This window comes from Cryobacterium sp. TMT2-18-2 (genome assembly GCF_004402245.1).
GTDB classification, from domain to species: domain Bacteria; phylum Actinomycetota; class Actinomycetes; order Actinomycetales; family Microbacteriaceae; genus Cryobacterium; species Cryobacterium sandaracinum.
Genome location: NZ_SOFU01000013.1, coordinates 172,820 through 225,223, shown reverse-complemented (window position 1 = coordinate 225,223; position 52,404 = coordinate 172,820). Strand labels below are relative to the sequence as shown.

Genomic DNA, 52,404 nt, shown 5'->3' with positions numbered 1-52,404 from the left:
GCTGCCGCGCCGGCGGCGGCCCCGGCCGCGGTGCGCGCGGCATGACCGGCGGCGGTGCCCGCGGTGGTGCCCGCCTTGCGTGCGCTGCGGGCATCCCCCGCCTGGCGCTTGGCGGAGGCCAGGTCGAGGCGCAGACTGCGCATCGCCGCGCTGACTCCCGACCGCACGTCATCGGCCAGTCGCCGTACGGAGTCGGCGACCTCGGTCTCGAGGTCGTGCAGGTCACCCTGACGGGCCTGGAGTTCGGCGCGGCCGGCGTCGGTGATCTCGTAGACGGTCTTGCGGCCATCCGTCGATTTGGTCACGAGTCCTTCCTCTTCAAGCTTGGCCAGGCGCGGGTAGATCGTGCCCGCGCTCGGGATGTACGTTCCGCCGAAGCGGTCGCTGAGCGCCTGGATCAGTTCGTAGCCGTGCCTCGGCTGATCGGCGAGCAGGCTGAGCAGGTAGAGGCGAAGGCTGCCGTGGGCGAAGACGGGGGTCATTCTCAGACCTCCCCGTTGGCGCGGGCGTCGCCCGGTTCGGTGTTTGCTCGTTCGCCGGCCGGGCCCGCGGGCGCAGCCTCGGTGCTGCGACGCACCACCGTGATGTCGCCCGACACCGAGTTGGCCTGCAGCTCGAGCCAGCTGCCCTGGAGTGTGCCGGTGCTGGACTCGAAGCCCTTTCCAAAGGTGCCGCGAATCGTCTGGTCGTCCAGCTGCAGCGTGCCCGAGACGGTGTTCAGCCGGTAGCGCGTCGCCACATCGGCGCCGAGGCGCACGGTGAGGCTGCCGCTGATCGTGTTCGTGTTGATGGAATCGGGCGTGCCCTCGATGTCGAGGAACACCTCGCTGTTAACCCCGTCGAGACTGAAGCGACGGATGGCCCCGCTCGCCGTGCAATCGCCGGAGACCGTGTGGGCGACGATGCTGCCCTCGAGGCCGCGCACCGACAGCTCGCCGTTCACGGCGTTGAGCTCCAGGTTCCCGGTGACGCCGTCAACCACGATGTCGCCCGACACCGTGCTCAGCCGGGCGCCGTTCGTGAGGCCCGAGATCAGGGCCTCGGCCGAGATCACGCCGAGCTTCAGGGCCACGTCGCGGGGGACCAGGATACTGACGTCTGCCTTCGCGGTGCCGCGGAACGATGCGAAGACCTCGATGAAGTTGTCCCAGCGCAACTGCGGATGGTCGATCTCGAGAGTGTCTCCGTCGACCGAGATCTTGAGGTCCTTGCCGGTCACGCTGTGCACCTCGATGCGAGTGCCCGGCTCGTCGTGGCCGATCACGTCGATCTTGCCGCCGATCATGCCCACCTTGAGCGCCCGAACGACCTCGATGTCGATCACCGTGGTCTGCCCGGGGCTGACCAGCCATTTTTCCAAAGCCATGGAATTCTCCTTTTCGGGGCGGCGTCCGCGCAGCGGATGCTCACCACCTGTTCACGATATATCGCGTTTGTTGAGACTCACGATATATCGCGAGTGGCGAGCTGACAAGCGCCGGCGCGAACTCTCAGCCGGGTTTCAGCTCTCGGTTCAGCCTTCCGTTCAGCCTTCCGGACCGGCTTTCCGGTAGGGCGGTCAACTCTCCGGCTCGATGGTCGGGCCGAGGCGGGCGGCGCGCTCGGCCGATTCGATCGATTCGACCGGGGCGGCTCGCACAGTCAGCAGCGGGATCGGGGCTTTGTTGGCGATCTCCCGGGCCACGCTGCCAAGGAAACGCGAGCGGCGCTGCCGGTGGGAGCCGAGGGCGAAGAGGTCGTAGGCGCCGGAGCCCGCCCGACGCAGGATCTGATCGGCGGCGCCCCCGGTGGCCCGGGTGCTGAACGGGTGCACCGCAAGGTCGGCCAGCTGGCCGACGGCGGCGGACTGGATGCCGGCGGCGATGCGGTCAAGCCTGTCGGGGGAAACGTCGAGCGCGACGTCGTAGTCGAGGACCGTCAGCAGCGTCACGGTCTGCAGCCTCGCCCCGAGGAGGAGCACGACCGTGACGGCGGCGTGGTCCGCGGCCTCGGAACCGTCGATGCAGACGAGCACCCGCACGTCTCCCTCGAGGGATTCCCCGGGAATCACGGCCGCCTCGGCCAATTCCTCCCGCTCGAGGTAGACGGCCAGCCCGGCCAGCGCGATGGCGAAGGGGCCGGCAGCCAGACCGAGAACCACCCAGATCGGGGCATCGTGGCCGCGGCGGATCATCACGAACGCCGACGCAAGTCCCACCAGGACCCAGCCGGCCGCCACCAGAAGCGGTGTCACCCAGACGCCTTCTGCCCACATGCCCTCAGCATTGGCGGCCCGCGCCGAACTTGCAAGGGGGCGAGGTCCGGCGGCCGGGGCATCCGTCGACCGGCTCGCCGCCTGAGCCTCAGTACAGGAAGATCGGCAGCCAGTCGCGGGTGTGGGCGTGCACGATCACGAGGAAGACGACCGCGTCGAAGAGCAGGTGCACGATCACCACGTAGGTCAGTGATTTGGTGAGCGCGAAGGTGTAGCCCTGCAACAGCGCGAAGGGGAACGTCATCAGCGGCCCCCAGCTCTGATAGCCCAGTTCCCACAGGAACGAGGTGAAGATCACGGCCTGCAGGAGATTGGCCTGCCAGTCGGGGAAATGACGCCTGAGCAGGGCGAACGCTGTGCAGATGAAGAAAAGTTCGTCCCAGATGCCGACGAAGCCGACGCCCACGAACAGGCGGGCGATCTCGTCGGGGGCGGTCACGGCCGGCCAGTTCTGGTAGGCGCCGGAACGGATGAAATAGGTCGGCAGAATCAGGTAGCCGAGCAGCAACACAAGCGGCAGATACCAGCGTTCCAGAGAGGTCCAGCGCTGGCCGGTGCGGATCGGGAACCGGATCGCGTGGTCGCCGAACGCGTAGCGGGAGAGCAGGTAGGGCACGAGCACGGCGACGGTCAGCACGGTCCCCATCAGCGCCATATTCGGGTAGCTGATGTCGGCCTCGACCGAGATGGTGCTGATGATCAGCAGTCCGATCGCGATCAGGAGCAGATCCTTGAACAGGGCACGGTCGATGGCGAAGGCGAGCCCGATGGCCGCGGCGAGTAGCGCGTAGCCGGGCAGCGGCTCGCGCGCCCCGAACAACAGCACGGCGGAGGCGGAGAGCAGCGTGGCGGGGACAAGTCCCCAGGAGGCGCGCGGGCGAATCCGTGCGCTCGACGTTGCCGGTCCGGCGCCGGCGCTCGTGCCGCCGCGCGTGCCGCCTGTGACTGGGCTGCCCGTGCTCCCACTCGTGCCCGCTGCCCGTTTCGCTGACCCTGCCGCGCCATCGCCCATGAGATATGGTACCCAACCCGTGCGGGGAACGGCCGGTTCGTCTCGCCTCGCGACCGGGCATCGAGGCCCGGCGATGAACCAATTCGACGGGGTTTTGGGAGCAATGAAGGTCTCCCAGATGTTGAAGGGGCGTTTCGGACAAAATCTCCCGTCGTATTCGCTCGAGGAGTGCGTGCGGGAGCTGTCGCCGGCTGCCTCGCCGGCTGCCTCGCCGGCTGCCCGGCCGCGAGAGCGGGTGAATCGTCGCTGTGCCGCCCTGAAACCGACGTTGCATTCGCTTTCGCGGTCTGCGGCGCCGCTAGGTTGAGGGTGTGAATTCAGAAAGCAAACCGGTGGACGTGCTGCAGAGGCTCATCGGCATTGATTCCGTCAACTCCGACCTGGTGCCGCAGGCGGTAGGCGAACGGATGATCGCAGCCTGGTGTGCAGACTGGCTCACCGCACGCGGGTTCGAGGTGCACCGCCTCGAGGAGCATCCTGGGCGGCCTACGATCGTCGGCATCCGGCGCGGCACCGGGGGAGGACGCTCCCTGATGCTCAACGGGCACCTCGACACCGTCGGCGTCGGCGGTTTCGCCGGGGATCCGTTCGCGGGCGAGCTCCGGGACGGGCGCGTCATCGGCCGGGGAGCCTTCGATATGAAGGGCGGCGTCGCGGCGATCCTGGTCGCGGCGGCGCGCGCGACGGGAGTCAGGGGAACCGGGGCCTATGCGGCCGGGCCGGCCGGGGAATCCGTTCTCGCCGGAGACGTCATCGTCACCCTCGTGGCGGACGAGGAGTTTGGCAGCCTCGGCACCATGGAGGTACTGCGCAGCTTCCGAGCTGACGCGGCGATCGTCGCCGAGCCGAGCGAGCTGTGCCTCACGCTCGCCCATCGTGGTTTCGCCTGGTTCGAGGTGGAACTCACCGGGCTGGCCGCCCACGGATCCCAGCCGGAGCGCGGCATCGACGCCATCGTGCACGCCGGGCTGGTGCTGCGCGCCCTCGATGAGCTCCGGGCCGACATCGAGGCGGCGCCGGCGCATCCGCTGCTCGGCCACGGTACCGTGCGCGTGTCGACCATCGCCGGGGGTTCGGATGCCGCCACCGTCGCCGCCGCCTGCACGCTCACGATCGAGCGGCGCATGCTGCCCGGCCAGAGCCCCGACCGGGTCGAGGCCGAGCTCCGGGCGCTGCTGGAGCGGCTCGCCGTCGTCGTCGTCGGGTTCCGCTTCCGGCTGACCCGGCTCGTGGCGCGTGCGGCGTTCGAGGCCGATCCGGAGTGGCCGATCGTGCGTCTGGTGACCGAACGGGCGACGGAGGTGCTCGGACGCCGGCCGGCTGTCCGCGGCGAGCCGTTCTGGACCGACGCCGGGCTGCTGCACGAGGCCGGCATCCCCTGCCTGGTCGTGGGCGTGGACGGTGGCGGAGCGCACGCCGACGCGGAGTGGGCGGACGCGGCATCCGTCGACGCTCTCACCGAGATTCTGACCCGCACGATCGCCGATTTCTGCGGGTAGTCCGCGCGCCCGGCGATCCCGTCCGAACCCTGCCTCGGCCCCATCGCCGTCCCTGCCCCGCCGCACCCCGCCGGCTGGGGGGAGTCCATGTAGGCCTCATGGTTGTCTTCATTGTTGAACAATATGTAGGCTGGCTCGACATCAGTGACCGCCGGTGCTGACCTTCCGAGAAGTGAGCGCCCCATGGTTTTCAACGTCGTCCGCGCCAAGATTCGAGCGAAAACCGCCGGCGTGAAGACGAAGCTGCGCGGCCCGCGCCGGGCGCAGCGCAGTGCGCTCCTCGGCGCCATGTTCCTGATGGCGACCAGCGCCGTCGGACCCGGCTTCATCGTGCAGACCACAAGCTTCACGGTGCAGCTCGGCGCGGCCTTCGCCTTCGCCATCCTGGTCTCGATCCTGGTCGACATCGCGGTGCAGCTCAACGTCTGGCGGGTGATCGGCGTCAGCGGTAAGCGAGCGCAGGAACTGGCCAACACCGTGCTGCCCGGCGCCGGCTGGTTCCTGGCCGCGCTGATCTGCCTCGGCGGGCTTGTGTTCAACATCGGCAACATCGCGGGTTCCGGCCTGGGTGTCAACGTGCTCTTCGGCCTGGACGCCAAGCTCGGCGGCATCCTCTCGGCGGCCGTCGCGATCGCGATCTTCCTCAGCAAACGGGCCGGGCTCGCACTGGACAAGATCGTCGTCGTGCTCGGGGCCGTGATGATCCTGCTGATCGCCTACGTGGCGATCGTGTCGAATCCGCCCCTCGGCCTCGCGGTCGAGAACGCGGTGCTGCCCGACGACATCGACGTCCTCATCATTACCACCCTGATCGGCGGCACGATCGGCGGCTACATCACCTACGCCGGCGCGCACCGGATGATTGACGCCGGCGTGACCGGACGGGCCCACATCACCGAGATCACCCGCAGTTCGGTGCTGGGCATCATCATTACCGGCGTGATCCGGGTGCTCCTGTTCCTTGCCATCCTCGGCGTGGTCGCCGGGGGCGTGGCCCTGACCAGCGACAATCAGCCGGCGGAGGCCTTCCAGGCCGCGGCCGGCGAGATCGGGTTCAAACTTTTCGGCATCGTGCTCTGGGCCGCGGCCATCACCTCGGTGATCGGAGCGGCGTACACCTCGATCTCGTTTGTGACCACTTCACAAACCTCGCCCCGCACCCGCAGCATCGCCACCGTCGTCTTCATCGCCGTGTCAACGCTGGTCTACACGCTGCTCGGCCAGGCCCCGGCCACGCTTCTGATCATGGCCGGCGCGGTCAACGGGCTGATCCTCCCGTTCGGTTTCGCTGTCATCCTCTGGGTGGCCTGGCGCCGCCGCGACCTGCTCGGCGGCTACGTCTACCCGAAGTGGCTGCTGGGCATCGGCGTGCTGGCCTGGCTGCTGACGCTGTTCCTCGGCTATCAGTCCCTCGGCGGACTCGCGACGCTTTGGGGCTGACGGATGTCCCTGACCCCCACCCTGCATGGCCCGCCGCGCGCCGCCGTCCCGGCGCCCCCGTTTCCCGCCGCTGTCCGGCGCCCCGGCGCCGCCTTTCTCCGTCGCCGACATCTACCCCCGCTGCCTGCTTCATCGTCCGCCTCTGTGGCTAACTCAGGAGTTTTGTTTGCGTGGTCACCGGCTGGTGCTGGCCACCGCACTGGTCCGCGGCTTCGGTGCGCAGCCCGGCGGGATCTCCTGAGTTAGCCACAAACCAGCGCAGCGCGGGGGCGCAGCGCGGGGGTACAGCGCGGAGGTACAGCACAGACGCATGCAGGCAGCTGAGGGGAGCGGGGCCGGGCAGCCATGCCGGATACCGCCGGCTAGCGGACGGGCTCGGCCACGATCGACAAAAGCTGGGCCTCGGCGCGCTGCAGGTAGCCGGTGAGCAGTGCCGCGGCATCCGTCGACCGGCCGGCCGCCAGCAGCTCGACGATGCGGGCGTTGTCGTCGACGTAGGGCGCGTGGAAGGTGGCCTCCTCGCCCATCGAATGGAAGACCAGGCGCATCTCGGCGAGCACCTGCGCCATCAGCAAATCGAGGCGGTCGCTGCCGGCCAGGGCCACGACGCCGGCGTGGAACTCCTGGTTGGCACCGGCCATGCCGGGGACCGAACCGGCCTCGCGGGCCTTCCGCGCGCTCGCCACGGCCTGACGCAGTCCGTCCAGCTTCGCCGGGGTGAGCTCCTCGGCCGGTGTGAATGCCAGGGCACCCGGCTCGAGGAAGCGCCGCACCCGGTAGATCTCCCGGATGTCGTCTGCCGTGGGCCGGGCGACGAAGACGCCCCTGTTCGGGATGCGGGTGACCACCCGTTCGGCGCTGAGCGTCGCGAAGGCCTCGCGGAGGGTGTTGCGTGAGACGCCGAGCGCGTCGCAGAGCGACTCCTCGGGGAGCTTTGTGCCGGGCGGCAGGTGGCCGGCCGCGATCCGCTCGCGCAGCATCCCCGACACCCACTGGCCGGTCTCGGCGTGACGCGCCGACGCGGTGCGGTGACGCAGGTCGGCGAGGGTCTCGGCGAGGGTCATGGTGCCCACGATACCGCCCGGTCGGAGCGGCGGCCCGAGGACGGGCGGGGTGTTCCGGCGGGCCGTTGGAACCGGGTGACGGATGTGCTCAGTCCCCGATCGAGGCGACCGCGCTGTCCACCGCCACCGTGTCGCCGGGCTGCACCAGCTGGTCCCGCAGGGTTCCGCTGCGGTGCGCCACCACGATCGACTCCATCTTCATGGCCTCGAGTACGAGCACCGGGTCGCCTGCGGCCACGAACGCTCCGGATGGGGCCATCCACTTCACGACCGAGCCGCCCATGCTGGCCCGGAGGGTGTCCGGGTCTGCGGCGGGGGCCGAGTCGCCCCCGGTGGGGAGCTCGTAGGCAGTGGTGACAGCGGCCGCACCGCTCCCCGCTCCGTTTCCCGTAGCGGCCGAACCGACTGCGCCGCCCAGCCCGCGAAGGAGACTGTCGAGCAGGGCGGCAGGTAGGCCGAGCGCCATCCGTCGCCCGTCGACCTCGATGCTGATGGTGTGCCGGGCGGCCTCCGGCGGCACGGGATTGAACTGGGGGTCGCTGGGCAGTTCTTCGGCGAAGTCGGCCTGGATCCAGCCGGTGTGCACGCCGAGGTGGTCGGGCGCGGTGAATGCCGTCGAAGTGACCACGGCACGGTGGAACGGCAGAACGGTGGGCAGGCCGGTGATCTCGAACTCGGCCAGGGCTCGGCGGGCGCGGCGCAGGGCCTGCTGCCGGTCGGCGCCGGTGACGATCAGCTTGGCGAGCAGGGAGTCGAACCGGTCCGGTACGATGCCGCCAGCCCTGACCCCGGAATCGACCCGGATGCCCGGCCCGGTCGGCACGGTAAAGGTCGCCACGGTCCCGGGGCACGGCAGGAACCCGCGCCCCACGTCTTCGGCGTTGATGCGGAACTCGAACGAGTGCCCGCGCGGTTCGGGGTCGGTGAAGATGGGAACGGTCCCGCCGGATGCGATCTGCAGTTGCGCCAGTACCAGATCGATGCCGCTGGTCTCCTCGGTGATCGGATGCTCGACCTGCAGCCGGGTGTTCACCTCGAGGAACGAGATGGTGCCGTCCTGCGCGAGCAGGTACTCCACGGTGCCCGCGCCGGTGTAGCCGGCGGCCCGGCAGATGGCCTTGGCCGAGGAATAGATCTGGCTGTTCTGCGCAGGGGTGAGGAAGGGCGCTGGCGCCTCTTCGACGAGCTTCTGGTTGCGGCGCTGCAGCGAGCAGTCGCGGGTGCCCACGACGATCACGTTGCCGTGGGTGTCGGCGAGGATCTGCGCCTCCACGTGGCGGGGCTTGTGCAGGAACCTCTCGACGAAGCACTCGCCGCGGCCGAAGGCGGCCGTCGACTCGCGCACGGCCGAATCGAAGGACTCCTCGATCGCATCCATGTCCCAGACGACCTTGAGGCCGCGGCCGCCGCCGCCGAACGCCGCCTTGATGGCCACCGGCAAGCCGTGCTCCAGGGCGAAGGCGCGCACCTCGGCGGCGGTCTCCACGGTGCCCTCGGACCCGGCGACCAGGGGAGCTCCCACCCGGATGGCGATCTCACGGGCGAAGACTTTGTTGCCCAGCACCCGGATCGCGGCGGGCGTCGGACCGATCCAGAGCAGTCCCGCGTCGATCACGGCCTGAGCAAAGTCGGCGTTCTCCGAAAGGAAGCCGTAGCCCGGGTGCACGGCGTCGGCGCCGGAGTCCCGGGCGATGCGGAGCAGCTTGGCCACGTTGAGGTAGCTGTCGGCCGGGCTGTCGCCGCCGAGTGCCCAGGCCTCCGTGGCGGCCGAGACGTGCAGGCCGTCGGCGTCGACGTCCGCGTAGACGGCCACGGAGTCGAGGCCGGCATCGTCGCAGGCGCGAGCGATGCGCACGGCGATCTCACCGCGGTTGGCGATCAGGACTTTCTGCATGGTTCAGCTCTCGGTCGCGGCGTGTGAGTTCGGGGGGGTGTTTGCGGCACGCGCGGGGGGCTGCGCCGCTCCGCGCGTGGCGTGCCGGCAGCGCAGCGGCGCAGCACCCGCGTAGCGCGTGAGGGCGGGCATTAGGGGGAGGCGGGGACGGGCTCGGCAGGCACGGGCGTGAAACGGATGCGCGCTCCCGTCGGCAACTGTGCCGCGAGGTCGAGGTCCTCGGCGAGCACGACGCCGATCACCGGGTAGCCGCCGGTGACCGGGTGGTCCGCGAGGAACAAAACCGGCAGGCCCGACGGCGGCACCTGGATGGCCCCGCGGGCCGTACCCTCGCTGGCCAGCTCGCCCGGCCGCGACCGGGCGAGCGGCTCACCGGCCAGCCGCAGGCCGATCCGGTTCGACTGATGGGTGACGGTCCACTCCGCGTCGCCGAACCGGTCGACGGATGCCGGCTCGAACCAGTCCGCGCGGGGTCCCGGCACGAAGCGCAGCACGGTGACCTCGGCCGGGGCCGGCGGCGGGGTCTCGGGGTGGTGCACGGCGCTGCCGGGGGCGGGCGGCAGCATCCGGAGCACGGTTCCCGAGGTCAGCGGGGCCGGACCGATGCCGCTGAGGGTGTCGGTGGACCGGCTGCCGAGCACCGGGTCCACGTCGATGCCGCCGCGGAAGGCCAGGTAGCTGCGCACGCCCGAGCGGGGGGCTCCGAGCGACAGGGTCTGCCCGGCGAGGAGGGAGACGGCGGAATCCATCGGCAGCTCGCGGTGGCGGCCGACGGCATCCGTCACCGTGAGCGGGAGAACGGCACCGGTGACGGCGAGCACCTGGTCTGCCAGCGCGGTCAGGGACAGGCCGCCGAGGGCGTTCTCGAGCACGGCGGCCGTGGCCGGATTTCCAACGACCCGGTTGGCGCGCCGCAGGGCGCCACGGTCGAGTGCACCGGACGCGGTCACGCCCTGGTCGGCGTAGCCGGGGCGGCCGAGGTCCTGCACGGTCGTCTGCGCGCCGGGGGAGAGCACGCGGATGCCGTTGGCGGGGGTGGGGACCGCGGTTGCCGCGACATCGGGAGTGGCCGCCGCAGCCGGAGTTCCCACCGCGACTGCGGTCTCCGGCCCGAGGACCCCCGCGGCGGCGACCTGCTCGCGCACCGCGCGGAACCGCACCCGGTCACCCGGGCGGATCAGGGCCGGCTGCGAACGCTTCAGGTCCCAGAGCCGGGCGTCCGTGCGGCCGAGCAGCTGCCAGCCGCCGGGGGAGGCGCGGGGGTAGACGGCGGAGTAGTCGCCGGCCACGGCCACGGAGCCGGTGGGCACCGAGCTGCGCGGCGAGCTGCGCCGGGGCACGGTCAGCACGGCGCTCGCGCCGGTGAGGTAGAGGAAACCGGGGACGAAGCCGCCGAACGCGGCGGTCCAGTCCTGGCCGGTGTGCGCGGCGATGACGCCCTCGATGCTGAGGCCGGTGTGCGCGGCGACGTCGGCGAGGTCTTCCCCGTCGTAGACGGTGTCGATCTGCACGAGCGCGGCGTCTGCGGGGGCGGCCGGCAGAACCTGCAGCTGCCGCAGGGCGTCGGCGAATCCCCGTGCGGCGGAGGCGGAGACGCCGGTGATCAGCACGGTTTCCGCGGCGGCGAGCACGTCGAGCTGCCCGGCCAACGGATGCCGCTGCAGGTGTGCCTGCAGGTCGAGCACGTCGGCCAGGCCGGCCAGTTCGACCAGCACGGCGCGGTCGCCGACGGCTCGAATGATGCGAACGGGACCGGCCACGGGGCTAGACGAAGCTTCGAATGGGGATGCCGGCATCCTGCAGCGCGGAGCGCACCGCACCGGCCAGCGCGACGGCGCCGGGGGTGTCGCCGTGCAGGCAGATGCTTTCGGCCGTCACCGTGAGGAGGCTGCCGTCGACGGAACGCACCTGGCGGTCGCCGGCCAGGCGGAGCACCTGCTCGGTGACGGCGGCAGGGTCGAGCAGCACGGCGCCGGGCCGCGATCGGGACACCAGGGAGCCGTCCGGGTTATAGGCACGGTCGGCGAAGGCCTCCACGACTGTGCGGAGCCCGGCCCGGTCGGCGAGGCGCTGGATCTCGGAATCGGGCAGCACCATCACGGGCAGGCTCGGGTCGACGGCGCGGATCGCGTCGACGACGGCCTGCGCCTGCACCTCGTCGTGCGCGATGGTGTTGTAGAGGGCACCGTGCGGTTTGACGTAGCTGACCCGGGTTCCGGCGACCGCGGCCAGGGCCTGCAGCGCGCCGATCTGGTAGATCACCTCGTCGGTGAGGTGACCGGGCTCCATGTCGATGAACCGGCGGCCGAAGCCGGCCAGGTCCCGGTAGCCCGGGTGCGCGCCGACCGTCACGCCGGCTGCGGCGGCGGCCGTGCAGGTGGCGCGGATCGTGCTCGGATCCCCGGCGTGGAAGGCGCAGGCCACGTTCACGCTGGAGACGGAGGAGATGATCGCGGCGTCGTCGCCGAAGGACCAGTTGCCGAAGGATTCCCCGACATCACTGTTTAGATCGATGCTGTCTGAATCGATGCTGGACATCCGGGTCTCCGTCCGTGGAAGTTTGGTTAAGGATGCACCACTTCCGCAGATTGTTCAACAATGTATTGGCGGGTGGAAGCCCGATTCGGCGCCGGAGTCAGTTCGCGGGGCTGTCGAGGGAGGGCTCGGAGGGTGGCACGGAACCCTCGAGGGTCTCCTCGAGCCGGGCGTCGTCGTTCTGGGGCAGGGTGATCGCGAAGAACGGGATCGTCCAGTGGCAGAGCGGGCCGACGAGCACGGCGAAGAGAACCGTGCCGATGCCCACGTTGCCGCCGAGCGCCCAGCCGATGCTGAGCACGGTCACCTCGATGCCCGTGCGCACGATCCAGATGCGCCAGCCGGTGCGCTGGTGCAGGCCCGTCATCAGCCCGTCGCGCGGGCCGGGGCCGAAATGCGCGCCGATATAGAGGCCGGTGGCGATCGCCAGCACCAGAAGCCCGGCCGCGAACAGCAGGATGCGCACCCACAAATCCTGCCCCGTCGGGATCAGCCAGAGGCCGACATCCGCCGCCGGCCCGACGAGCAGGGCGTTCAGCACGGTTCCCACGCCCGGCTTCTGGCGCAGCGGGATCCAGAGCAGCAGCACGACGCCGCTGATCAGGATGGTGACCAACCCAAAACCGAGGCCGGTGAGGCCGGAGATGCCCTGGGTGAGTACGTCCCACGGGGCCACGCCGATCTCGCCGCGCACAATCAGCGCGATCCCCAAGCCGTAGAGGAAGAGGCCGATGAGGAGCTGGGCGAGGCGACGGGTCATGGAAGTCCATCCAATTGCACTATCGGCCCGTTATCAAGTTGCCAGGCCGACCCGGCCCGGCGGCGCGGATGCCGCCTTCCACGCCGCCGGCGACCTGTCGGGCCGGTCCCTCGTCTGCAGCCCGTGCCTAGTCGTCGAGAACGAAGGTGACTTCGATCACGACGTCGTACGAGGTGATCTCACCGTCTGTCACCTCCACCTTCTGTTCCTTGACCCAGGCGCCGGAGACCCCGCGCAGGGTCTTGCTCGCCCGGGCGATGCCGACGGCGACGGCATCCTCGAAGGATCTGTCGGACCGGATGCTGAGTGTTGTTACGCGTGCCACAGTCATAATTGCTCCTTGTCGTTCGGGTTGATGGTGCGTCTTGCGGCCGAGGGTACGCCCCTCCGTCTGCCTCGGCCCGACGGATGCCCCGGGCAGGGAAGTCTGCACACCCTGCAATGAGATACTGAACGGGTGCATTTTCTCGCTGTCTTGAGCATGAAGAACCGGGCGCTGATCGCGCTGATCACCATCGTCGTCGCCGTTTTCGGCAGCCTCGCCCTGACCAGCCTCAAGCAGGAGCTGATCCCTTCCCTGCAGCTGCCGCAACTGGTGGTCTCGACGAGTTACCCGGGCGCCTCGCCCGAGGTCGTCAACGACGACGTGTCGACGCCGATCGAGACGGCGATCCAGGGCATCCCCGGGCTCGAATCCACCTCGACGACCAGCAGCACCGACGCGTCGCTGGTCAGCGCCACGTTCACCTACGGCACCGACCTGGTCAAGGCCGAATCGCGCATCAGTCAGGCCATCAACCGTATCAAGTCGACCATGCCGGAGAACCTCGACCCGCAGGTGCTCTCTGGCAGCATCGACGACTTCCCGGTGCTCTCCCTCGCCGTGTCCGGCGGCGACCGCGACACCCTCGCCGACGACCTCAAGCGCAGCGTACTGGGCGACATCCGTGATGTGCAGGGCGTGCGCGAGGCAGCCCTGGTCGGCGACGTCGGCCGCCGCGTGACCATCACGCCGGATGCCGCGAAGCTGGCCGAACGCGGCCTGACCAGCCAGGGCATCCGCAGTGCGCTGGAGCAGAACGGGTCGCTGATCCCGGCCGGTTCGCTGACCGAAGACGACACCACCCTCTCGGTGCAGACAGGATCGAAGCTCGGCGAGGCCGAGGACATCGCGGCGCTTCCGATCCTCGCCCCGGTGCCCGGCGCGGGTCTGACCACCATCGGCGACGTCGCCAACGTCTCCCTCGGCGAGAACCCGGTCGCGAGCATCTCCCGTGTCGACGGCCGGCCGGCACTGACCATCGCGGTCACCAAGGTGCCCGCAGCGAACACGGTCGACGTGTCCGAGGCCGTGCGCGCGATCCTGCCCCAGCTGGAGGCGGCGGTCCCCGGCGCGACCTTCACGGTCGTCTTCGACCAGGCGCCGTTCATCCAGGAATCGATCGACGCGCTCACCGAAGAGGGCTTGCTCGGACTGATCTTCGCCGTTCTCGTGATCCTCGTGTTCCTGCTCTCGGTGCGGGCGACCCTGGTCACGGCGATCTCGATCCCGACCTCGGTGCTGATCACCTTCATCGGCCTGCAGGGCGTGGGCTATTCGCTGAACATCCTCACCCTCGGCGCCCTCACCATCGCGATCGGGCGCGTCGTAGACGACTCCATCGTGGTGATCGAGAACATCACCCGCAACCTGGTCGAGGGCGCCGACCGCGCCGCGACCATCGTGCGCGCGGTGCGCGAGGTGGCCGGGGCGATCACGGCATCCACCATCACTACCGTCACCGTGTTCCTGCCGATCGCGTTCGTCGGCGGCTCGACCGGGGAACTGTTCCGGCCGTTCGCGCTAACCGTCTCGATCGCCCTGCTCGCGTCGCTGCTGGTTTCTCTGACCATCGTGCCCGTGCTCGCATTCTGGTTCCTGCGGCCGGCCAGGGCGGTCGCGCCCGCCCCGGTGGTTGAGCTCGTCGAAACCCCCCTGGCCCTTACTGCGGAGGTCTCGACCGCCTCGCCGATCTCGACAGGCTCGCCCACCGTGAGCGTCGAGCCCGCCACCTCGCGCCGCACCCGCCACAACGGCAGCGCGGACGCCCCACCCGAGGAGCGCCCGAGCCGCCTTCAGACCGGCTACCTCCCGGTCATCCGCTGGACCCTGAACCACGCCGTCGCGACACTCCTGGTCGCGGTGCTCGTTCTGGGCGGCACGGTGGCCCTGGTTCCCTATATGAAGATCAACTTCCTCGGCTCGACCGGGCAGACCACCTTCCAAGTCACCCAGACACTGCCGGTGGGCACCAGCCTCGCAGCTCAGGACGACGCCTCCACGGCCGCCGAGAAGTCCCTTCGCGGCACCGACGGCGTCGAAATCGTGCAGGTCTCCATCGGTGGCGGCAACGCCCTGGCCGCATTCGGCGGCGGCGTGTCGTCAAACACCGTGACCTACTCGATCACCACCGACGGGGAGGCCAACCCCGACGAGGTTCAGGATGTCGTGCGAGACCAGCTCACGGCCCTGAACGGAAGCGGAGAATTCTCGATCTCGTCCGGCGGAGGGTTCGGCGGGACATCCGATATCGCTGTGGATGTGACCGCGGCCACGAACGCCGACCTGCAGAGGGCCACCGACGCGGTGCTCGCCTCCGTGGAGGACCTCGACGCGATCAAGGAGAGCTCAAGCAATCTGGCGGCCTCACGCCCCTACATCGCGGTGACCGTCGACCGGGATGCCGCGGGTGCCGTGGGCCTGAGCGAGCTCGCCCTGGGCGCACTGGTGTCGCAGGCCATGCAGCCGAGCGTGATCGGATCCATCGTGATCGACGAGACGACCCTGTCGGTCTACCTGCAGTCCGAGGCGCCGCCGACGACGACGGCCGAGCTCGCGGCCCTGAGTATCCCGACCCTGGCCGGACCGGTTGCCCTGGACACCCTGGCCACGGTCGAGCAGGTCGAGGGTCCGTCCACCCTCACCACGACGAAGGGGCTGCGCACGGCGACCGTGTCCGCCACCCCCAGCATCGACGACCTGGGTGCGGCCAACGCGCAGATGACGGCAGCCCTGGCCGACACCGCTTTGCCGGAGGGCGCGACGGCGACGCTCGGCGGGGTCACCGCCGACCAGACCGAGGCGTTCGCGCAGCTCGGGCTCGCGCTGCTGATCGCCATCCTGATCGTCTACATCGTGATGGTGGCGACCTTCCGGTCGCTGCTGCAGCCACTGCTGCTGCTGGTGTCGGTGCCGTTCGCGGCGACCGGCGCGATCGCCCTGCAGGTGATCACCGGCATCCCGCTGGGTGTGCCCTCGCTGATCGGCGTGCTGATGCTGATCGGCATCGTCGTGACCAACGCCATCGTGCTGATCGACCTGGTCAACCAGTACCGGCGTCGCGGGCAGTCGGTGCGGGAGGCGCTGGTCAACGGTGCGTCCCGTCGTCTGCGCCCGATCCTGATGACCGCGCTCGCCACGATATTCGCGCTGCTGCCGATGGCGGTCGGCCTCACCGGAACGGGCGGTTTCATCTCGCAGCCGCTGGCCCTCGTTGTCATCGGCGGGCTGGTCTCCTCGACCGTGCTGACCCTGGTGGTGCTGCCCGTGCTGTACTTCCTGGTCGAGGGCGGCCGGGAGCGCCGGGCCGAGCGGCGCGCATCCGCCGGGCCGAGCTGCGCGCATCCGCCGGGGTTATGCACGCAACGCTGCGGCTAACTCAGGAAAACCGGTGCCGGCTGAAGCCCCTGCCCCCGGGATCAGGCAACGGATGCCGCGGCCTCGCCCGGATCTCCTGAGTTGGCCACCGTGCGGCCGAAGCCGGCCCGGCTCTAGAAGCTGACCGGGGCCGGGGCCAGCGGGCCGGTGCGCACGAGCACGGTGCTGTCGTCGTCACAGCCCTCGATCGGGTTCGGCGTGGCCACCCGGCTCGCGGTGTCCCAGCCGGGCAGCGTCACGTCGAGGGCGCCGACCGGCACGAGGTGACAATCGTACGCGCCGGCTTGGCCGAGGTGCAGCAGGCTGTACGCGGATGTCCCGGGCGCCAACGCGAGGACCGCCACCGGGTACCAGCGTCCCGGCTCGGTGTCGGAAACGGATCCGACCGGCACATTCGGGGCCGTGCCGACCAGAGTCGTCACCGGGTAGCCCTCGACCGTGCACGCCGCCGGGCCGGTGTTCGTGAGACGCAGGTCCCAGTAGAAGTTGCCCATGCCGCTGTCCTGAGGCCGCGACTGCAGCGACAGCGACAGTTGGTTCGGGCCGCAGGTGCCGGCGGAGGCCGAATCGGCGGGAGCGGGCGTCGAGGACAGCGTGGCTGGGGAGGTCGGGGTCGAAGTTGCCGTCGGGGTCGAACCGGGCGACGAGACACCGCTCGTCGGGGGTGAACCCGGCCCCGCGCATCCGGCCAGCACCAACGCCGCCGCGCACCCCAGTCCAACTGCCATTGACCGCCCTCGACCCCGCATCACCGTCATAGCCCCAGTTTCACACTGCCTGGGCGTTGTCGCCCAGGGACACGGGCGCGGGCCAAAGATGTGTAACATCCCCCGCGAAGCTGACCTAGACTCATTTCCAAAGGGGGGGTCTGATGACCACGCAATTTCCGAAGTTCCTGGACGCACGCTACCGGGTTAAGGACCTGATCGGCCGCGGCGGAATGGCCTCGGTCTACCGGGCCACCGACGAGCGTCTGGGTCGGGACGTGGCGATCAAGATCTTCGAACTTCGCGCCACCGACGTGCCCAATATTCAGCGCCAGCAAGCCGAGATCAACGTGCTGGCAAGCCTGAACCACCACAGCATTGTCACCCTGTTCGACGTCGGTGTGGACCGGACCGAGGCGGACCACCCGCAGATCTTCCTTGTGATGGAGCTCGTGGACGGCGTCAACCTGCGTCAGCGACTCGACCGGGATCCGATGTCGACGCGGCACATCGCCCAGATCGGTTACGACCTGGCGGAGGGGCTCGACTACATCCACGGGCGCGGCGTCATCCACCGTGATATCAAACCGGCGAACATCCTCCTCGCGGAATACAGCTCGGATTCCCGAGCGCGCGCGCGGCTGACCGATTTCGGCATCGCCCTGTTCCCGGACAGCGCGCGGGTGACCACCCAGGGGATGACGACGGGCACGGCCGCCTATCTCAGTCCGGAGCAGGCCCGGGGAGAGAACCTCGGACCGGCGAGCGACATCTATGCGTTGGGGCTCGTGCTCCTGGAATGCTTCACCGGTGAGACGGCGTTCCCCGGGGAGCCGATCCCGTCGGCCCTAGCCAGACTCCAGCGCGACCCTGCCATCCCGCAGGCACTCGCCCCGGAGTGGCGGCACCTTCTGTCGACCATGCTGGCCCGCAAGCCGGAGCAGCGCCCGCCGACCGCGGAGGTGGTGCTCGCTCTGCACCAAGCTGTTATCGCGGAAACCGGCCGCCATCGTAGTGCCGTGGATCACAACCTCGTCAGCGACGAATCCGCACGGCTGCACGAGGTCGCGCGCCTCGACATTCTCGACACTCCCGCCGACGGCGCCTTCGACCGGATTGCCGCGCTCGCCGCCCGGTTGTACGATGTACCGATCGCGATCGTCAGTATCGTCGACACCGACCGTATCTGGTTCAAATCGCATCACGGCCTCGACCTCGAGGAGATCCCCCGCGATCCGGGCCTCTGTGCCTCGGCCATCATGTCCGAGGGACCCTGGGTGGTAGAGGATGCCCGCACCGACCCGCGCGCGCTCGCAAACCCACTCGTGGCCGAGGAATTCGGCCTGCAGTTTTATGCCGGAGTGCCCCTGACGACCCGGAACGGTTACAACCTCGGCACCCTGTGCGTTATCGACTTCCGACCGCGCGCCATCACCACGCCCGAGCTCCGAACCCTCACCGACCTTGCCGCCCTGGTGATGAGCGAACTCGAACTGCGGCTGGAAAGCCGGCGCGCTGCTCTTTCCTGAAGGGAAGCGGCCCCGTGGCGTGATCAGGCGGTGTGGCCAGGCGCAGTGGTCACGCGGAGTCCTCGCTCAGCCGGCACCGACCTCGATGACGCTGACGCGCAGCCCGTCGAGAGCGGCGACCCGCAACTGGTAGTCCCCGGCCGAGACGGTGTCACCCACCTGGGGCATGCGTCCGAGCCGGTAGGTCACGAAGCCGGCCGCGGTCTCATAGGGGCCGTCCTCGAGTTCGACTCCTGTGGCATCCGTGAAGTCTTCGATATTCAGGCCGCCATCCGCCAGCCGGGCCTGGCCGTTCTCGTCGGAGTGTCCCTCGGGCACAGGCAGGTCGTACTCGTCGTGGATCTCACCCACGAGCTCCTCAACGAGATCCTCGAGAGTCACGATACCGTCGGTGCCGCCGTATTCGTCGACGACGATCGCGATGTGCACGCCGGCACGGCGCAGCTGGGTCATGGCCGGCAGGATGCGATTGGTGCCGGGAAGGAAGACGATGGCCCGCACCACCTCGGCTACGGTCGTCGCGCCGGGGTGGGCGTCGGGGTCCAGGAGATCGCGCACGTGTACGAAGCCCAGCACCTCGTCGATTGAGCGGCCGATCACCGGATAGCGCGAGTGCGGCAGCGACCGGATCTCCTCCAGGGCGGCGGGAATCGTCTGCGTGCCGACCAGGAAGTCGACGTCTCCGCGATGGCGCATCACCTCCTTGACCAGCCTGTTGGTGGCGTCGAGCACTTCACTCAGGATGTGCCGTTCCTCGACCTCGAGGCCCTCGTGTGCGGCGACGAGGTCGCGCAATTCCTCATCAGACACGAGCTCGCTCCGGGCGTGCGGGTCTCCGCCCAGGAGCCGCACAACGGCGTTCGTCGAGACGGACAGCAGCCAGATCACGGGGCGCATCAGGGTCGCGAAGACCTGGAGTGGCGGCGCGAGCGCGAGCGCGAAGTTGCTGGCCTTCTGCAGTGCGAATCGCTTCGGCACGAGTTCCCCCAACACCAGGGAGAGGTAGGCGACGAGGAGCGTCAGACCGACCAGGGCAAGCGTGTCCGCGGCCCCTTTCGACAGCCCGAGTACCACCAGCAGCGGGGCGAGGTCGGGCGCCAGCGTGGAGGCACCGTAGGCGGCGGACAGGAACCCGGCGACGGTGACGCCGATCTGCACGGCCGCCAGAAACCGGTTCGGGTCCCGGGCCAGGTGGGCGACCGTTTTGCCACGCGTGCTTTCGCGTTCCAGCGCGTGCAGCTGGCTCTCGCGCAGGGACACCAACGCCAACTCGGTCGCTGCGAACACGCCGCCGATGAGCACGAACAGCAGCACGAGCGCCAGGTTGAGCCAGGTATAAACGTCCATGCCGGTCATTATAAAGCCGTTCGAGGACTCCACCCGGGCCGCGCCGCTGCTTCGACTCCTCCTGCGTGTGGCTAACTCAGGAGATCCGGCGAGTCGGCTGCCGATCGGGTGGCGGTGCCGCGGAAATGCAGAGGGTGCAGTGACGAAGCCGGCCATTCTCCTGAGTTAGCCACGGGCGGGCGGGCGGGCTCCTGGCCGGCCGGCGACCTGCCCGGACGTCGGCTGGCTGGCTGGTCGGTGACGGCGCGACTTGGCCCGGGAGGTGCTCTTCGGTGCCTCGGGTGCATAACTCCTGGGATTTTTCGAGACCGCGCCGGACATCCGCGGAATTCCGGGGGTGCCCGATAAGTGATTGAGCAATGTGCAGGAGTCATGCACGACGGGGTGGGGTGGGCTGGAAGGGGGCGGCAAGGGAGAGGGGACAGTGAGGGCGCGAGGCGCAAATCCCTCGGTCAGGCCGGGAGCGGTGATGGGCCGCGGCGGCCGGTCCGCACACCCTGCCGCCAGACCGCCCAGGTCAGCGGCACGCCGGGGCGGTAGGCGAGATGAGCGACGGATGGCGCGTCAAGCACCTGCAGGTCGGCCCGCCCGCCCACGCGCAGGGCTCCGACCGCGTCCGTTCCCGTGTCGCGGCCGAGAGCCCGGGCTCCGCCTCGGGTCGCCGCCCACACCGCCTCCTCGATCGTCAGACCCATTTGCAGCACCGCGGTGGCCACGCAGAACGCCATCGACGTCGTGTAGGAGCTGCCCGGATTGCAGTTGGTGGCCAGGGCGATGCTCGCGCCGGCGTCGAGCAGCCGCCGGGCCGGCGGGAACGGCTGCCGGGTGGAGAGGTCGCAGGCCGGCAGCAGGGTGGCCACGGTGGCTGAGGCGGCGAGGGCGTCGAGGTCCGCCGGCTCGAGGTGGTTGCAGTGGTCGACACTCGCCGCGCCGAGCTCCACCGCGAGGCGCACCCCGCCGCTGAATCCCAGCTGGTTGCCGTGCAGGCGCAGGCCGAGGCCGGCGGCACGGCCGGCCAGTAGCACCTCCCGGCTCTCCGCCACATCGAACGCCCCGACCTCGCAGAACACGTCGACGAACTGTGCGTGCGGAGCCACCACGGCGAGCATCGGTCCGGTGACCAGGTCCAGGTAGTCGCGCCGGTCGATGCCCGGCGGCACGATATGCGCGCCGAGGAATGTGACGACATCAGCGACGGATGCCGCCACCCGAGCCGACCGCGCCTCGCTCGCCAGGTCGAGGCCGTAGCCGGTCTTGCTCTCGAGGAACGTGGTGCCCTGCGCCTCCGCCTCGCGCCGCAGCCGTGCCGCCGCGGCCGTGAGCTGCGCCTCGGTCGCGGCGCGAGTGGCAGCCACGGTGGTCAGGATTCCTCCCGCCGCGTAGGGCTGACCGCCCATCCGGGCCTCGAATTCCGCGGCCCGGTCGCCCGCGAACACCAGGTGGGTGTGGCTGTCGACCCAGCCGGGCAGAGCGGCCCGGCCGCCGGCATCCGTGCGGACGTCGGCCGCCGGTGCCGCGGACGCCGCGCCGATCCACGCGATGCGGCCGCCCTCGATCACGAGGGCAGCATCGGCGAGGCGCGGGGCGCCGTCCGCCTGCGTGGTCAGTTCCCGGATACCGGTGATCAGCTCGGTCGGTTCGGGGGTCACGGTCGTTCTCCTGACGCGAGCGCGGCGGTGCCGTCGAGCGCGGCGAGGGCGTCGCGCAGCAGGATCTCGGGTCGCAGCGTGCCCGACGCCCGCCCGTCAGGCCCGCCCGCGCCACCCACCAGCACCCCGGAGTCGGCGACGACGCGTCCGCCCACGATCACCCGGCGCACGTCGGCGGCCGTCGCGGTCAGCGGCAGCTGCTCCGGCAGCGACCCGGCTGTGCGGATGCTGTCGCTCGCCACCTCCACGAGGTCGCACAGGTCATCGGGGATGAGGCGCTGCCGGCCGAGTCCGAGCGCGGCATAGCCGTGGTCCGAAGCGGCCACGAGCAGTTCGGCGGGCGTGAACCGGCCGCGCCGGCCCGATACCAGACGCTCGCCGGCCTCCAGGCCGCGCATCTCGAGCAGCGGGTCGATGACGGCGTTCTGGTCCGAGCCGAGGGCTATCCGGGCGCCGGCCCGCTGCAACGCCAGGGCCGGCCCGATCCCGTCGCCGAGGTCGGCTTCCGTGGTCGGGCACATCACAACCGAGGCCCCAGATGTCCCGATCAGCGCCACATCCTCGTCGGTGAGGTGCGTGGCGTGCACGACGCTCAGCCGCGGAGCGAGCGCCCCGATCCCGGCCAGCACCTCGGTTGGGGTCCGGCCGTAGGCGGCCCGGCAGTCCGCGTTCTCCTGAGGCTGCTCCGACAGGTGGATGTGCAGTGGAACGGCATCGGGCAGCCCGGCGAGCGCCTCCCGGATCGCGGTCGGGGACACCGCCCGCACCGAATGGATCGCCGCGCCCAGGGTGACGCGGGTATCCGTGCCGGCCTGGGTGCCTGACTGGGCGTCGGCCTGGCTATCGGCCTGGCGGTCAGCCTGGGAGCCGTCGCCGTCGCCGTCATCTGCCGTCGCAGCACGGCCGAGCGCCTCGCGCAGCGAGTGCCACCGGGCCAGCCAGGCGGCGGCCGATCCGTCGCCGAAGGCGCGCTGCGCGGGGGTGAGTGGCATTCCGATTCCGCCGTCGAGGTAGAGCGTGTCGAGCAGCACCAGCCGGATGCCCACCTCCCGTGCCGCGGCCGCCAACGCCAGTTCCATGGCGTGTTCGGCGGGGTAGCGGGAGCCGCCCGGCCGGTGATGCAGATAGTGGAACTCGCCGACTGCCGTGAAACCGGAGGCCAGCATCTCGGCGAACACGGCCCGTGCCAGCAGGAAGTACCGCTTGGGGTCGAGGCCGGCGGCCACCTGGTACATGGCCTCCCGCCACTGCCAGAAGTCGCCGCCGGCGTCGTGGGTGCGGCCCCGCAACGCCCGGTGGAAGGCGTGCGAGTGCGCGTTCGCCAGCCCCGGCAGCACGGTGCCGAGCCGCACGTCGCCGGGCCGCGGCTCGGAGCGCGGTGTGACGGCCTGAAGGCGCCCGTCCGTGCCCACCTCCAGCCGCACGCCGGGCAGGGCAGCCCCGTCGACCAGCGCCAGCTCGCACCAGTAGGCGGCCACCGGTGGCCCCGACTGTCCAGCCCCAGCCCCAGCCCCGACCCCAGTCCCGACCCCGCGCGCGCTCACAGCAGGCTCCGCAGCAGGGTCTCGAGGGCGTCGATCCCGGCGACGCAGTCGCCCACCTCGGCGAATTCTTCGGGGGAGTGCGAGACGCCGGTGGGATTGCGCACGAAGAGCATGGCGCTCGGTACGCTCGCTGCGAGCACGCCGGCATCGTGCCCGGCACCCGTCGGCAGGGCCGGAACGAGGGCGTCAGCGCCGAGCACCGACCGGAATCGTCCCACGAGCTTGGGGTCGAACGTCACCGTTCCGGTCCAGGACTCCTCGGTGACGGCCACGGAGCATCCGTTCACCTGGGTGGCCTCGCCGACGGCCGCCGCGATTGCGGCGACCAGATCGCGGGTCTCGGCGTCGGTGGGCGCGCGGGCGTCGAGCCAGGCGTGCACGGATGACGCGATCACGTTGGTCCCGCCCGGCACCACCTCCAGGCGGCCGACCGTGGCGCGCGCGCCGGGGTGTCCCCCGGTGGCATCCTGCACGGCGACGATCGCGCGGGCAGCGGCCACGAGCGGGTCGCGGCGGTCTTCCATCGGGGTGGCGCCGGCGTGGTTGCCCTGGCCGGTCACGGTGAGGCGCCAGCGCCCGTGCGCGAGGATCGACGACGCCACCGCCACGGGCCGGCCGAGGTCGACCAGGCCGCGGCCCTGCTCCACGTGCAGCTCGATGAAGAGGCCGACTCGGGCCAGGGCGTCCCGGTCGGCGCCGAGGTGCGCAGGGTCGAGCCCGGCGCGGCGGGCAGCCTGGGCCAGGGTGATCCCGTCGGCGTCGATGAGCGCGCGGGCCCGGTCGGCGTCGATACCGCCGGTCAGTAGCCGGGAGCCCAGGCAGGCGATCCCGAATCGGGAGCCCTCCTCCTCGGCGCAGACGAGCACAGCGCAGGGGCGGGACGGCGTGAACCCGGATGCCCGCAGCCGCGCCACGGCCTCGAACGCACTGACCACGCCGAGGGGGCCGTCGTAGGCGCCGCCGCCGGGAACGGAATCCAGGTGGCTGCCCGTGACCACGGCATCCGGCCCCGGCTCTCCCCACCAGGCCCAGAGGTTGCCGTTACGGTCGGTCTCGACGCTGAGCCCGAGGCGCTCGGCGCGCAGGGCGAACCAGGCCCGCAGCTCGAGGTCGGCACCCTGCCAGAGGTGCCGGGAGTAGCCGCCGCGGCGGGAGTCCCGCCCGGTGTCGGCGATCTCGGCGAGTCCGGCGAGCATCCCGTGGGCGAGCTCGCTCATGCGCACACCCCGCTCACTCCGACTCCCACATCGGCACGCGCAGGCCGCGCTCCCGGGCCACCTCTTCGGCCCGCTGATACCCGGCGTCGACGTGCCGCATCACGCCAGTGCCGGGGTCGTTGGTGAGCACGCGGGCGATCTTCTCGGCGGCCAGGGGGGTGCCGTCGGCCACGATCACCTGGCCGGCGTGGATGCTGCGGCCGATCCCGACGCCGCCGCCGTGGTGGATCGACACCCAGGTGGCACCCGATGCCGTGTTCAGCAGCGCGTTCAGCAGCGGCCAGTCGGCGATCGCATCCGACCCGTCCAGCATGGCCTCGGTCTCCCGGTAGGGCGAGGCCACCGAGCCGGAGTCGAGGTGGTCGCGGCCGATCACGATCGGTGCGCTCAGCTCGCCCGACGCCACCATCTCGTTGAACTTCAGGCCGGCCCGGTGCCGTTCCTGGTAGCCGAGCCAGCAGATCCGGGCCGGCAGACCCTCGAAGTGCACGGTGTCCTGCGCCTTCGTGATCCAGCGGCGCAGGTGCTCGTCCTCGGGGAACAGCTCCACGATGGCCCGGTCGGTGGCCGCGATGTCGGCCGGGTCGCCCGAGAGCGCCACCCAGCGGAACGGGCCTTTGCCCTCGGCGAACAGCGGGCGGATGTAGGCGGGCACGAACCCGGGAAAGTCGAACGCCCGCGCGCAGCCGCCGAGCTCCGCCTCCGCCCGGATCGAGTTGCCGTAGTCGAAGACCTCGGCACCGGCATCCTGGAAGCCCACCATCGCGGTGACCTGCTTCGCCATGGATGCCCGGGCGCGCTCGGTGAATTCCTCGGGCTTCGCGGCCGCGTAGTCATGCCACTCCTCCGCAGTCACGCCCTCTGGCAGGTAGGCCAGCGGGTCGTGCGCGCTGGTCTGGTCGGTGACGATGTCGATCGGCACCCGCCGCTCCAGCAGCTCGGCGAACACGGTCGCCGCGTTGCCGACCACGCCCACCGAGAGGGCGCGCTTCTCGTTCTTCGCCGCGAGCACCCGGGCGACGGCGTCGTCCAGGGTGGGTGCCAGTTCGTCGAGATAGCCATGCTCGACCCGACGCAGCAGCCGGGACTCGTCCACGTCGACGATCAGCACGGCGCCGCCGTTCATGGTCACGGCCAGCGGTTGCGCGCCGCCCATGCCGCCGGCCCCGCCGGTGAGGGTGAGCGTGCCGGCCAGGGTGCCGCCACTGTGTGTGTGAGGCCCGCCCTCACGAGCGGCGATCTTCGCGGCCACGGCGGCAAAGGTCTCATAGGTGCCCTGCAGGATACCCTGAGTGCCGATGTAGATCCACGAACCGGCCGTCATCTGGCCGTACATTGTCAGGCCGAGGGCCTCGAGGCGGCGGAACTCCGGCCAGGTCGCCCAATCGCCGACCAGGTTGGAGTTGGCGATCAGCACCCGCGGCGCCCACTCGTGCGTGCGGAACACGCCGACCGGCTTGCCGGACTGCACCAGCAGCGTTTCGTCCTTTTCCAGCGTGGTGAGTGTACGCACGATGGCGTCGTAGGCTTCCCAGTTGCGGGCGGCCTTGCCCGTGCCGCCGTAGACCACCAGGTTCTCCGGGTGCTCGGCCACGTCAGGGTCGAGATTGTTCATCAGCATCCGCAGCGGGCCCTCGGTCTGCCAGCTTTTCGCGGTCAACTCGGTGCCGCGGGCGGCGCGCACGGGGCGGGATTCGGACATCACTGTCTCCTTGAGGGTTCGGGGGTTCGGGGTCGATCAGTCCATGGGGAGGTTGGGGACGGCGCGGCTGAGACCGGCGGACACGTGCCCGGCAGCCTGGGCCAGCAGCGGGCCGTAGCGACGGATGTCCGCGGGCTCCACCCGGTAGCTCGGGATGACCAGGCTCAGGGCGGCGATTGTTCTGGCTTCCGAACGGATCGGCGCGGCCAGGGCCGTGACATCCGTTTCGACGCCGCGTTCGACGACCACGTAGCCGGTCTCCGGGGTGTGCCCGGTGAGCACCTGCCCGGCCGCGGAGCGTTCGAGCGGCACGGTGCGGCCGACCCAGCTCGAGTGCCGCACCGAGTGGGTGCCCTCAACGATGGCGATGTAGAGCCCGGTGGCGTCGTGGCCCTCGACGCTGAGGTAGACGGACTCGCCGGTCTCGGCGACGAGCCGCTCCATGGCCGGGCGGGAGAGGGTGACCAGCGACTCGCTGCTGAGCGACTGCGCGCCGAGCTGGATGATGCGGCTGCCCGGCAGGTAGGCGCCGTCGTCGGTCTTGTGCACGAAGCCGCGGGTCTCGAGCGTGCGCAGCAGGCGCAGGGCGGTGCTCGGTGCGAGGGCGACGGCGCGTGAGCTCTCCGAGAGCGTGAGCCCGTCGGCGTCGCAGATCACGGCGAGCAGGTCGAGGGCTCGTTCCACGGTGCGGGTGGACGACTCGGCCATGGGTGCTCTCCCGGTTCTCATGCGAATGCTGATGTCATCCAGTAAAACTCAAGTGCCACTGTATGGCAATAGGCGGCTGGGGGACCCGTTCCCATTCACCGGGTCCAGGGCATGACCGCGGACATCGCCCACGTCCTCGCCGACTTCTCCACCTCCCGCGAACCTGTCTACGCCGCGGCGGGGAGTCGGCGACGGATGCTGCTCGGCCGGTGGGGTCAGTGACCCCCGCCGAGGTTGCCGGCGAGACGGGCGTGGATATTGGTGCTGGCATCGTTCATACCCACGATCACAGCGCGTTTGCCGAGACGTTCATATTTGTTCGTGATGGAGTCGAGGGCTGCGACGGTAGAGGCGTCCCAGATGTGGGAGGCGGCCATGTCGATGACGATGCGGTCCGGGTCTTCTGCATACTCGAACTGGGTGGTGAGGTCGTTGCTTGATGCGAAAAAGAGCGCGCCGGTCACGGTGTAGTACGCGGTCGGCACGGTTTCATCGGTTGAGACGGTGCGTTCCACGTCGACGAGGTGGGCGACCCGGCGGGCGAAGGCGACCATTGCCACGAGAACCCCGACGACTACGCCGATGGCGAGGTTGTGGGTGATCACGACCACAGCGACTGTGGCGACCATGACCGTGGTTTCGCTCTTGGGCATCCTCTGAAGTGTGGACGGACGGATGCTGTGCCAGTCGAAGGTCAGCACCGAGACGATGATCATCACGGCCACCAGGGCGGCCATGGGGATGATGGCGACGACATCGCCGAGAGCGATGACCAGGATCAGCAGGAATACGCCGGCAAGGAACGTGGAGATGCGGGTTCGGGCGCCGGAGGCCTTCACGTTGATCATGGTCTGGCCGATCATGGCGCACCCGCCCATGCCGCCGAAGAAGCCGGAGAGCATGTTGGAGACGCCCTGACCCCAAGTCTCGCGGGTCTTGTGGGAGTGGGTGTCGGTGACCTCGTCGACGAGTTTGGCCGTCATCAGGGACTCGAGGATGCCGACCATGGCCATGGCCAGCGCGTAGGGGGCGATGATCGTGAGCGTCTCGAAGTTGAGGGGGACGTTCGGAATGAAGAGTTCGGGGAGGCTCTTGGGCAATTTGCCCTGGTCGCCGACGGTGGGCACGTTGATTGCGATGGTGACGGTTGCGATGGTCAGCACCACGATGGCGACCAACGGGGCGGGGATGGTCTTGGTGAACCGGGGCATGACGACCATGATGATGATTCCGATGGCCACCAGCGGGTACACCATGAACGGTACGCCAAGCAGTTGCGGCAACTGTGCGATGAAGATGAGGATGGCCAGGGCGTTCACGAAGCCGACCATGACGCTGCGGGGGATGAAACGCATGAGCTTGGCCACACCCAGCACGCCCAGGATCACCTGAAGGAGCCCGGCCAGGATGACCGTGGCGATGAAATAATCCATGCCGTACTCGCGTGCTACGGGGGCGATCACCAGGGCGATGGCTCCCGTTGCGGCGGTGATCATCGCGGGGCGGCCGCCGAGGAACGCAATGGATACAGCCATCACGAAGGACGAGAACAACCCAACCCGTGGGTCGACTCCAGCGATGATGGAGAACGAGATCGCCTCCGGGATCAGCGCCATCGCCACGACAAGGCCGGCGAGGACTTCCCGAGTGAGGAGCCGCGGGGTGCGCAGCGCTGTCATCACCGATGGTTCGGCTTTGTAACGGTCGGGTGCGAGGGATTTCTGAACGAGAGCCATGGGGCCTCCAGGGACGAGGGCTCGCGGTGGCGGGCCAGAATGGGGCGAAGGGAAAGGGGTGCGCCCGATGCGCACAACCATGCGCCGGAACGGCGAGGATGGATGGTGGACTGGCATTCATTGTCAGCCGACGATCACAACTCTACCCTAACGTTAGGGTTATGTTTGAGTTGACGCGTGAGAGGTACCGCCATGTCATCGACTGAGTCCACGGCAACGATGCATATCGGCGAGCTGGCCGAACGCACCGGACTGTCACTACGAACCATCCGCCACTACGACGAAATCGGTTTGCTCAGGGCCTCAGGCCGGACCGATGGCGGCTTCCGCCTCTACACGGACGAAGACCAGGCCCGGCTGATCCTGATCCGGCGCATGAAGCCGCTGGGCTTCTCGCTTGAAGAAATGATGTCGCTCCTCAAGACCATCGACACACTGGACGGCGCCATCGAGGGCGCCGACATCGCCGCCGTGAGGTCGGACCTGGAGTCCTTCATTGCACAGGCCGAGGAGCGGCGCCAGGGGCTGCGGGATCAGCTCGCAATGGCCGACGAATTCCTTGCTCTCCTGCGCCAGCAGTGAGCGAGTGCCCTGCGGTGGACTCAGATGGCTGAGGGTTGGGAACAGCTCACTTCTGCGAATTCACGGGACCCTGAGTAGTGTGACCCGCGGTCGCCCTGACGACCGCCGCGAGTCGGAGCCGCCGGTCGAATCAGAGTGTGCGCAACAGGGAAGTCACATCGCGCCTCATCGACATGGGGTACTCGGTCGTGGGCGTGCCTCGGTCATCGCGATCGCATTCTTAGCCCCGGCCGCATCGTCGTTCAGTTCCGGAAACACGGTGAGGAGACCTTGGAGGCCGGCGACATCCTCGGCCAGGATCCAGTATTCTGCGCGGTCGAACTTTCGTCGAGCCCGGTCAGCTACTCCGGCGACCGCCACGCCGTCGCGCGAAGCGCACGCCTCGACCCACCACGGGACAGAGATAAACGAGACGGACCGTGAACCCGGATTATGTGCGTCGGCGATCATGGATGACGTGCCCTGAGTCATTGGGGACGCCCGCTTCGATCCGCACACACTTGCCAACGTAGGGTTGACTCGACGCCGGATCGATGCAACTCAGGCTTGCTGTCCAACATCCAACGAAGTCGCCAGCAAGGGCCCTGTTTTGGGTCGGCGTCAACATGCGTGATTCCGTGATCACTGAAGCCGAACTGTTGGTGCGCGAAAAGCTGAGAGGCGGCATGGCGGGTGGCTGCCTGCGCCATTCATGCGGCCGTGAAGGCCTCCCCGTTCCTCGGGAGCCAGGTGCCACCGTTGACCTGAGGGCGCTCAAAGACGATCGGCCTGCCGCGCGCCGTCGGCCAGTTCGTTGAGTCCGTGACTTGCACGTGCACGTGAGGCTGCGTGCTGTTGCCCGAGTTCCCGCATGATCCGATGTTCTCGCCGGCCATGACCACTGATCCAACTGCGACGCTCACCGATCCTCGCTGGAGATGGGCGATGAGCACAAAAGGCCCGGCCGGCTCCAGTGCGATGACCACGTGATTGCCCGCGATCGCGCGCACGCCCTCTCGAACTCGGCGCGCTTGGGAGAGCGCGTAGGGAATCAACGCCAATTGTGAGCGCCGGGCCTCGTGATCAAGCTCACCGTCGACCGCGGCAACGACTGTGCCCGATGCTGGCGCAAGGATCGGGGCGCCGAATCCGGCAAAGAGCTCGGGGGGCTCCGTCGCTAGCACGGAGCGCCAACCGTGCTTCGCCGAACGGCCTCGTTCGTCGACGGCGATGAAGTCGATTGCGAAGGTCGTGCCGAGCAGATGGGTGCCATGGCTGGGAACACGGTTCGCCGGACTGTTCTCTGCGGTCCACCGGCCCTGGAACGGAAATCGCAGCACGACGGGGGGAGTGCTCAACATGACAGCACCTCCGGCCGCGCATAGTGATGAGGCCCGTTCGAGCGACACGTTCAGTGTAGCGAGAGGCACGAGTCCACCGGGCCCAACTAGATCGGTCTAGGTTGAGGCGTCTCGCCCGCAAGCCGACCCGCGTTCGGACGCGAAGGTCACATGAACCGGTCGGTGCGGTTCCCCCCCCCTGGCATTGAGGCGGGACGTCGCTACCAATCCCGCAGAACAACCTCCACCCGCACAGGCATACCTGCCGGACCGGCACAAATCGGTCCCGCACGAAGCACGCGATCGGTATGCCTAACCGCCCGTCACACCCCTGCCAGAAATTTGGTTTTGCCCTCTGTCGTACGCCTGGACGGTGAGCGCTCACGCGTTTCGCTGAGGCGGACACTGACGTCGACGCGCTTCCGCCATTGCGGGAAAAACCCCGCCGATCGACGATTCGGTCCTGTCGACCGCACCCGCCGGGAACTGAGGCAGATGCGCTCGCTCGGTGGCCAAAAGACCCTTGAATACGCCCGTTCTCAGCGTAACGGCGCCCCAGCAGCATGCCCCGCACCGATTCCGTGGATCGGTCCAGCAACCACTTGTCAATGACGAACAACGTGAACGCGGTGTCTTTGCGGAGGAACCTCCCGGGCCCGCCGGATGTGTCTTGGGCGGCGACCCAGGCTTCCTCGAGGTCGGGCATAATTGTCCGATGACGGCCAGGAAGAGTGCCCGTTGGTGGCCATGAGATCAGCCCGATTCCTTTTCTGGATCCGACCGCTTAAACGGCGGGAGTATCCTCTTGGGCAATGTTTACCGTGTCTCAGTCGCACCAAAGCTCCCAGGAGGAGGCCCTGCATAGAGTTAAAAGTTAGAGGGGGCCATCGTCGGCGACATCGAGCGTTCCGACGCCCGTGGCTTGCTCGATCGGCCAAGGCCTGCGCATCAGAATTTACGTTGTCGCATCGCATCGCATCGCATCGCATCGCATCGCATCGCATCGCATCGCATCGCCTCAAACTCACCACCGTGGCCACGGCAGTTATCGACCGCAGGACCGATTTGGGAAGCCGCGTCGGGGCGAGAGAAGACGCCGACGTCCACTACGGCCTCGCCGCCGGCAAGGCCGTCGAGCGGGCGGCGACCCTCGCCACCGCGCGCGCCCGAAACCCCGAGCGCTGCAGCACCAGCTGCGACCCGAAGATCCTCGCCACCCCCGACGCGGCCTGGATCAACAAACCCGCCGCTCAAGAAAAAGAGCCGAAACTAGCCGCCTAAACTCACGCTGGCCTCATTCACCTTGACAAATTCCGCAGTCACGGCAGGTCAATCACTCAGGTTGTCGCTCACGGTTGGCTGGTGCGTCGCGAGCCTCGAGAAGGCAATTCTGGGGGACTCCTCGGCTGTGTGTCGCAACAGAACGAGAGTTTCGAAGAAATGGAAATCGGCGACGTTATTCGCTGGACAATCTTCACAGCGTTTCGCGATGTGATTACGCACTTGACATCAAGCGCAGAATCCGGATCCATCTGGGTGGTGAGCGCATGACCGCGATCAGTCCTGTGCGAGACCAAATGAATGGTTTCGATCACCGGCCGGCGCTGCCGCACGCTGCCACGGGCGGCCCGGCCCGCGAGGACGTGATGCCACTTCACGACGTTGGCACGCCGCAATTTGAGGACAACACTGATGGTGTCCTTGTCACCTACGCCGTCGCGGGAATCGACGCTGCCTTTGCGATTCTGGTGCGCCGGCATCGACCGCTGATGCGCTGTTGCGCTCTGCGGTTAATCGGCTCGGGTGCGGAAGCCGACGACGTCGTGCAGGAGTCGTGTGTTACCGCATGGCAAAAGCTATCGACATTGCATGACGGTAGGTGTTTGAAGTCTTGGTTGATGCGGGTCGTGCTCGGGCTCTAGTTACTCGGTGATCGCGGGCGAACTCGGGGTTCCAGTATCAACGGTGCGAGGACTACTCGCTCGATCTCGTCATACTCTCGCTCACGAAATGGCGTGTTGGCGCTAACCGCCCGCATCAAGCTGCGCGAACACGCACCCAGAGCGGGGCCCATAACACACGGGGGCGTCACAATGTGGAAAGAGCCTTCACAGTGGCTCCTAGCCACGCCGACTGTGCCTCCGACTGCATTTTTTTCCGGTCTACGGGCATATCTTGCAGAGCGCAACAGTAGAAGTCATGATCGAAGGTTAGGGCCTCGAGTAGGGGCCGAGGAGACAGCTGTCGACGGGGTTGCAAAAGCGTCGCCGTTATCGAACGAAAAGGCCCCGGTTGTGTCGCCCAGGGAAAGACGAGCAAGAGAACCAGGGCTGATCATCGGAGTGGGGGGACTCCGATGCGGAGCGTTACAGGGACGGTTCCTGCTGGCGGATTCGGCTCGCCCGAGAACATCTCACTCCCACCTCGGAGGACTTTTTACGCGGAGCCTGAAAGACCCTTGTTGCCGCGCATCATCACAGCAATGATTGATTCATGGCAGATAAGCAGAACGATGTCGATGAGATCTGGGATGACTGGAAAGACGCGATCACGATGACCGTCAGTGAGCTCAAATTGTGGCTCGACACGGATGAATCCAAGGAAGTCGGACAAAAAAACGATGGCAGCGGAGAGTCCATCGGGCACAAGTCCGGTCGCAGGATCGTGACAATTCTTGAAACGAAGAAAGCCGATCTGACTGCGTCCGATGTCGAACATATGCATAAGGTCGTCAGCTACGTGAAGCGGCACAGGGCACAGGGACCGGATTCCGATGTCGAGCACTCACGATGGCGATACTCGCTGATGAACTGGGGAAATGATCCACTGAAGAAGGCATGACGTAGGAGGTCGGTGCAAAGTTCACCGCGCACGCCGTGTTGGGGGAGCGCCTGTTCTACAAGGGGGCGGGTTCGGCGGGTGCGCCCCATCGTGGGACCAGGAGACATGAGCGACCGGTTCAGCTATTGGGTTTCCCGGCTGGGGGCCTACGACGCACGGCTCTCCAGTCGTGCAACCGGACGCCTCGGTCCCGAACACTTTAGGGGGTTTAGCTAGCGCATCTCTGCCAGCGCGGGGCTGCGAAGGGGGTTCGACCGACTTACGGTCCAGATGACGGCGGCGAAAATGACGGTGGCAACAGCGATAGCAAGAGCGTAGAGCGCGACGATGCTGTAGCCCTGGGCCGGGTTCAAGAAGGGGTAAGGCACCCATCCGTCGGTTGCCCCGCGGACGAGCACGACCATGATCCACACGATCGGGTAAATGAGGGCGATCCATATTTCGTTCCATCGGAGGGGGCTGCGGTCGTTGAAGATCAGCCAATCGAGTGCTGCGGCGAGGGGCAGGACGACGTGCAACACGGTGTTGGCCCAGGCCAGAGAGACGCCTCCTTCGAGCCCGGCGAGCAGCAAGTTGTAAACGAATCCGGTAATCACTATGTAGGTAGTGGCACACCCCCTCGCCAACACCAAACGTGGGGATTGGTGTCTCCCGAGGAAAGAAACGAAGGCGGAGACTGCCAGCACGATGACCACAATGATGTTGCTCTGCATTGTGAAAAAACCGAAAAAGTTGAAGGGGTTGATCGTGGCGCGGGTGGCTGTGTCGAAGAATGTCGACACGATCGCCGCTATGCCGAGGAGCACGATGGCCAGGCGAAGTGACGGAGCAAGGAGTTTCATAGTTCGTCTCTGATCGGTGGTGCGGGTGCTGTGCACATCTGTGTTCTGCATGAATCCTAAGGGGTTACGACTTACATGGCAGATGCCAGTGCGGGGGGAACCGATGCCCCTGAATTTGATTCCACGGCCCGGGGTGCTTGCGCGAAGGATCGATGGGGCCATTAGCTCGCAGGCCTTCCGGTCGCTGGCGCACGAGCCACGACCGCGGCTCCCTGCGGGACCTGGACGGGTCGGCCAGGCATTCGCCCGGACTCGCGCGGCGTGACTATGTCAGTCGCGAAGCAGCGCAGCGAACGCATCCGAGAGCTCACTCCTTTCCCTGCCCAATTCGGGCAGCACTGCCAAGCGCCCGACTGCTATAGCTTCGAAATCACCCTCGTCGACAACTGATCGGGAACTTGACCCGCAATCTCAGGGATGCAACAACCGGAGTATCGAGACTGTCGCTGCGGGGCGTTCCGCTAGAGTTCCACGCCTAGGCGGCATCGACGTCGGTGCCGGCGCGGGGGTCGGTGTCCTGGTCGTGGCGCGGTTGATGGTGGTGGTGAGGGTTGTGTCGCGGGACCGGGGGACGGTGTCCACCATGACGGGTCGCGCTGCATCCCCAGTCGTCCGTGCGGCCACGACAGCACGAGCTGCGTCGTAGTTGGTCATGTAGCGGTTTGGGTCGGCGATTATCTGCACGGCATGCGCGGCCGCGTTGGGCGTGAACGACCCCAGCTTGGCGCGCTCACGAGGCACTCAGCCGAACGGCACACCGCGCTGCACCAGGAACGGCCGCGGGTCGACGGCGGTGCCGTCCGTTCGCACCTCGAAGTGCAGGTGGCAGCCGGTGGAGGCCCCGGTGCTGCCGATGCTCGCGATGACCTGCCCGGCGATGACCGTCTCGCCGACGCTCACGAGGGTCTGGCCCTCGGCGAGATGCGCATAGCCGGTGGCAATACCGTTGCCGTGGTTGATCAGGATCCAGTTGCCGTAGGTCCCGAGGGGTGCTGCCGTGACCACGACCCCCGCGCTCGCCGCATAGACGGCCGCCCCGCACGCCGCGCCGATGTCGGTGCCGCCGTGGACGTCGTTCACCTCAGGCAGCGGTTTATCGTGCCGGGGACCGAAGGCATCCGTCAGGGAGCCGACCGCCGGCGCGGCCCAGCCCGCATCGCTCGGTTGGCCTCCGAGCCGGCCGCCGAAGTCGTCGGTGCCGGCCGCGGGAACCAGGTTGGGCAGCGGTGTCAGAACCAGGGCGACCGGCGTGCTCGCCGAGAGATCGGTCACCTCAGCGGAGGCCGCATCGAGCTCCTGCTGGGCGCCCTCCATGGCGAGGCGGGTGTCGGCGAGCGGGATGGCCTCGATCGCGGCCCGAAGTGCGGCGTCCTGGTCTTGCAGTGCTTCCTCACGCTTCGTGTCGGCGTCGACCTGGGCCTGCACCTCGTCGAGGCTGTTCGTGAGCCGGTCCAGGCTGTCGAGCGTGGCGAGCCGGGCGAGCAAATCATTGCCGTCGCTGCTGCCCGCGAGCAGCACGTCCACGGCTTCGGGCCCCGATCGCTGCAGGGTGGCGCGAACGAGCGTCGCCAGCGCCCGCCGGGATGCCTCGGCCCTGGCGGCGGCGTCGGCGCCGTGGTCGCGCACCAGATCGGCCTGCACGACAGTGGCGTCATAGTCGGCCTTGGCCCCGGCGTAGGCGAGTTTCGCGGCGTCGTAGGCGGCCTGAGTGGCGGCGGCGGCCGTTCGGGCTGCTGCTGCTGCCCGGGCGGCGGATGCCTGAGCCTCGGCCGTGCGGGCGGCGGCGGCCTGCGCTTCTGCTGCTGCAGCTCGATCGGCTGAGGCTGATCCGGCCTCCACGGTCAGCTCTGCCGGTGCCGGTGGCTGTGCAGTAGGCTCGGCGGCCGGTTCAGGCTCCGTGGGCGTGGACGGCTCCTCGCCGAACACTGAGGGAGTGGTGGGTGTGGGTGTGGGTGTGGGTGTGGGTGTGGGTGTTGGTGTCGGGGACGGCTCACCCATCGGCTCCGTCGTGGGGGCTGGAGCCGGTGCCGGTTCGAGCGTGGGGGCAGGGGCGATTGTTGGCTCGGGCTCGGGCTCGGGCTCGGGGACGGGTGTCGGGGCGAGCGTCGGCACCGAGGAAGGAGTCGGTGCATCCATGGGGCAGGGCGCGGCAGCCGAGTCGGCCGGCCCGGAGGGCTGAGCCGGATCCGCGGCCGCCGGGGCATCCGTCGGGAAGAGCCTGGCGCATGCATCAGGGACAGCGGGCACCGCGGCAGCCGGATCCTCCGTCGCAGCAATAGGGGCGTCGTCGGCGAGGGACCGTGCGGGTGTCCCGAAAATCGTGAGGGCCACGATGACGGAGACGGCGAGCTGCGTCGCCAGGTACCGTGGCGGGACCGGGACCGGGGGCAGGGAAAGGCGGAGGCGAGATCGGGGGGAGGGGTTCATGAGTCTCCACAGTCCACTGTTTCAGGGCATCGATTCAGGGCATCGATTCAGGGCATCGACGGGCAATTCCGGGGCGGTTGCAACGGGTTAGCGGGTGACATCATGACATGGGCCCGTGGGGCCGACAAGCGATTGACGCAGCCCGGAGTCCGTGTTGCCCTGCGATGCCTGGCGGGCTTCAGGCCAGCGGCCCGACCACGCCCGCCGCGGCATCCCGCACCGCGCCCGACGCCACGAGGCCCACTATCGCCTCGATCTCGGGGGAGAGGAACCGGTCGTGGCCGGGGCCGTCGGCCACCGTGCGCACGAGGGCCCGCACCGCGCCGGTGGCCGCGCCGGGAGCGAGCGGCGCGCGCAGGTCGAGTGAGCGCGACGCCGTCATCACCTCGATCGCGAGCACCCGGCCGAGGCCGTCGATCGAGTGCCGCAGCTTGCGGGCGGACGCCCAGCCCATCGACACATGGTCCTCCTGCATGGCCGACGACGGGATCGAGTCGACGGATGCCGGCACCGCCAGCCGCTTCAAAACCGACACGATCCCGGCGGCGGTGTACTGGGCGATCATCAGCCCCGAGTCGACGCCGACCTCGTGCGCCAGGAACGGCGGCAGTCCCTTGTTGCGATTCGCGTCGAGGTGGCGGTCGGTGCGCCGCTCGCTCATGCTCGCGACGTCCGCCGCGGCGATCGCGAGGAAGTCGAGCACGTAGCCCACCGGGGCGCCGTGGAAGTTGCCGTTGGACCGCACCCGGCCGTCAAGGGTGACCACGGGATTGTCAACCGCGCTGGCCAGCTCGCGGCCGGCGATCAGGGCGGCGTGGTCCATCGTGTCCCGGGCGGCGCCGTGCACCTGCGGGGCGCAGCGGAGGGAGTAGGCGTCCTGCACCGTGGGGTCGTCGGGACCGGCGTGGCTGGCGAGCAGCGGGGAACCGGCCAGCAGCGCGCGCAGATTGGCCGCGCTCGTGGCCTGGCCGAGCTGGGGGCGGAGGGCCTGCAAGTCGGCGGCGAAGGCGGCATCCGTGCCGAGGAGCGCCTCGACACTCATGGCCGCAGCGATGTCAGCGGTCGTGAGCAGGCGGGACAGGTCGGCGAGGGCGAGCACGAGCATCCCGAGCATGCCGTCGGTGCCGTTGATCAGGGCGAGCCCCTCCTTCTCGGCCAGCACGACCGGGGTGATGCCGGCCGTGGCCAGGGCCAGACCGCCGTCCATCAGGGTGCCGTACGCATCCCGCACCAGACCCTCGCCCATCACCGCGAGCGCGCAGTGCGCGAGCGGTGCGAGGTCGCCCGAGCAGCCGAGCGATCCGTATTCGTGTACGACGGGGGTGATCCCGGCGTTGAGCAGGGCCGCGTAGGTCTCGGCGACCACGAGCCGCACGCCGGTGCGCCCGGTCATCAGAGTCGACAGGCGGAGCAGCATCAGCGCGCGCACGACCTCGCGCTCGACCTCGGGACCGCTGCCCGCGGCGTGCGAGCGCACCAGGCTTGCCTGCAGCTGGGCGCGGCGGTCGCTCTCGATGAACGTCGTCGCAAGAGCCCCGAAGCCGGTAGAAATCCCGTAGTGCGGGTGCACGTCCTGTGCGAGTCCCTCGATGATGCGGCGCGTCGAGGCGACGCCCTCACGCGCCGCCGCGGGCAGCAGGACGGGCGCATCGTGGCGGGCCACCGCGGTGACGTCGGCGAACGAGATCGGGCCGGTACCCACGGTGACAGATGCGCTAGCAAGGTTCATCCTCCGATTTGACACCAACCGGGCCGCCCGCACGACGGGTTTAGGCTTGATACTGTCCGGGATACCGGACATTTATTCGGTGCCGTTCACACACCGTTCACACACACCGTTCACGGGGAGGCAGGCGCATGACCCCGTCGAAGGTTCCGGCGGCGCAAAGCACGCTGCGCATCCTCTCCCACCTGGCCACGCAGCGTGGCCCGGTGCCGGCGTCCCAGATCGCCACGGCCCTCGGGCTGCCCCGCTCGAGCGTTTACGACCTGCTCGCGGTGCTCGCCGACCAGGGCTTCGTGGTGCACCTGCCCGAGGAACAGCGATACGGCCTCGGCCTGGCCGCCTTCGAGCTGAGCTCGGGCTTCTCCCGGCAGCAGCCCCTCTCACGCCTTGGCCGTCCGCTCGTCGCTGCGCTGGTCGACCGGCTCGGTGAGAGCGCCCACCTCGTCGTGCTGCACGGGCGCGACGTGATCTACCTCGTCGAGGAGCGTGCCCCCCGGCGCCCGTCGCTGGTGACGGATGTCGGCGTGCGCCTCCCGAGCCACCTCACCGCGAGCGGGCGTGCGCTCCTCGCCGCGCTGCCGGCAGCCCAGCTGCGGGCGCTGTACCCCAACGCCGCCGCCTTCGTCACGCGCCACGGCCGGGGGCCACGCACCAGGGCGGAGCTGCGCACCCTGCTTGAACAGGTGCGCCGGGACGGGTATGCCCTCGAGGACGGGGAGATCACGGAGGGGATGGCATCCGTCGCCGTGGCCGTGCGCGACCACGCGGGCTGGCCCGCCGCGGGCATCGCCGTCACCTTCCCGCGCGAGCGCATCGCCGAGGAGTACTGGCCGGCGCTCGCCGCGCAGCTCGGCGGCACCGCCGCGCAGCTCTCCCGGCGCATCCGTGGCACGTAGCCCTGCGGCGCATGTGTCGCCTGCCCCGGCTCCCCGCGCGCTGCCTGCCGGGGCACGCGGCCTCCACAACGCTCGCGGCGCATCCTGTGGCAGCGGGCGCACGTTAGGACATGTGCCCGCTTCCCTACCCTGCGCCGCGAGGACGCGGCGCACCGCGGGCCCGCCGCCAGAGGGCCCCGCGGCTACTCGCCGAGCGTCGTGTGCAGGAAGGCAGCCACCTTTTCGCGCATGACGGCGTCGAGGATGCCGATCGAGTGCAGCGTCCCCGGCACCGTCACGAGCTCGTGGGCGACGCCCGAGCGTTCGAGTGCCGCCGCATACCCGGTGGCCTGCGACAGCGGAATGTACTCGTCGGTCGACGAGCCGAGGAATACGGGCGGATCGCTGCGGTCGAGGGTGCTCGCCGGCGACGCGGCCGTGGCATTGGCGCAGCCGCGCAGGGTTTCGCAGCCGACGTAGTCGCGCACAATGTTCTGCAGCCCCGCGGGGGCCCGGCCCGTGACCAGCGCCTTGTGGCTCAGGTCGAGCGGCGCGGAGAGTTCGGCGACCGCGGCGACCCGGGCCCCCGTGGTCAGCGACCCTGAGCCGCGGGTGCCGAGCAGTGCGGCGAGGTTGCCGCCGGCCGAGCCGCCGAACACGCCGATCCGGTCGGGGTCGATGCCGTAGGTCTGCGCATTGACGGGGTCGCGGGCCCACTCCACGGCCAGGGCGACGTCGTCGAGCGCGGCGGGGAACACGGCATCCGGTACCATCCGGTAGTTCACCGAGTAGGCGACGAATCCCTCGGAGGCGAGCCAGGCGCAGACTGCGCGCCAGTCGCTGTTGCCCTTGTCGCCTCGGGCCCAACTGCCGCCGTGGATGGAGATGACGGCCGGACGCAGCGCGGCCGCCGCGCCCTCCGATGACAGCACGACCGGCGGCGCCGCCTCGAGGGTCGTTTCCGCAGTGGAGGTGATCGTCGGCGAGCACACGTCGAGGGTGAGCACGGCGCCGTCGGCCTGGGTGCCGTACTCAACATTTTCGTCGACCGTGATGCCTTCTGGCCGCTCGAACGTTCGGATGCCGACGATCTGGGTCGTGACGAGCTCGCTGCGCTGGTCGCCGGGTTCGTCGGGCGTCACGGAATACAGCGGGGGGCGGAAGCCGCCGAGGAGGGCCGTCGCAGCCATGGCGATGCTCACCGCGCCGGCAATCGTCAGAAAACGGATGCGATGCGAGCCGAATCGGGGATGGCGTGGGCCGGTGTTCACGTGTGCTCCGAGCTGCGGGGTAGTGCATCGAGACTAATTCGTCTCTCGCGCCTCACCGAATCCCGTTCGGGGGGCGGGGTGGGGCATCCTCGCCTGGGTCAGCGCGTCGGCGTCGGGTCGGGGGCGGCGTCGGCCTGGTCGCCCTCGTCGGCCTCCGGCAGGATATGCGGCCGTAGGGCGGTGAGAATGCGGGTGACGTCCATCGCGACCGTCGCCGCGACCCCCAGCGACGTCACCGGATCAGAGTTTCGCCGCTCGTCCAGCTCGGTCATCAGGTCCGTCAGGGCGGCATCCGCCTCGGCGAATGCCGCCTGCTCGTCATCATCCGTGTCCCAGTCCCGCAGCACCGCGGCCACGGCGTGTAAGGTCCGGCCGAGCGCCGGCCGCAACTCGGGGCGCAACTCGAGCTGGACCGGCTGACCCCAGACCGCCGCGGCGAGCACCTCCGTCAAGTCGCGCACATGGAAGGTCACGTCCTCAAGGGCCGACAGCTCGTCGTAGTCCGAGCGAAGATCCCGCTGATGCGCGTGGGCGCGTGGGTTGCCCTTGCGACTGTCATCGGCGTGGCTGACCGCCGCGCGCACCGCACGGCCGACCGCCACGAGCTCCTGACTGCGGGAGGCCCATCCGTCCCGTTCAGGTGGCCAGCTGTCGGCCAGGGCGTCGGCCACCTCCGAGAGCTGGTCGGCCAGGGTGCGGCGAAAGCGGATCAGCTGCCGGCCGACGGCTTCGAAGGCCAACGGCGGAAAGAAGAGGAGGTTCACGGCGAGGCCGATCACGATTCCCAGCGTCATCTGCACCAGATACCCGATGGAATAACCGTCGGCATTCGGCCCGCCGACGATCAGCACGAACAGCGCCGTCACCGGGATGTACTCCCGGCTCGCGCCGAACCAGCCGGTGGCCGAGATCGCGGCGCCGACGCCGACCGCGAGCGAGATGGTGAGAACGTTCGGCTCGCTCAAAACAATGACCGCCCCCGCGAGCAGGATTCCGACGGTGAGGCCGCCCAGGGTCTGCAGGGCGTTCCGCACCGAACTCATTAGCGTCGGGTACATGCTCACTAGCGCGCCCAACGGGGCGTAGTAGGGGTAGTCGTCGGCCACACCAGGCAGCAACGGCGCGATCGACCAGGCGATGGCGACGGCGATGGCGGCCTTGACCGCCTGCACGATTCTCGGGCTGGTCGCGGCCACTCCCAGCCAGGACACCGTCCTCCGTGCGCGATGCACACTCACCTGCGCCGAAGTGCCGGCGGTTGCCCGCTCCCGGGTCATGGCCGGGTTCCCGGGATCGTCTTGGCGAAGCAGACGCTGAAGGCTTCGCCCACGTACTGACCGAACAGGGGAACCTCCCGGTAGCCGACGCTCCGATAGAAGGAGAGCGCCGCATGGCTCTCCGGCCCGGTCTCCAGCACGATTTCTCGGATGCCGCGGGCCGCGGCATCCGTCTCGATCCCCGCCAGCAGGCGGGCGGCCACGCCGCGGCCCCGGGCATCGGGGTGAACGAACATGCGCTTCAGCTCCGCCGCGCTGGCGGTGCCGGCCCCACCCACCAGTGCGGCGATTCCCAGGGCGCGGGCCCTCGCATCCCGCACGACGTACACGGCGACACCCGGCTGCTCGAGCTCGTCGACGTCGAGCAGAAAGTTGCTCTCCGGTGGGTACAGCGAGTGGGCGTAATCGCCGCTCAGTCGCAGCAACTCGGCGATCTCCGGCTGCCGCGGGGACTCAATGGTGATGGACGTCAGCATGTGAACAGAGTAAGCGGTGAAGGTGAACCGTGACATTGCGGCATCGATCAGGTAACGTAGACAGGTCGGCTCTTGACACCGCGTTTTTTTGTGTGCGCGGATGGGTTTGTAAGTCAGGATGGGCCGGTTTCCCAGTAATCCGCTGGTGAAAAATCACTGTATGTGAACGGCCCCGGCCATAGACTGCCCGGGTTCTCAGGTTGCGTCGCGTGTGCGGCGTTGTTCTGCCATGTACCCAATACAACCCAGGAACATTTTCCATGCCTAAGAACTTCGATCCCAAGTACTCCGCCAAGGGTGGACCGTCCAAGGGCGGCAGCAAGAGTCCCGGACACCGCGGCCACAACGCCGCCGAGGGTGCACCCAAGAAAGCGCGGTGGAACGCCGGCGAGCGTGCCGACCGTGCCGCCGGCCGCCCCGCAGGCAATGACCGTCCCGCCTACGGCAACGGCCGCCCTGCCGGCAACGGCCGCCCTGCCGGCAACGACCGCCCGGCCTACGGCCAGCGCTCCGAGCGCCCCGCCTATGGCGACCGCCCGAATCGCAGCGACCGTCCCTCTTCCGGTGGAGCCCCGCGCGGAGACCGCCCGTCGTACAACAACGACCGTCCGCGCACGGACCGTCCGGCGTATAACAACGATCGTCCGTCGTACGGCGACCGCGCCCCGCGTACGGATCGTCCGTCGTACGGCGACCGCGCCCCGCGTACGGATCGTCCGTCGTACGGCGACCGCGCCCCGCGTACGGATCGTCCGTCTTATAACAACGACCGTCCGCGTACGGATCGTCCGTCTTATAACAACGACCGTCCGCGTACGGATCGTCCGGCGTATAACAACGACCGTCCGTCGTACGGCGACCGCGCTCCGCGCACGGATCGTCCGGCGTACAACAACGACCGTCCGTCCTACGGCGACCGTGCCCCGCGCACCGACCGTCCGGCGTACAACAACGACCGTTCGTCCTACGGCGACCGCGCCCCGCGCACCGACCGTCCGGCGTATAACAACGACCGTCCGTCCTACGGCGACCGTCCGGCCCGCACCGAGCGTGGCGGCTACGACCGTTCCGAGCGTTCGCACTCCGATCGTCCGGCGCGTCCGGCCCGCTCGGCATCCGATGGCGGCCACTCCAGCAACTTCTACCCCGACCGCGACACCAAGGCGCACTTCGCCGCCGGTGACGACGTCGTGCTTGAGCGCCTCGAAGCCATCGCGACCACGGCCGCCGAAGTCGTCGGCGTGACCTTCGGCGACCTGGGCCTCGGTGAGAACATCGTGCGCGAGCTCGCTACCCTCGGTGCCGCGACTCCGTTCCCGATCCAGGCCGCGACCATCCCGGACGTCCTCGCCGGGCGCGACGTGCTGGGCCGTGGCAAGACAGGTTCCGGCAAGACCATCGCCTTCGGCGCTCCCCTCGTGGAGAAGCTGCTGGAGAACAACGGCGCCAAGGACCGCAAGATGGCCCGCAAGCCTCGCGCGCTCATTCTGGCCCCGACCCGTGAGCTGGCTCTGCAGATCGACCGCACCATCCAGCCCATCGCCCGCAGCGTCGGCCTCTTCACCACCCAGATCTACGGCGGCGTTCCGCAGTACCGCCAGGTCAGCGCCCTCCAGCGTGGCGTGGACATCATCATCGGCACCGCCGGCCGCATCGAAGACCTCATCGAGCAGGGTCGCCTCGACCTGAGCGAGGTCGTCGTCACCGTCCTTGACGAGGCCGACTACATGTGCGACCTGGGCTTTCTCGAGCCGGTTCAGCGCATCCTGCGCCAGACCAAGAAGGGCGGCCAGAAGCTACTCTTCTCGGCCACCCTCGACAAGGGCGTCGCCCAGCTGGTCAAGGAATTCCTGATCAACCCGGCCGTGCACGAGGTTGCCGGCGAAGATCAGGCCTCCTCCACCATCGATCACCGCGTGCTCGTCATCGAGCACCGCGACAAGAGCGCCATCATCGGCCAGCTCGTCGACCGCCAGGGCAAGACGCTGATCTTCTCGCGCACCCGTGCCTACGCCGAACAGCTCGCCGAGCAGCTCGAAGACGCCGGCGTGAAGGCCACCAGCCTGCACGGCGACCTGAACCAGGCTCGACGCACGCGCAACCTGCAGATGCTGACCAGCGGTCGCGTCAACGTGCTGGTGGCGACGGATGTCGCGGCTCGCGGCATCCACGTGGATGACATCGACCTGGTCATCCAGGCCGACGCTCCAGACGAATACAAGACCTACCTGCACCGCTCCGGTCGTACCGGGCGCGCCGGCAAGTCCGGTACCGTCGTCACGCTCATCCCGAAGCAGCGTCGCCGCCGCATGGATGAGCTGCTGGGCCGCGCCGAGATCGAGGCCTCCTTCACGAACGCGGCCCCCGGCGACACGTCGGTGCGCGACCTCGCCGGAATGTAGTCGGCAGCAACTCCATCACCTCCTGAAATAACGCGAGAATGGGCATCCGCCGTCACGGTGGGTGCCTCTTCTCGCGTTGCGGGGCGGGCAGGCCTCAGCGGCGAGCTGCGCGATGCCCGGCTGCCCGCACGATGGCTTTTCGGGCCTCCTCGATCCAGAGCACCGACGACCCGACCAGCACGCACAGACCCCACTGGGCCGACGTGAGGGAGGTCGTGTCGAAGAGTCCCTGGAGCACGTCCAGCTGCACCACGAGGACCTGCAGGATGATCACGGCGGTGAGTGCCAGCCAGATGCTGCGGTTGGTGAACGTCTGGAGTGAGAAAACGGAGTGGGTGTCCGAGCGCACGTTGAGCAGGTTGAACACCTGGTAGAAGACGAAGGTTGTGAACGCGAGGGTGGTGGCGAAGGCCGCGTTGCCCGCACTGTCCGGGAACAGGGCGGACGCCTGGATCAACACGGTCAGGGTTCCCGCGGCCATGACGAGGCCGAGCCCGAGAATACGCAGCATCCTGTCCCGGGTGAGCAGAGGTTCGTCGGACGGGCGCGGAGGACGGCTCATCGTTCCGGGTTCGGCCGGATCCAAGCCGAGCGCCAGTGCGGGTGGGCCGTCCATGATGATGTTGACCCAGAGGATCTGAAGCGCCGTGAACGGCGCGCCCGCGGCCCACCCGGTGACGCCCGCGATCAGGAAGATGAGCACGAATCCCCACGCCGTAGTCAGCTGGAACCTGACGAACTTCAGGATGTTGGCGTAGATGCCGCGTCCCTCCCGCACCGCGGCGACGATCGTGGAGAAGTTGTCGTCGGTGAGGATCATGTTTGCGGCGCCTTTGGAGACATCCGTGCCGGTGATACCCATGGCGATGCCGATGTCGGCCTGCTTCAGGGCCGGCGCGTCGTTGACGCCATCACCGGTCATTGCAACGACATTGCCGCCGGCCTGCAACGCCCTGACCACCCGGATCTTGTGTGCCGGGGTGACCCGGGCGAGCACCCCGTAGTCAGCGGCCCGGGCGGCGAGCGCGTGGTCGTCGAGGTCGTCCAGCGTCGGACCGGCAGCAGCCTCTCCGGGCAGGCCCAGGTTGCGGGCGATGGCCGAGGCCGTCACAAGATGGTCGCCCGTGATCATGTGCACGCGGATGCCGGCGCCGAGCGCCACCGCGATGGCCTTGGCCGCCTCAACCCGGGGTGGATCGACGATTCCGACGATGGCGTAGAGGGTCAGCCCGGTGACCAGGGAGCGACCCGAGTCGTCGCCCGGAACGGTGCCGGCGTCGAGGGTGCGTCCGGCGACCATGATCGTGCGCAGACCCTCACCGGCCAGTTCCTGGATGGTGTCGTGGATTCGTTGCTGCATGGTGGCATCGAGAGGGCGGATGCCGTCGTCGGTGAGCACCGAGTCGGTCAGGGGCAGCAGTGCGCCCGGTGCGCCCTTGGCGAAGCAGCGGTGTCCGGGCGGTCGCGGCAGTCCGGTCGTCGGCTCTGCCGGCCGGTGGAATGTGGCCATGAATTTGTAGTCGGAGTCGAAGGGCACTTCGGCTACCCGGGGGTGGGTCCGCCTCGCAGCTGCGACGTCGATGCCGCCCTTCTCGGCGAGTACGGCCAGGGCTCCTTCGGTGGGGTCGCCGACCAGCATGCCGTCGTTCAGTACGGCGTCATTGCACAGGGCCATGGTCAGGAACGCCTCGGTGAGGTCAGGTAGGGGACGGTCATCGCCAGTGAGGATCCGGCCGTCGGTGGAGTAGCCCTCGCCGGTGATGCGGAAATCGCGGTCATGGGTGTGCAGTCGGCGGGCCGTCATCTCGTTCATGGTCAGCGTGCCGGTCTTATCGGTGGCGATATGGCTGACGCTGCCGAGGGTTTCCACCGCCGAGAGCTGCTTGATGATGGCGCCTCGGGCGGCCAGCCGCGAAGCGCCCATCGCCAGGGTGAACGCGACGACCGCGGTGAGACCCTCAGGAATGGTCGCCACGGCCAGCGAGACGGCGGTGATCAGCAGCTCGGTCCAGGAGTCCCCGCGCAGGAGGCCCAGCACGAAGACGATCGCCACCACGACCAGCGCCGCAACGGTGAGCAGCTGGGCCAGCTGGTCGATCCTCCGCTGCAACGGTGTTTTGTCGTTCTTCACCTCGTTCAACAGCACCGCGATGCCGCCGACGGCCGTGCCCATGCCGGTGTCGGTGACCACCATGGTGGCGCGGCCGCGGGTGACCAGGGTGTTCATGAAAAGCATGTTGGTGCGGTCTGCGAGCGGCAGTTCCGCATCGTCCAGAGCGGGAATCGTCTTCCCGACCGGCTCGGATTCCCCGGTCAGAGTCGCCTCGGCCACCTGCAAACCGGCATTCTCGATGATGCGACCGTCCGCCGGAACGGAGTCCCCGGCGTCGAGGAGCACGATGTCGCCCGGCACAAGATCGGAGAATTGCACCTCGAGTTCGGTTCCGTCCCGCCGAGCGACGGCCTTGCCTTCCGACAGTTGCTGCAGCGCCTGAAGGCTACTCTCGGCCCGCCGCTCCTGCACATAATTCAGAACGGTGTTGAGGATGATCACGACCAGGATTACGATCGGCGTCTCGAGTTCCCGCGAGACGACGGCGCTGACGACCGCGGCCACCAGGAGCACGATCGTCATCTTCTCGCCGAGAAGGCGCACGATCTTGCGCCAGGTCGGCACGCGGTTCGGCTTACGCAGCAGGTTCGGTCCGTATCGCCGACGGCGGTCGTCGACCTCGGATGCGGCGAGCCCGGTGCGGGCGTCGACGTCCTGCGCCGCCATGGTTCCAGCGGCCGAGAGGGTGTGCCAGGCGGCGTGCTCGGTGGCCGCCGCTGCGGGAGAGGTGGTGGGCATCCGTCTGGGTCAGCGATTCGGCCGTTTGCGCGTCACCAGCACCGGGCAGACCGAGAGCCGGGTGCACTGGTCGCTGACCGAGCCCAACAACAGTCCAGCCAGGTTGCCGCGCCCGCGGGAACCGACCACGAGCATCCGTGCCTCACGCGACACCTCGATCAGGCTGCGGGCAGGCCCCGCATGCACGGCCCGGTAGTCGACGCTCACGTGCGGGAAGGCATGCACCAGCACAGCGGTGTCCTCGATCAGTGCGGCCCGAACCGCCTCCGAGTATTCGGCGAACGTCGACACGTAGCCGAACTCCCAGTTCGCGGGCCTGGGTGCGGTGTCGATTGACCAGGCGCGCACGATCACGACCGGGGCGTGCAACGGTGCGGCGAGCTCGAACGCCGTGGTGAGCGCGTGGTCTGCGAAGGCCGAGCCGTCGTGGCCGACGACGATGCCACCGGCCGGCGACGGCGCCGGCGTGGATGCCTCGGCGGTTTCCGGTGTACCTGCGGGGGTGGTGCCTTCGGTGCTCACGGCGGACTCTCCGAACTGGGGGATGAATGACGCAGAAACGATCAGAACACTCCCAGATTAGCGAACTGCCGTTCAGGTGTCCAACGTGGGGGGTGGGACCGGCACGAGCACGGCGAGCAGCTCGTCGAGTTCGTGGCCTTCGGACACCGGATGCCGGAATGGTCGCCCGGGGGCGATCTGGTAGCTGTTGCGCCGCCCGACCCGGGTTCTCGTGATGTACCCGCTCGCCACGAGATCGGCGATGATCTTCTGGGCGCCGCGCTCGGTGACGCCCACCCGGGAGGCCACCTCGCGCATCCGGCACTGTGGATCCCGCGCGATCGTGACGAGCACGTGGGCGTGGTTGGTCAGGAACGTCCAGCGGGCGTCGCTCCCGGGGTTGGGCCGGGGCTCCTGGTCAGGGTCCGATGCGTTCATGTAAGTGAGATTAGTCCACCGGTCTCGCGCCGTCTTGCGCCCGGGGCACGAACGGCGGTCGGTCGGGCGCGTCGACGATCAGGTTCGTGATGCGTGCAGTGCACAGCCGACGGCCCTGGTCGTCGCTGATCACGATCTCGTGGCAGGCGATCGTACGCCCGAGCCGGATGGCCGTCGCCACCCCGGTCACGATTCCCGACCGCGCCGCGAGGTGGTGGGTCGCGTTGATGTCGAGGCCCACCGCGCTTCGCCCCGGGCCCGCATGAATCACGGCAGCCCACGAGCCGAGTGCTTCGGCGAAGGCGACGGATGCCCCGCCGTGCAGCAGCCCGAAGGACTGCCGGTTGCCCTCCACCGGCATCGTCGCGACGACCCGCTCCGCGGACTGCTCGACAATGGTCACGCCCATCTTCTCGTCAAGTTCGCCGAGCGTGATCTTCCAGTTCTCGTTCACTTTTCTCCTCTATCCGGTGGTCGGGCGCGCCGAGACCCGCGAGCCCGGCGCCACCCGCAGCCCGTCGAGCGCCACCGCGAGCACATCGTTGGCGAGTTGCCCGGCATCTTCCGGCCCCTCCGGCCGGTACCACTCCACGATCGAGTTCACCATGCCGAACAGCAGCCGGGTCACGATCCGAGGGTCGATGTCGCCGCGCAGGGAACCCTCGTCGCGGGCCTCCACCACGAGGGCGGACACGGCCCGGTCGAATGCGCGGCGGCGGGCGAGCGCGGCGCGCTCGACATCCGTGTTGCCGCGCACCCGCAGCAGCAGCGTCACGTAGGGCAGCCGGGAGGTGAGCACCTCCACGGCTCCGCGCAGCACCGCGGCGAGCCGGTCGATGGCCGGGCCGCACTGGGCGCTCTGCTTGAGCAGCACCCCTTCGAGTCCGTCGAGGGCCTCGCCGAGAGCCTGTTCCAGCAGCTCCTCCTTCGAGGTGAAGTGGTGGTAGATCGCCGATTTCGACAGGCCGAGGCGGGTCGCGAGCACGCCCATCGAGGTGGCGTCGTAACCGAACTCGTTGAAGGCGGCGACCGCCACCTCGAGGATGGCGGGCTGGTCGTATCCGGGGCGGCCACGTTTGGCCAGGGCTGGTTCAGACATAATCGAGAAGTCTGTCACGGGCCGGGTTCCCGGAGGAGCGACCGGCCCGTGGCTGCGCGGGTTGTGCGGCAGACTCAGCGCAGGTCGTAGACACGCTTGTGCTTGCCGGTGCTGCGCTCGAGCGTACCGGGTTCGACGATCAACACGTTGACGCTGGACCCGATCAGGTCCTTGATCTTATGGATCAGCAGCGCTGAGGCGATGTCGGAGGCCGCATCGCTGGCGTGCTCGTGCCGTTCGATCCGAACGGTCAGTTCGTCCATCCGATTCGGCCGGGTCAGCTCGATCACGAAGTGCGGGGAGAGGCTCGGGATGCTGAGCACGATCTCCTCGATCTGGGTCGGGAACAGGTTGACGCCGCGCAGGATGATCATGTCGTCGTTGCGACCGGTGATCTTCTCCATCCGGCGCATGCCGGGGCGGGCCGAGCCGGGCAGCAGGCGGGTCAGGTCGCGGGTTCGGTAACGGATGACCGGGAACGCTTCCTTGGTCAGTGACGTGAACACGAGCTCACCCTGGGTGCCGTCAGGCAGCACGAGTCCGCTGTCGCCGTCGATGATCTCGGGCAGGAAGTTGTCCTCCCAGAGGTGCGGCCCGTCCTTCGTCTCGATGCACTCGTTGCCCACGCCCGGGCCCATCACCTCGCTGAGCCCGTAGATATCGAGCGCGTCGAAGTCGAGGCGGTCTTCCAGCTCGAGCCGCATCTGATTGGTCCACGGCTCTGCGCCGAGCACGCCCGCTTTCAGGCTGGACGAGCGAGGGTCCATGCCGGCCGCAACCATCGCATCCGTGATCGTCAGCAGGTAGCTGGGCGTGGCCATGATGACGTCCGGTTCGAAGTCCTGGATCATCTTGACCTGCTTGTTGGTCTGGCCGCCGGACATCGGGATGGCGGTGGCGCCCAGCGCTTCGATGCCCGCGTGCGCGCCGAGGCCGCCGGTGAAGAGGCCGTAACCGTACGCGTTGTGCACGCGCATGCCGGGCCGCACGCCGGAGGCGCGAAGGCTGCGCGCCACCAGGCCCGCCCACATCCTGAGGTCATTCTTCGTGTAACCGACGACGGTCGGCAGCCCGGTGGTCCCTGAGGAGGTGTGGATGCGCGCGACCTGGTCCATCGGCACCGCGAACATGCCGAACGGGTAGGAGACGCGCAGGTCGTCCTTGGTCGTGAAGGGCAGCAGGGCCACATCGTCCAGGGTACGGATGTCGTCCGGGTGCACTCCCGCCTCGTCGAACTTGCGGGTATAGAGAGGTACGTTCTGGTAGGCGAGCCGTACGGTCTTCTGCAGCCGGGTCAGCTGTAACGCCTGCAGTTCGTCACGGGACATCCGCTCCTCGGGATCGAGTTCATCCTGGGCCGGGGCGTGCAAGCGGGTCTTGGTCATCGTTGACATGGGGCCTCCTGGTGGAATACGGATCTAAAGTAGGGGAGCGACGGAACCGGGCACGGGAAAGTTGGTGGTGCGGCTGCGCCCACGGAACTCCGCCACCGGCACACTGTGCTCGTTGGCAACGCGCACGTCATACAGTCCGGAGCGACCGCTCTTGGTGCGCAGCACGGCGGTCGCGGTGAGGGTCTGCCCGGCGGCGGTGGGCTTCAGAAAGGTGATGTCGGCGCCCGACGCGAGCGTGACGTGGTGGTCGTCGTTGCAGGCGATCGCAAACGCGGTGTCGGCCAGAGCGAAGACGATCCCGCCGTGCGTCACGTCGAAGCCGTTCATCATGTCGTCCCGCAGGAGCATGGAGACGACCGCGCGGCCGGGCTCTGAGGCGTGCACGACCATGCCGAGTGCGGCCGATGCCCGGTCGTTCTCCATCATTGCCCCGTTGGAGGGCGGTAAAACTTCCGTCATGTGGTTCTCCTCATTGAGTTCCGCGGGCCGCAACGCATGGTTGTGGGGGTCGTAGGGAAACCATATACTAACTGAACGATCGGTTGGTAAAAGTTCGCCAAACCCAGGAGTCAACGATGACAATCCCGCCAGTTCCCTACGCTATCGCTCCGGACAGCGCCGCCACGGTGTCGGCCGAGGAGCAGCAGTTCAACGACCTGATTGCCGCCGATTCGCGAATCGAGCCGCGTGATTGGATGCCGGACGGCTACCGCAAGACCCTCATCCGCCAGATTTCCCAGCACGCGCACTCCGAGATCATCGGGATGCAGCCGGAGGGCAATTGGATCACCCGGGCGCCCAGCCTGAAGCGCAAGGCGATCCTGCTGGCCAAGGTGCAGGACGAGGCCGGCCACGGCCTCTACCTCTATTCGGCCGCGCAGACCCTCGGCATCAGCCGTGACCTGATGACGGAGCAGCTCATCGCCGGCAAGGCGCGCTACTCGTCGATCTTCAACTACCCGAGCCCCACCTGGGCCGACATGGGCGCCATCGGCTGGCTCGTCGACGGCGCCGCGATCTGCAACCAGGTGCCGCTCTGCCGCGCGTCCTACGGTCCGTACGGGCGCGCCATGGTGCGCATCTGCAAGGAGGAGTCCTTCCACCAGCGGCAGGGCTTCGAGATCCTGCTCGAGCTGATGAACGGCACGACCGCCCAGCGCGAGATGGCCCAGGAATCGGTCAACCGCTGGTACTGGCCGGCCCTGCAGATGTTCGGGCCGCCCGATGACGACTCGCCCAACTCGGCGCAGTCGATGGCCTGGAACATCAAGCGGTTCTCCAACGACGACCTGCGCCAGCGCTTCGTCGGAATGCTCGTGCCGCAGGCCGAGGTGCTCGGTGTGACGCTGCCGGACCCGGACCTGCGCTGGAACGAAGACAAGGGCGCGTACGACATGGGCGAAATCGACTGGACCGAATTCCACGAGGTGCTCGCGGGCCGCGGACCGGCGAACGCCAGGCGTCTCCAGCGCCGCCGCGATGCGCACGACGAGGGTCAGTGGGTGCGTGAGGCTGCTGCCGCGTACGCCGCCAAGCAGGCCGTGAAGGCGGTCGCATAATGAGCGCTCCCGGTGCATCCGAGAAGGAGATCTGGCCCCTTTGGGAGGTTTTCGTGCGCTCCAGCCGCGGAATCAGCCACACCCACGTGGGTTCCCTGCACGCTCCCGACGCCACCCTCGCGGTGCGCAACGCGCGTGACCTCTATACCCGCCGCAATGAGGGCGTCTCGATCTGGGTCGTGCCTGCCGACGCGATCACCACGAGCGATCCGGATGCGAAGGGTGCCTTC

General features: G+C 68.6%; 44 protein-coding genes (1 of these 44 running past the window's edge). 12 read left to right on the top strand and 32 right to left on the bottom strand.

Annotation, left to right across the window (positions count from 1 at the left end; genetic code table 11):
• From E3O22_RS05080 to E3O22_RS05065, 4 genes are all read right to left on the bottom strand, one after another.
• Positions 1-482 (bottom strand): PadR family transcriptional regulator (locus E3O22_RS05080; RefSeq protein ID WP_134397077.1); only part of this gene is annotated, 482 nt, incomplete at its 3' end.
• Between the two features lie 2 nt (positions 483-484).
• Positions 485-1,366 (bottom strand): DUF4097 family beta strand repeat-containing protein, encoded by an 882-nt coding sequence (locus tag E3O22_RS05075; protein ID WP_166784564.1) that lies wholly within the window; start codon positions 1,364-1,366, stop codon positions 485-487.
• 192 nt (positions 1,367-1,558) lie between these two features.
• Positions 1,559-2,233 (bottom strand): universal stress protein, encoded by a 675-nt coding sequence (locus tag E3O22_RS05070; RefSeq protein WP_166784563.1) that lies wholly within the window; start codon positions 2,231-2,233, stop codon positions 1,559-1,561.
• Between the two features lie 109 nt (positions 2,234-2,342).
• Positions 2,343-3,266, bottom strand: a complete 924-nt coding sequence (locus tag E3O22_RS05065; RefSeq protein ID WP_134394043.1) for a CPBP family intramembrane glutamic endopeptidase — start codon at positions 3,264-3,266, stop codon at positions 2,343-2,345.
• 311 nt (positions 3,267-3,577) lie between these two features.
• Between E3O22_RS05065 and E3O22_RS05060 the strand changes: the two genes are divergently transcribed.
• Both E3O22_RS05060 and E3O22_RS05055 read left to right on the top strand, forming a co-directional pair.
• Positions 3,578-4,765 (top strand): M20/M25/M40 family metallo-hydrolase, encoded by a 1,188-nt coding sequence (locus tag E3O22_RS05060; RefSeq protein ID WP_241976521.1) that lies wholly within the window; start codon positions 3,578-3,580, stop codon positions 4,763-4,765.
• 183 nt (positions 4,766-4,948) lie between these two features.
• The gene (locus tag E3O22_RS05055; RefSeq protein WP_241973310.1) at positions 4,949-6,205 is read left to right on the top strand and encodes an NRAMP family divalent metal transporter; all 1,257 of its coding nucleotides are present in this window, start codon (positions 4,949-4,951) and stop codon (positions 6,203-6,205) included.
• Between the two features lie 362 nt (positions 6,206-6,567).
• Here E3O22_RS05055 and E3O22_RS05050 read toward each other — a convergent pair whose 3' ends face one another.
• The 6 genes from E3O22_RS05050 to E3O22_RS05025 form a co-directional block, all read right to left on the bottom strand.
• Entirely contained in the window at positions 6,568-7,269 is a 702-nt protein-coding gene (locus E3O22_RS05050; RefSeq protein ID WP_134394042.1) for a GntR family transcriptional regulator, read from the bottom strand.
• Positions 7,270-7,357: 88 nt separating this feature from the next.
• A complete protein-coding gene (locus E3O22_RS05045; RefSeq protein ID WP_134394041.1) occupies positions 7,358-9,163 on the bottom strand; it encodes a biotin carboxylase N-terminal domain-containing protein in 1,806 nt (601 codons plus the stop codon).
• A gap of 131 nt (positions 9,164-9,294) precedes the next feature.
• Positions 9,295-10,923, bottom strand: a complete 1,629-nt coding sequence (locus E3O22_RS05040; protein WP_370448402.1) for a 5-oxoprolinase/urea amidolyase family protein — start codon at positions 10,921-10,923, stop codon at positions 9,295-9,297.
• A gap of 4 nt (positions 10,924-10,927) precedes the next feature.
• Positions 10,928-11,701: a LamB/YcsF family protein gene (locus E3O22_RS05035; RefSeq protein WP_134394039.1), complete on the bottom strand. Its 774-nt coding sequence runs from the start codon at positions 11,699-11,701 to the stop codon at positions 10,928-10,930.
• A gap of 97 nt (positions 11,702-11,798) precedes the next feature.
• The gene (locus E3O22_RS05030; RefSeq protein WP_198410569.1) at positions 11,799-12,458 is read right to left on the bottom strand and encodes a YitT family protein; all 660 of its coding nucleotides are present in this window, start codon (positions 12,456-12,458) and stop codon (positions 11,799-11,801) included.
• Between the two features lie 127 nt (positions 12,459-12,585).
• Positions 12,586-12,789: a dodecin family protein gene (locus E3O22_RS05025; protein ID WP_134394038.1), complete on the bottom strand. Its 204-nt coding sequence runs from the start codon at positions 12,787-12,789 to the stop codon at positions 12,586-12,588.
• Positions 12,790-12,915: 126 nt separating this feature from the next.
• Between E3O22_RS05025 and E3O22_RS05020 the strand changes: the two genes are divergently transcribed.
• Positions 12,916-16,155, top strand: a complete 3,240-nt coding sequence (locus tag E3O22_RS05020) for an efflux RND transporter permease subunit (protein WP_134394037.1) — start codon at positions 12,916-12,918, stop codon at positions 16,153-16,155.
• Positions 16,156-16,268: 113 nt separating this feature from the next.
• Here the strand turns inward: E3O22_RS05020 and E3O22_RS05015 are convergent, their stop codons facing one another.
• The gene (locus E3O22_RS05015) at positions 16,269-16,883 is read right to left on the bottom strand and encodes a DUF4232 domain-containing protein (protein ID WP_166784562.1); all 615 of its coding nucleotides are present in this window, start codon (positions 16,881-16,883) and stop codon (positions 16,269-16,271) included.
• 143 nt (positions 16,884-17,026) lie between these two features.
• Between E3O22_RS05015 and E3O22_RS05010 the strand changes: the two genes are divergently transcribed.
• The gene (locus E3O22_RS05010) at positions 17,027-18,391 is read left to right on the top strand and encodes a protein kinase (protein WP_134394035.1); all 1,365 of its coding nucleotides are present in this window, start codon (positions 17,027-17,029) and stop codon (positions 18,389-18,391) included.
• A gap of 66 nt (positions 18,392-18,457) precedes the next feature.
• On the opposite strand, the gene E3O22_RS05005 is transcribed toward E3O22_RS05010, so the two are convergent.
• The 7 genes from E3O22_RS05005 to E3O22_RS04975 form a co-directional block, all read right to left on the bottom strand.
• Positions 18,458-19,738, bottom strand: coding sequence for a hemolysin family protein (locus tag E3O22_RS05005; protein WP_134394034.1), 1,281 nt, complete (start codon positions 19,736-19,738; stop codon positions 18,458-18,460).
• Positions 19,739-20,190: 452 nt separating this feature from the next.
• A complete protein-coding gene (hutI, locus tag E3O22_RS05000; RefSeq protein ID WP_134394033.1) occupies positions 20,191-21,387 on the bottom strand; it encodes an imidazolonepropionase in 1,197 nt (398 codons plus the stop codon).
• On the bottom strand, positions 21,384-22,865 hold the full coding sequence (locus E3O22_RS04995) for an amidohydrolase family protein (protein WP_134394032.1): 1,482 nt from the start codon (positions 22,863-22,865) through the stop codon (positions 21,384-21,386). The genes hutI and E3O22_RS04995 overlap by 4 nt, the downstream gene beginning before the upstream one ends.
• Positions 22,866-22,927: 62 nt before the next feature.
• Entirely contained in the window at positions 22,928-24,148 is a 1,221-nt protein-coding gene (locus E3O22_RS04990) for an allantoate amidohydrolase (protein WP_206750669.1), read from the bottom strand.
• Between the two features lie 13 nt (positions 24,149-24,161).
• Positions 24,162-25,850 (bottom strand): urocanate hydratase, encoded by a 1,689-nt coding sequence (gene hutU, locus E3O22_RS04985; RefSeq protein ID WP_134394031.1) that lies wholly within the window; start codon positions 25,848-25,850, stop codon positions 24,162-24,164.
• A gap of 36 nt (positions 25,851-25,886) precedes the next feature.
• Positions 25,887-26,558 (bottom strand): IclR family transcriptional regulator, encoded by a 672-nt coding sequence (locus E3O22_RS04980; RefSeq protein ID WP_134394030.1) that lies wholly within the window; start codon positions 26,556-26,558, stop codon positions 25,887-25,889.
• Positions 26,559-26,773: 215 nt separating this feature from the next.
• The gene (locus tag E3O22_RS04975) at positions 26,774-28,294 is read right to left on the bottom strand and encodes a SulP family inorganic anion transporter (RefSeq protein ID WP_134394029.1); all 1,521 of its coding nucleotides are present in this window, start codon (positions 28,292-28,294) and stop codon (positions 26,774-26,776) included.
• Positions 28,295-28,513: 219 nt separating this feature from the next.
• Between E3O22_RS04975 and E3O22_RS04970 the strand changes: the two genes are divergently transcribed.
• Positions 28,514-28,876: a MerR family transcriptional regulator gene (locus tag E3O22_RS04970; RefSeq protein ID WP_241973308.1), complete on the top strand. Its 363-nt coding sequence runs from the start codon at positions 28,514-28,516 to the stop codon at positions 28,874-28,876.
• Positions 28,877-29,565: 689 nt separating this feature from the next.
• Here the strand turns inward: E3O22_RS04970 and E3O22_RS04965 are convergent.
• Positions 29,566-30,216, bottom strand: coding sequence for a M23 family metallopeptidase (locus E3O22_RS04965; RefSeq protein WP_134394027.1), 651 nt, complete (start codon positions 30,214-30,216; stop codon positions 29,566-29,568).
• Positions 30,217-31,155: 939 nt separating this feature from the next.
• On the opposite strand from E3O22_RS04965, the gene E3O22_RS16690 reads away from it, so the two are divergent.
• From E3O22_RS16690 to E3O22_RS04950, 3 genes are all read left to right on the top strand, one after another.
• The gene (locus E3O22_RS16690) at positions 31,156-31,476 is read left to right on the top strand and encodes a hypothetical protein (protein WP_370448401.1); all 321 of its coding nucleotides are present in this window, start codon (positions 31,156-31,158) and stop codon (positions 31,474-31,476) included.
• Between the two features lie 266 nt (positions 31,477-31,742).
• Positions 31,743-32,117: an RNA polymerase sigma factor gene (locus tag E3O22_RS04955; protein WP_241976520.1), complete on the top strand. Its 375-nt coding sequence runs from the start codon at positions 31,743-31,745 to the stop codon at positions 32,115-32,117.
• Positions 32,118-32,688: 571 nt separating this feature from the next.
• A complete protein-coding gene (locus E3O22_RS04950) occupies positions 32,689-33,036 on the top strand; it encodes a DUF3140 domain-containing protein (protein WP_134394026.1) in 348 nt (115 codons plus the stop codon).
• A gap of 212 nt (positions 33,037-33,248) precedes the next feature.
• On the opposite strand, the gene E3O22_RS04945 is transcribed toward E3O22_RS04950, so the two are convergent.
• The 3 genes from E3O22_RS04945 to hutH form a co-directional block, all read right to left on the bottom strand.
• Positions 33,249-33,878 (bottom strand): Pr6Pr family membrane protein, encoded by a 630-nt coding sequence (locus E3O22_RS04945; protein ID WP_166784561.1) that lies wholly within the window; start codon positions 33,876-33,878, stop codon positions 33,249-33,251.
• A 741-nt stretch (positions 33,879-34,619) separates the two neighbouring features.
• Positions 34,620-36,305 carry a M23 family metallopeptidase gene (locus E3O22_RS04940; protein ID WP_134394024.1) on the bottom strand — a complete coding sequence of 562 codons (1,686 nt, stop codon included), beginning with the start codon at positions 36,303-36,305 and terminating at the stop codon, positions 34,620-34,622.
• 178 nt (positions 36,306-36,483) lie between these two features.
• Positions 36,484-38,034 carry a histidine ammonia-lyase gene (gene hutH, locus E3O22_RS04935; protein WP_241976519.1) on the bottom strand — a complete coding sequence of 517 codons (1,551 nt, stop codon included), beginning with the start codon at positions 38,032-38,034 and terminating at the stop codon, positions 36,484-36,486.
• 128 nt (positions 38,035-38,162) lie between these two features.
• On the opposite strand from hutH, the gene E3O22_RS04930 reads away from it, so the two are divergent.
• Positions 38,163-38,927, top strand: coding sequence for an IclR family transcriptional regulator (locus tag E3O22_RS04930; RefSeq protein ID WP_134394022.1), 765 nt, complete (start codon positions 38,163-38,165; stop codon positions 38,925-38,927).
• A gap of 182 nt (positions 38,928-39,109) precedes the next feature.
• Here E3O22_RS04930 and E3O22_RS04925 read toward each other — a convergent pair whose 3' ends face one another.
• The 3 genes from E3O22_RS04925 to E3O22_RS04915 form a co-directional block, all read right to left on the bottom strand.
• Positions 39,110-40,177 carry an alpha/beta hydrolase gene (locus E3O22_RS04925; RefSeq protein WP_134394021.1) on the bottom strand — a complete coding sequence of 356 codons (1,068 nt, stop codon included), beginning with the start codon at positions 40,175-40,177 and terminating at the stop codon, positions 39,110-39,112.
• Positions 40,178-40,275: 98 nt separating this feature from the next.
• On the bottom strand, positions 40,276-41,388 hold the full coding sequence (locus E3O22_RS04920; RefSeq protein ID WP_134394020.1) for an aromatic acid exporter family protein: 1,113 nt from the start codon (positions 41,386-41,388) through the stop codon (positions 40,276-40,278).
• Between the two features lie 62 nt (positions 41,389-41,450).
• Positions 41,451-41,930 carry a GNAT family N-acetyltransferase gene (locus tag E3O22_RS04915; RefSeq protein WP_134394019.1) on the bottom strand — a complete coding sequence of 160 codons (480 nt, stop codon included), beginning with the start codon at positions 41,928-41,930 and terminating at the stop codon, positions 41,451-41,453.
• A gap of 260 nt (positions 41,931-42,190) precedes the next feature.
• On the opposite strand from E3O22_RS04915, the gene E3O22_RS04910 reads away from it, so the two are divergent.
• Complete coding sequence (locus E3O22_RS04910) at positions 42,191-44,332, top strand: DEAD/DEAH box helicase (RefSeq protein ID WP_134394018.1); 2,142 nt, start codon at positions 42,191-42,193, stop codon at positions 44,330-44,332.
• 94 nt (positions 44,333-44,426) lie between these two features.
• On the opposite strand, the gene E3O22_RS04905 is transcribed toward E3O22_RS04910, so the two are convergent.
• The 7 genes from E3O22_RS04905 to paaI all read right to left on the bottom strand — a co-directional run bounded on the left by E3O22_RS04905 (position 44,427) and on the right by paaI (position 51,074).
• Complete coding sequence (locus tag E3O22_RS04905; protein ID WP_134394017.1) at positions 44,427-47,183, bottom strand: HAD-IC family P-type ATPase; 2,757 nt, start codon at positions 47,181-47,183, stop codon at positions 44,427-44,429.
• Positions 47,184-47,192: 9 nt separating this feature from the next.
• Positions 47,193-47,705 carry a universal stress protein gene (locus E3O22_RS04900; protein ID WP_198410568.1) on the bottom strand — a complete coding sequence of 171 codons (513 nt, stop codon included), beginning with the start codon at positions 47,703-47,705 and terminating at the stop codon, positions 47,193-47,195.
• A 72-nt stretch (positions 47,706-47,777) separates the two neighbouring features.
• Positions 47,778-48,122, bottom strand: a complete 345-nt coding sequence (locus E3O22_RS04895) for a winged helix-turn-helix domain-containing protein (protein WP_134394016.1) — start codon at positions 48,120-48,122, stop codon at positions 47,778-47,780.
• A 10-nt stretch (positions 48,123-48,132) separates the two neighbouring features.
• A complete protein-coding gene (locus E3O22_RS04890; protein ID WP_134394050.1) occupies positions 48,133-48,531 on the bottom strand; it encodes a hotdog fold thioesterase in 399 nt (132 codons plus the stop codon).
• Positions 48,532-48,585: 54 nt separating this feature from the next.
• Positions 48,586-49,221 carry a TetR/AcrR family transcriptional regulator gene (locus E3O22_RS04885; protein WP_134394015.1) on the bottom strand — a complete coding sequence of 212 codons (636 nt, stop codon included), beginning with the start codon at positions 49,219-49,221 and terminating at the stop codon, positions 48,586-48,588.
• A gap of 74 nt (positions 49,222-49,295) precedes the next feature.
• Positions 49,296-50,606, bottom strand: coding sequence for a phenylacetate--CoA ligase PaaK (gene paaK / locus E3O22_RS04880; RefSeq protein ID WP_134394049.1), 1,311 nt, complete (start codon positions 50,604-50,606; stop codon positions 49,296-49,298).
• A 33-nt stretch (positions 50,607-50,639) separates the two neighbouring features.
• Positions 50,640-51,074 (bottom strand): hydroxyphenylacetyl-CoA thioesterase PaaI, encoded by a 435-nt coding sequence (gene paaI / locus E3O22_RS04875; RefSeq protein ID WP_134394014.1) that lies wholly within the window; start codon positions 51,072-51,074, stop codon positions 50,640-50,642.
• 116 nt (positions 51,075-51,190) lie between these two features.
• Here paaI and paaA point away from each other — a divergent pair, with 116 nt between their 5' ends.
• Complete coding sequence (gene paaA / locus E3O22_RS04870; RefSeq protein ID WP_134394013.1) at positions 51,191-52,174, top strand: 1,2-phenylacetyl-CoA epoxidase subunit PaaA; 984 nt, start codon at positions 51,191-51,193, stop codon at positions 52,172-52,174.
• A protein-coding gene (paaB, locus tag E3O22_RS04865) for a 1,2-phenylacetyl-CoA epoxidase subunit PaaB (protein WP_104102564.1) crosses the window boundary here: on the top strand, positions 52,174-52,404 show its 5' portion. Its footprint extends 75 nt past the window's final position; the window shows 231 of its 306 coding nt (coding positions 1-231); its start codon is at positions 52,174-52,176; its stop codon lies off the right edge, out of view. The genes paaA and paaB overlap by 1 nt, the downstream gene beginning before the upstream one ends.

Bases quoted from the DNA above. Each gene is read 5' to 3' on its own strand.
- E3O22_RS05075 (WP_166784564.1), bottom strand. From the start codon at position 1,366: ATGGCTTTGGAAAAATGGCTGGTCAGCCCCGGGCAGACCACGGTGATC.
- E3O22_RS05065 (WP_134394043.1), bottom strand. From the start codon at position 3,266: ATGGGCGATGGCGCGGCAGGGTCAGCGAAACGGGCAGCGGGCACGAGT.
- E3O22_RS05055 (WP_241973310.1), top strand. From the start codon at position 4,949: ATGGTTTTCAACGTCGTCCGCGCCAAGATTCGAGCGAAAACCGCCGGC.
- E3O22_RS05050 (WP_134394042.1), bottom strand. From the start codon at position 7,269: ATGACCCTCGCCGAGACCCTCGCCGACCTGCGTCACCGCACCGCGTCG.
- E3O22_RS05045 (WP_134394041.1), bottom strand. From the start codon at position 9,163: ATGCAGAAAGTCCTGATCGCCAACCGCGGTGAGATCGCCGTGCGCATC.
- E3O22_RS05035 (WP_134394039.1), bottom strand. From the start codon at position 11,701: ATGTCCAGCATCGATTCAGACAGCATCGATCTAAACAGTGATGTCGGG.
- E3O22_RS05030 (WP_198410569.1), bottom strand. From the start codon at position 12,458: ATGACCCGTCGCCTCGCCCAGCTCCTCATCGGCCTCTTCCTCTACGGC.
- E3O22_RS05025 (WP_134394038.1), bottom strand. From the start codon at position 12,789: ATGACTGTGGCACGCGTAACAACACTCAGCATCCGGTCCGACAGATCC.
- E3O22_RS05015 (WP_166784562.1), bottom strand. From the start codon at position 16,883: ATGGCAGTTGGACTGGGGTGCGCGGCGGCGTTGGTGCTGGCCGGATGC.
- E3O22_RS05010 (WP_134394035.1), top strand. From the start codon at position 17,027: ATGACCACGCAATTTCCGAAGTTCCTGGACGCACGCTACCGGGTTAAG.
- E3O22_RS05005 (WP_134394034.1), bottom strand. From the start codon at position 19,738: ATGGACGTTTATACCTGGCTCAACCTGGCGCTCGTGCTGCTGTTCGTG.
- E3O22_RS04990 (WP_206750669.1), bottom strand. From the start codon at position 24,148: ATGAGCGAGCTCGCCCACGGGATGCTCGCCGGACTCGCCGAGATCGCC.
- hutU (WP_134394031.1), bottom strand. From the start codon at position 25,850: ATGTCCGAATCCCGCCCCGTGCGCGCCGCCCGCGGCACCGAGTTGACC.
- E3O22_RS04980 (WP_134394030.1), bottom strand. From the start codon at position 26,558: ATGGCCGAGTCGTCCACCCGCACCGTGGAACGAGCCCTCGACCTGCTC.
- E3O22_RS04975 (WP_134394029.1), bottom strand. From the start codon at position 28,294: ATGGCTCTCGTTCAGAAATCCCTCGCACCCGACCGTTACAAAGCCGAA.
- E3O22_RS04970 (WP_241973308.1), top strand. From the start codon at position 28,514: ATGCATATCGGCGAGCTGGCCGAACGCACCGGACTGTCACTACGAACC.
- E3O22_RS04965 (WP_134394027.1), bottom strand. From the start codon at position 30,216: ATGTTGAGCACTCCCCCCGTCGTGCTGCGATTTCCGTTCCAGGGCCGG.
- E3O22_RS04955 (WP_241976520.1), top strand. From the start codon at position 31,743: ATGACCGCGATCAGTCCTGTGCGAGACCAAATGAATGGTTTCGATCAC.
- E3O22_RS04950 (WP_134394026.1), top strand. From the start codon at position 32,689: ATGGCAGATAAGCAGAACGATGTCGATGAGATCTGGGATGACTGGAAA.
- E3O22_RS04945 (WP_166784561.1), bottom strand. From the start codon at position 33,878: ATGAAACTCCTTGCTCCGTCACTTCGCCTGGCCATCGTGCTCCTCGGC.
- E3O22_RS04940 (WP_134394024.1), bottom strand. From the start codon at position 36,305: ATGAACCCCTCCCCCCGATCTCGCCTCCGCCTTTCCCTGCCCCCGGTC.
- hutH (WP_241976519.1), bottom strand. From the start codon at position 38,034: ATGAACCTTGCTAGCGCATCTGTCACCGTGGGTACCGGCCCGATCTCG.
- E3O22_RS04930 (WP_134394022.1), top strand. From the start codon at position 38,163: ATGACCCCGTCGAAGGTTCCGGCGGCGCAAAGCACGCTGCGCATCCTC.
- E3O22_RS04915 (WP_134394019.1), bottom strand. From the start codon at position 41,930: ATGCTGACGTCCATCACCATTGAGTCCCCGCGGCAGCCGGAGATCGCC.
- E3O22_RS04910 (WP_134394018.1), top strand. From the start codon at position 42,191: ATGCCTAAGAACTTCGATCCCAAGTACTCCGCCAAGGGTGGACCGTCC.
- E3O22_RS04905 (WP_134394017.1), bottom strand. From the start codon at position 47,183: ATGCCCACCACCTCTCCCGCAGCGGCGGCCACCGAGCACGCCGCCTGG.
- E3O22_RS04895 (WP_134394016.1), bottom strand. From the start codon at position 48,122: ATGAACGCATCGGACCCTGACCAGGAGCCCCGGCCCAACCCCGGGAGC.
- E3O22_RS04890 (WP_134394050.1), bottom strand. From the start codon at position 48,531: ATGGGCGTGACCATTGTCGAGCAGTCCGCGGAGCGGGTCGTCGCGACG.
- E3O22_RS04885 (WP_134394015.1), bottom strand. From the start codon at position 49,221: ATGTCTGAACCAGCCCTGGCCAAACGTGGCCGCCCCGGATACGACCAG.
- paaK (WP_134394049.1), bottom strand. From the start codon at position 50,606: ATGACCAAGACCCGCTTGCACGCCCCGGCCCAGGATGAACTCGATCCC.
- paaI (WP_134394014.1), bottom strand. From the start codon at position 51,074: ATGACGGAAGTTTTACCGCCCTCCAACGGGGCAATGATGGAGAACGAC.
- paaA (WP_134394013.1), top strand. From the start codon at position 51,191: ATGACAATCCCGCCAGTTCCCTACGCTATCGCTCCGGACAGCGCCGCC.